We start from the raw sequence: 57,671 nt of genomic DNA, 5'->3' as shown, positions 1-57,671 counted from the left end.
ATATGTCCTCCGTTACACAGCGCGTGAAACGGTGCTTCGAGGCGAATCTTTTGACGCATCGTTACCGTTGCCGTCACCGGAAGATGGAACGAGTTCGTATAGTAGGTTTTATCTGTCACACCGGCAATCAAACCAAACTTTGCGACATCATGCGCCGTGAATTTTCCAGACAATCCTTCCGCCGGTGTCGCAATCAGTGAAAAATTCAATCCCGTCTCATCCCCGAACTGATCGACAACGTGACGCATTGTCTGAATCAACGCCCGGCCGATGTTATGTGCAATCGCTGATTCGCTGTGATCATGTCCTGTCAAAACGACGAGCGCTTCCGCGAGACCAATGAATCCGACCGAAAGCGTCCCGTGGCGAAGGACCGGCTCGATGCGATCGGTCGGTTGAAGCGTCTCCCCGTCGCGCCAGACGTGTTGATACAGAAACTGAAATTCCTCTGCCCGTCGATTTGCTTGGTACTGATACCGTTCGAGCAACTGTTCGCAAGCAAGATTCGTATATTCCGTCAATGCCGTAAACATATGATCGACCGTTTGACTCGTCAAGGCAAGCCGAACGAGGTTCACACTCGTAAACGACAGATTTCCCCGCCCCGTCACGGAAGCTTCCCCTTGACGATGTTCAAAAACGCGTGTTCGGCAGCCCATGTAGGCAACTTCTTCTGCTGTCTTGCTGACGTTGAACGGGGCATCTAAAAATGCAAAGTTCGGAAACAACCGTTTTCCCGTGACTTTTGTCGCAAGCTGAAATAAATCGTAATTCGGATCACCCGGATTTAACGTCACACCTGCTTTGACTTTAAAAATCTGAATCGGAAAGATGGGCGTTTCCCCTTTTCCGAGACCTGCCAGTGTCGCCTCAAGTAAGGCTTTTGTTAGCATTCGACCGTAAAACGACGTATCCGTCCCGTAATTAATCGAGATGAATGGGACTTGTCCGCCACCGCGTGAATGCATTGAATTCGTATTATGAATAAAGGCTTCGCATGCTTGATAGGTGATTTCGTATGCTTCTTGGCGAGCATATCTCGCACGACGTGCCTTCGACCAGCTCGGAGCAATCTGATTAATTTTCTTCATTTGACGTGCGTATGTTTTCTCGACGAAGGGAGCTAAATCGGTATCAAAATTCGGAAAGGCTTGCCCGCCATGCTGCATGTTTTGATTCGCCTGCATAATGATCGCAGCGAGCGCCATCGCAGAACGGATATCTTGTGCCGGACGAATCGACCCGTGACTCATCTGGAATCCGTTCGTCAGTAAGCGGCCTAACGGAATTTGAGAACAGGTCGTCGTTCCCGTGACATAGTAGTCAGCGTCATGGATATAGAGGATATTGTCCGCTAACGCTTGTTTAACGCGAGGCGTCACGAGCACGTCTTCCATCATCGCCCGCGCCGCCGCACTCGCGATCCGGTTTAACTTCGCTAGCGGTGCTTTGCCATCGATGTTGGCATTTTCTTGGACATGGTTGGTCGTTGGTTCCTCAATCACTTGTCGGTACAAGGTGTTCACTTCCATCACTATCACTCCCTAGATATCGCTTTATTTCTGTCTGTACGACTACTATATCTAGGAAGATTCGGCAGCAGCAATCCCTGCATACTTTTGATTTTTTGCAAGTAAACGTGCTAATTTTTCACGAAATGGTTGTAGAATTCAGGTGTTCTTCAGCTCCAGGCACGCTTTTCGAACTTTCAGAGCGCTATGAGGATTCTCACGACCGTCGAGCCACTCCATCAAAAAAAGAACATCTTCCGGATACATGTGTTCTTCCGGATACATGTGTTCGATTGTCTCGAATTCAGCACGCGACATCCACGCCACCTGTTCAATCGTTTCGTCCGGGTCGTTGATTCCTTGACTGTCACCGATTCGGATGACTTCGAAATATATCGTTTCAACTTGAATCGTTTGGATGACGGTCTGTTTCTTGAACTACCTCCACCTAGGCTTCGCTCAGAGGTGGAGGATTCCTGAGTTATCCGACCTAACGGTCGAAAATTGATCAGGCTAACCCCGTCGTCCCGACGGTTGAAGAAGCTAAGAGGCGTTCAGCTTCTTGTTTGAGGTTCAGTCCTGCGTTCACATCACGGTCGTGGTGGATCCCGCAACTCGGGCATGTCCATTCACGCAAACCAAGATGTTTCACGTCTTTGTGTTGATGTCCGCAACGGGAGCACAGTTGACTAGAGGCGAAGGTCTTTCCGACTTTCACGACGGTCTTCCCGTACCATTCCGCCTTGTATCCGAGCATGCGGAAGAACTCCGACCAACTGACATCAGAGATGGACTTGCTCAATTTGCGGTTCTTCTGTAAGTTTTTCACTTGCAAGGTCTCGATGCCGATGACGTCGTGTTTTTTGACGATCTCGGTCGATACCTTGTGCAGGAAATCGGTTCGCTTGTTTGCGATCTTCTCGTGGATGCGGGCGACCTTCCGCTTCTGCTTCTGATAGTTCTTCGCCTCGGAAAGTGTTACTTTCTTGTCCAAGGCCAACCGTTGACGACGAGAGAGTTTACGTTGTTCACGTGTCAGCTTTTTCTCAAGCGAACGGAAGTAACGGTCGTTCTTGTATACCGTGCCATCCGACAGGATGGCGAAGTGCTTCAATCCGACATCGACGCCGACGGATGAGTCCGTCTTCGGCATTTCGTTGCTCTCCTGCTCGACGAGCAGGGAGACAAAGTATTTACCTGAAGCGTTCCGCCGGATGGTCGCGTTCAAGATGCGTCCTACGACCTGCCTCGAGTTGGCGAAACGCACCCACTTCAGCTTTGGAATTTTGATTTTGGCGCCGACGATCGAGACTTCTGGAAGTTGAGACTTGCCCTGAATGTTTGTCTTATACGATTGAACAGGGTTGCGCTTTGACTTGAAGCGGGGTCGTTCGTTCTGCTTCTTGAAGAAGCGGTCAAAGGCATCAGCAAGATGTTTGACGCTCGTCTGAACAGACGTGCTATCGACTTCCTTCAGCCAGTCGAACGCCTGCTTCAACATCGGAATTTCTTTCGAGCAAGACGCGTAGGACAGTCCTTTACCTGTCGCTTTATACGTCTCATCCCACTTCGCCAAGAAGTGATTGAAGACGAAGCGCGAACAACCGATTGTCTTCGCGATCAGGATTTCCTGCTCTTTTGTCGGGTATATTCTGAATTTGTAGGCCTTGTGTGTCAGCATGATGTTCACCTCCTTACAAAGAGTATACCCGAAAGAGAGGGTGGCGATTCATCGCCTAATTTAGATAAATAGGTTCTGTTTAACCTTTACGTGATATCCGGTCTCTTCCATTACTTCTCGAACACAGCATTCGGCTGCTGTTTCCCCTGGCTCAATCCCACCGGACGGGACTGCCCACGCCTCGGAACCATAACTCTTGATCATCAACACTTCATTTTTCTCATTGACGCAAACTGTTGCTGCACCATACCATTCTCGCATCGTCTAGCCCCCCTTTCAGCTACTCGTTTTTGTTTAATCATTCGCGGTGCCCTTAAACATCCCCTACAAAAAAAACTGTCTCTCCAACAAAATAAATTGTTGAAAAGACAGGTAGGTTGCTTACTTTTTAGTTGCGTTCGGTAACATGACTTTAAAGAGTGCCCCGTCTCCTAAGACAGACTCCACTTCAATCGTTCCGTCATGCTCGCGGACGATTTCTTTACAGATCGACAATCCGAGTCCCGTTCCGCCGATTTTACGACTATCCGAGTTGTCGACGCGATAAAATTTACTAAACAGGTGTGGCGTCGAACTGACAGGGATTCCTACACCAAAATCACGGACACTCAGTTCGATGTTCGTATCATGCTCGAGTAAACCAATGATGATATCACCGCCGTCCGGCGAGTACTTCACGGCATTGTTTAATAAATTACCGAGGAGTTGCTTCATGCTGTTACGATCGGCTTCCACTAGGAATGTCTGCCCTTGATCCGCATCGAGTTGAAGGTTATGCCGTTCCGTCGTCGCCTGATGAAATTGAATTTGCTCTTTGACGACATCGAGGAGATTAAATACCTCTTTCTCGTATGACTGCTTGCCTGATTCCATCCGTTGTACATTCAAGAAATCACTGACGAGATCAGTCAGGCGTTTTGATTCGTCATGAATTGTCTGTAAATACCGTTTGCTCCGATCCGGACCTAAATCCCGTTTTAACATCAACTCGGTAAAACCATAGATTGATGATAATGGTGTCCGTAGTTCATGCGAGACCGTTGAAACGAGTTCGGACTTCATTCGGTCGACTTCTGTTTCAGGCGTTACATCCCGAAAGACGAGGATTGTCCCGATTGGTTGTCCCTCATGAACGATTTCTTCAGCATAGACTTGAATAAAGTATGTGCCGTCGTCAATCGATAAAGAAAACATGTCTGTCGGAATCTGACCAGCGAGGACCTCCTCGAAATACATTGCGAATGCCTCTCGTTGATCCATCTGTTCGAACATCGTCTCGGGATTCACTTCAAGAAACGTCGTCATATCTGTTTCTTCCTCAATCTGAAGCGACTGGAAGATTTCAAACAATGCTCGGTTCCCGAGTATCACTCGTTCTTCATGTTTGACGTATAATATCGCTTCGCGGACAGAATTTAACAGTTGCGCCGTTTCCGCCCGCTCATAGTCCATCTGTTCATATAACGTCATCCGCATCCGTGAAATCGCAATCTGTTTTGCGAACGATGCCAGTTCGGTGATGTCATGTTCCGTGAACGCTTCATCAAATCGTGCTAAATAAAGGCATGCGATCAATTCATCTTTTGCCGGGTCCATGATTGGAATGACCGCTTCATGAATGTAGTACGGGTAACCTAGCAACCGATCTTCGGTCACTTGCTTCGTCGATTGTGCACTTTCTTTTGAGACCATGACCCGTTTCAACAGTAACGATTCCGTTTTTAAGCTCTCTTGCTGCTCATCGGTCATCTCTTTTGGTACAACAGACGTAATCTCATTATTTTTGATGAACAGTAATGCCCCGAACTCCGTTTTCGTCAAACGGACAATCGTACTGATGACGGAAGAAAAATCAAATAAACTTTCTTTGGAAGCCAATGTCTCAATCAATTCATTCCGATCTTTCAGGTGCAATTCATTCGATCGTGTTGCCGTCAAAGACTGTTCGAGTTCTCTTTGCTTACCGGTCAAATCATCTTGTTTTTGTTCGAGCTCCTGATTTTGTCGTGATAGATCGGTATGTTGGGACGAAATTGAATCGGCCATTTCGTAAAAGGAGTCAGTTAATTGACCGACTTCGTTATTCGATTGGCGGTCATATTCTAAGGAAATCGACTTCCCTTCTGCAAGACGGTGACTTTTCTTCGTCAGCTCTTGCAGCTGTTCCGTCAACCGATTGATGATCGGTCTGACGATGAACATAAGACACAAAATGAAAATCAGTAAGTTCAAAAACCAGAACCATTGTGTTTTCTCTAATTGGTCGAGTACTTGACGTTTCGTCTGACTTGCTGCACCGTCGATATATAGGTAGCTCGCAAATGACGTCAATGCCCCAATCGCGAATACCCCATAAAAAATCGACATCAGTTGTCTTCCTATCTTTTCGGTCATCCAGTTTCTCATAAAAAAATCCCCCTACTTATCTTCAAAAAATACAGGGATGTCTTTAATCCATCTCGTATCTCCCTGTTAATTCCCTGAATTCGGGTGAATCAATCATCAAAAGAGACGTTTACGACATGGCGGTGCTACATGCAAGTCACAAATTAGCGCAATCGCATCAACTACCCCTTGCTTCGTCAGTCGATCTGTCTGGATATGTTGATTGAAAAGCGGATCAGTCAATGCTTGAATGCGGGCATCTGCTTGCTGGCCTCCCCAGGAATCCGGTCGTTCAAATCGCCGAAGTAAACGTCGTTTGACCGTAGTCGTAGAAGCCATCAATGAAACATGATGGACCAGATACCCCCGTCGTCTTAATTCACCTACGATTTCATCAAAATAGATCGGGTTCGTCACCGTCATCGGTACAATGATCGTCCGATTGCCGGATTGATTGCTTCGTTCGAGAATCACCCGCGTCAGTTCCCGCCACAACGGTTCATCTTGAAAATCGCTATACGTGCGTGTCCACGGTAATTGTTCTCTCAACAACTGACCGACTGATTCCGGATCGAAGATATCAGATCCCGGTATTCTTTTTTGTAATCCCTTAGCCGCCGTCGTTTTTCCTACTCCAAATGTTCCATTAATCCAGATAATCATGATTTCCCCGTCTCCCCTGTCCCCTAGCATGATGTACATACGAAAAAGCCGTCCCGCCGGTTTCAACCGTCGGACAGCTTTTTGCCTGTTAATAAATGAAGCGAATGATGTAGGGTGCCAGGACACTCGCAAAAATCGCCGTCAAGACCATCGTCAGCAATCCGACCGCACCCTCCCGTTGGTCGAGCGTCATCGATTTCGTTGCACCCATGACATGGGCAATCGAAGCCAGTCCGACACCCCGACTGACGAAGTGACGAATCTTTAACCCCGTCATCAAGCGTGGACCGACAAGTGAACCGACGAGCCCTGTCATCAGGACGAACGTCGCGGTTAAGGTCGCCGTTCCACCCGAACGCTCTGAAATCGACAGGGCGACGGGTAGCGTGACGGATTTCGGGAGCAGTGCCAGATTCGTCGTCCGTCCGAGATGTAACAGGAGACCAAAGACGATATCTGACGTCAAGGCGATGCTCGTCCCGATGACGACACCTAAACCGATTTCCGGTAAAAAACGCCGGACATGGTGACGGACCGTATAGAGCGGAATCGCGAAGGCGGTGATGGCAGGACCGAGCATTTTCGTCAAATACTGTCCGCCAGTCATATAGGTCGCGTGGGATACACCCGTCAGTGACAAAATCAAAATCATTGTTGCCGTCACGGTCAAAATCGGTAACGTCCAGACTCGTGGATACCGCCGATACCCGGCAAATCCAATCAAAAAGATGACAATCGTCAGAATCAACCAAAATAGTGCCTTAATCACGTGGCGTCACCCCATCTTTTCGATGAGCAAGTCGATCGACGATGTAGGCAGAACCGACGAGCGTCAACAAGCTACTCATGATGACGATCAATACGACCTGTAAGCCGTACTGGCGTAAGAATGCCGTATAGTCCATAATCCCGGACAACGCCGGAACGAAGAACAACGGCATGATGAGCAGCAACAACCGACCGCCCCGTTCGACATGTTTGACTTGGACGATTTTCGCCTTGAGCGCTAAATAGAGCAACAAGAGTCCGACGATATTCCCCGGCAACGCTAAGTCCAAGCTTTTACTAATCAGTTCACCGATTGTCGCAAAACAAGTGATCAGGATCACTTGCCCAATCAATGAAAGAAGTGCGCGCATTTTTGTAGACATAATTCCTTTTCCCCTTGTATGAACCGAATTCACTGTTCATTATCCGCTTCTGTTTGTGAACAATCAATGAAATGAGTCAAATTAGTTGATGTAATCGTTCTCACATGAATTGAAGGGATACTTCTTGATACATTACAGCTTTAAGCATCAAGAACTGTTCTTGAACAGATGAACGTGTATGAAGCGATTCAAGACGAAACACGCTCTAAAACGTCTTTTTTTCAGTGTAATCCCAAAAAGCTTCGCTTTTGCGTTGACTCCTATGGGAAAATGCGCATTTTCACGCGATCAGCGTGTAGACAAACTCTTATGAAGCGTGAACATGCGATAACGAAAGACAATCCGGTCGCGCTTCCCTGTCTCGCCTCGTCTTCAAAGCGATTCGAGACGGATTGCGCCCTAAACCGTCTGCATGACTGGCTTTCCGTCATAGTGTTATCTAAAAAGCGTCACGTTTCGTTGACTCCTACGGGGAAAAGTGCGTGTTTAACGCACGTTCAGAGGCAGGCAAGACCCTGCTCGTTGTCCGTTAGGGTCAAGGAGCAACGGCTTGCGCCTCGCCCGAGGCAAGCAACGAAAAAAGACGCTTGATCTCCCGATGGCACTTTGTCTACAGCCTGAAGCGCGTTTTCACGCGATGATAAGAGGCGGGCAAGCAACGAAAAAAAGAAGCTGTTATTGCCTAAGACTATGCTTAGACAGTCGATATTTGACGGGATAGACCATGACACACGAAACGCCGATAATCCCGTTTTTCATACGGAGTCATCGGCGTTTTTTCAGGAAGATTCTTTTCGTTTGCGAGAGGTAAATACTCTTCTCACATCACACGTTTAAACAATTTCTCCAGTTCATACGTCGTCCATTCGATGATGACCGGTCGGCCGTGTGGACACGTGAACGGCATCTCGGTTTGTGACAGGTCGACGATTAACCGTCGCATCATCTCTTCATTCAACGGATGATTGGCTTTGATGGATTTTTTGCAGGCCATCATGATCGCCGCATCTTCCCGGTACTGTTCGATGTCGACTTTTTGTTTCATCAACGCTTCATCCATCAGTTCTTGAATCGTCTCTTCCTGCCGGTGCGAGGGAAACCAGGTCGGCACTTCACGGACGATGAAGCTTTGTGGTCCAAACGCCTCCAGCTCAATTCCGACTTCCAGCAGTAACGGTAATGCTTCATCCATCCGCTTCATGTCGTCAGATGAAATTTCGAACGTGTACGGCAATAACAGTTGCTGTTGTTGCTCGAGCGGACGACCAAACATCACTTTGTACGTTTCATACTTGATGCGCTCCTGGGCAGCATGTTGATCAATCAAATACATCCCGTCCTCGCCGGAACAGACGATATAGGACGAGTGCAGTTGACCGATGACATCGAGATGGGGAAACTTCGGTCGAGTGTCCTCCGGTTGTCGAACGTTCTCTCCTTCTTCTTCCCGTTGCTCCCCTTCAAAACTGACTGCTTGGTCAGTCTGTCGTCCTTCTGTCTCATGAACCGCTTCACGTTTTGGAATCGGATAGTTCCAGACTGCACGCGACGACGTTTCTTCGATTGGCGCGACGCTGTACGAGAAGTCGAGTCGTTCCTGAGCACTCGGGTCTTTTTTAGGTTTTGGTTTCGTCACTTGCGGAATCAACGTCTCGCGACTGAGTGTCATACGAATTGTCTCTTGAATCAATTGACATAGCTCCGCTTCCTTCGACAAACGGACCTCCCGTTTTGCCGGATGAACGTTGACATCAATCAATAGCGGGTCCATCGTCACCTCAATGACGGCAATCGGAAAACGACCGATCGGCAGCAGCGTATGATAACCATTCAGGACGGCTTGCGACAAGGCAAAGTTTTTAACCGAACGCCCATTCAAAATCAAGGTGATGTAGTTTTTCGACGCCCGTGTGACTTCGGGTTTAACGAGATGACACGTCAATTGATAGTCTGCGTTGGATGCTGTCGCAACAAGTGTCCCTTGAATCGTCTGATGCCCGTAGACGCTCGCTAAAGCTTGCCGGACGTCACCGGAACCATTCGTCTGAATCAACACTTTCCCTTCATGGACAGCACGGAACTTGACCTCCGGGTGGGCGAACGCCATCCGGTTCAAGACATCGGTGATTGCCGCAAGCTCCGTATGTGTCGTCTTCAAATACTTCAGGCGGGCTGGTGTATTGAAGAATAAGTGTTCAACGGTCAGCTCTGTTCCCCGGTTCATCGCGCTAGCCGAACGATCGAGTAACTTTCCGTATTCGAGAATCAATTGGACCCCTTCTTGATCGGCTCGTTTCGTCTTCAGCGTGACTTTACTGACGGACGCAATCGAGGCCAATGCCTCGCCCCGAAAACCAAGTGTCTTGATCCGGAACAAATCGTGTTCATCCTTAATCTTACTCGTCGCGTGACGAACGAAAGCGAGTTCCGCATCTTCCGGATAAAACCCGTGTCCGTTATCGCGAATCGTCATCCGTTTCATCCCTGCTTCTTCAAGTTCGACATCGACTTGTGTCGCTCCGGCATCGAGTGCATTTTCGACGAGCTCCTTGACGACGGAAGCCGGTCGCTCGACGACTTCTCCCGCCGCGATCCGGTTTGCTAACGAATCCGATAATTCACGAATGATGCCCATCCCTTATCTCCTCACTTTCTGGCTTCTGCTTGCAACCGATACAACGTATTGAGTGCATCGAGCGGTGTCATGTTAATCAAATCAAGCGTCGCAATCGTTTCCTTGACAGGGTCCGGTTCTGCGAACAGGCTCATCTGATCGATTGGTGCCTCGAGTACTGGCGGCGTGACGTCGACCGGTGGTTTGACGCTTTGATCAGCTTGTTCGAACTCAGACAATAGCACTTCTGCCCGCGAAATCAAGGTTTCCGGTAAATCTGCGAGACGGGCAACATGAATCCCGTAGGATTGATCGGCTTTCCCGTCCCGGACTTCATGCAGGAATACGACGCGCCCGTTTTGTTCGACGGCGCGGACGTGGACGTTCGCAAGCTTCGCGATCGTTTCCTCGAGCACCGTCAACTCATGGTAGTGGGTCGAGAAAAGCGTTTTTGCGCCGACCGAATCGGCAATGTGCTCGACAATCGCTTGGGCGAGGGCCATTCCGTCATACGTTGACGTGCCCCGACCAATTTCATCCAGCAAGATAAGTGACCGATCCGTCGCTCGTGCCAATGCCTCTTGTGTCTCGACCATCTCGACCATGAACGTCGATTGTCCACTGACTAAATCATCCGCTGCCCCGATCCGGGTGAAGATTTGATCGAAGACGGGAAGTTCCGCCCGCGCTGCAGGGACGAACGAACCGATCTGGTGGAGTAAGGCAATCAAGGCGAACTGGCGCATGTAGGTTGATTTACCGGACATGTTCGGTCCCGTAATCAATAACATTTCACGCGCTTCGTCTAATGCGATTCCGTTTGCGACATATTCCCCGCGTGGTAAGACTGTTTCGATGACCGGATGACGGCCGTCTTCAATCGCTACGCTTCGACCGTTCGTCGTCACCGGACGAACGTAATCATGTGTTTCGGCGATTTCCGCGAGCGCGACGAGGACATCGAGTTCCGCAATCCGGCGGCTGACCCGTTGCAAGCTCTCAATGTGTGTTTTGACTTGGTCACGGACACCACAGAAGAGTTCATATTCCATCGTGATACTTTTTTCTTCCGCGCCGAGAATCAAGGCCTCTTTTTCTTTCAGTTCCGGCGTGATGTAACGCTCGGCATTTGCAAGCGTCTGCTTTCGTTCGTAGCGTCCTTCCGGGAGTAACTTGGCGTTGGCACGTGATACTTCAATGTAATACCCAAACACACGGTTGTAGCCGATTTTTAACGTTTTAATGCCCGTCGCCTGCCGTTCACTCGCTTCAAGTGTCGCAAGCCACGTCTTCCCGTCTTTTGAAGCCGTCAGCAATTCATCGAGCTCGGCGTTAAAGCCGGTCCGGATCATCCCACCGTCCTTCGTTGAAATCGGTGGGGCTTCGACGAATGCCGCATCAAGCAACGCTGTTAACTCGTCATGCGGATCAAGTCCAATCGCTAATTGCCCGAGACGCTGGCTGAGCAGTTCTTCGAGCGCTGCCTGTATCCGTGGAATCAATCGTAACGTCGTTTTCAGTTGGACGAGATCACGGGCAGAAGCCGTTCCGTAGCCGACTTTTGCGACGAGTCGTTCGAGGTCATAGACTTCTCTTAACGTATCCTTCAACTGGTGCCGCTCAAAGTAGTGTCCAAGCAGTTCTTCGACCGCGTCGAGCCGCTCCGTAATCGTCTGTTCCGACAAGAGCGGTTTTTCAAGCCAACGCTTAAGCATCCGGCCGCCCATCGCTGTTCCCGTGATGTCGAGTAATCCAAGCAACGAACCTTTTTTATCGCCTGTTCGCGCTGACCGGACAAGTTCCAGATTTTTGACCGTATTCGGCTCGAGCTGCATAAAGTCCGTCGCTTCGTACACAAGCGCCGGTTGCAAGTGCGACAAGGCACGTTTTTGCGTATCGTGCATGTAGGCATAAAGGACAGCGAACGCATCCGCTTGTGCCGCATCGATCGCCCGGTCACCATGCGGATGACTTTCACGGCGCGTGCTTTCCGTCAACGGGATCCGTAACGACTGTAATGCTGCTGTGTGCTCCGGATTCGTCACGACGATTTCCCGGGGCAAGATGATACTCAGTTCCTTGATGACGGCGTCGAGCGAAGTAACACTCGTCAAGGCACTCTCGCCTGTCGAGACGTCCCCGCGGGCAATCCCGAACCGCCCTTCCTGTTCAGCGATTGCGACGAGGTAACGGTTTTCCTTTTCCGTCAAGGACGACATTAAAGTACCCGGTGTGATGACTTGAATAACTTCTCGTTTGACGAGTCCTTTCGTCAACTTCGGATCTTCGACTTGATCACACAGAGCGACTTTATATCCCCGTTCAATCAATTGTTCGATGTACCCGTTTGCCGCATGATGCGGCACGCCGCACATCGGAATCGGATGTTCAGCATTCTTACCATTCTTCGCCGTCAACGTCAGCTCCAGTTCATGGGCCACTTGTTTGGCATCATCAAAAAATAGTTCATAAAAATCACCGAGTCGATAAAATAAAAAGGCATCCGGATAATCCGCCTTAATTGAAAAATATTGTTTCATCATTGGTGTGTTGTGTACTGCTTCCATCTTTCCACCTCATTCGTAGAAAAAGCCGACGGATTTCCGTCGGCTTTCCCATTCGTTTCATTGATTAATAGCCGCAACCGCCGCTTTTGTTTTCAGCTTCCATCCCACTGCCCGTTTTTCCAGCTAAGACATCGCCATCCGTTGCTTCGATGATTTGATCCGTAATCCCGTTCGAGATTGTCACCGTGATGTACTGAAGTAAGCCGTTGACTTCTTCTTGCGACTCTTGGAACTGTTGGACGACCGGCATCTCATCGAGCTCAGCAAATAATTTATCCAGTTTTGCTTCAACACGCGCGAGTGCCTCTGTTTTTCCGTAGTGCTGGCAGTTGACTGCCTCTTTTTGGAGGAACTTGATTTGTTTCATCATCTTTTGGACTTTTTCGTTGCCATTGATGTTGGCCTCTGCCGCTTTAAACCGTTCGACTTCTGACGTTTCAGAAATCATTTTAGCGATCTCATTTGCTTTTTCGATGATTTGTTCATCTGTATACATACACATTCGTCCCCTCTATGTCGAGCGGTCAGACCGCTACTCGTCGTTTCTGCGAACGATGACTCGTTCTGTCGCATTCATTATACCGTTCTCACTAGAGGGTGACAAGAATAGTTCCTTATTCAATCGAACGCCACAATAAGTAAGCAGCGTGACTGCGGTACGGGGCAAATTGTTCAGCGAGAACAATCGCTTCATTGACAGTCGGACGAACGCCATTCAAGCGTTCGAATGCCCGCAAGATTCCGATATCGGACGCCGGAAATAGATCTCTCCGCCCATAGCCGAACATCAACACATTTTGGACCGTCCAGGGACCGACGCCTTTTAAGGCAATCAATTGTTCTGCGATGACCGCATCTTCCGCCTGCCGGAGTTGTTCAAAGTCAAGATTTGCGGTCGCCGCCCGTAACAAATAATCGACTTTACGACCCGATAGCTGCAGCGCCCGAAGTTGTTCTTCCGAAGCACCCGCAAGTTCAGCTTGCGTCGGTGGAAAAACAACGCCGTCGATTGTCGTCCCGAATGTCCGAAAGACCCGGTCTGTCAAGACGCGTGCGAACGACAGGTTGATTTGCTGATGGATGATGGAGCGAATCAATGCTGTAAACGGATCAACATCGAGCACAAGCCGTTCCGCACCAAACGTTTCAACAATCGGTGCCAGCGTCGTCCGCTTTAATTCAAGGGCCGGGTTCGATTCATCTAAACGAAACCGCCGGCGCATCGCGTCGACCATCGGTTGTTTTGGTCCATCCCCCGCCAACACGATTGTTCGACGATCGTCCGCCCGGATTTGACCAATCCACGGCACTTCGTCGATACGAATTGGAATCCGTAAGGCATCTGCCGATTGTTGCTGTAGCGAATCATTCAACAGGCGGGTCCGGACGCCCTCAAAATCATAATCAGACGTCAATGTTACTTCTTGTTGCCACATCAGAAGTCTCCTTTTACGCAAAAAATAGTTTGACTCCACCTAAAATTAAACCGATGAAAAATCCACAAATCGCTCCGTTGACCCGAATCCATTGTAAGTCGTTTCCGACTTTGTCCTCAATCATATGAATCAACGTTTCCGTATCGAACCGGTTCAAGTTCTCACGGACGAGTCCGCCGATCCGCGCATGGTTTTGGTCGACGAACCGGACGAGTTGGTCTTTCATCCAGCGGTCGCTCTCGTCTTTGAACGTCGGATGGTGTTCCCACTCATCAAGCGCCTGGTTCATTGAAGGCAGTGCCCGTTGTTCCCAAAATGCATCTGATATAAAGTACGTCTCTAGCTCTGCGATGCCTGACGTGTAGGCACGATCGAGGATCGGCTCTAAATCAATCCGTTCGATTTCTTGCATCTTCCACGCATCGATTTTCTCTAATCGGACATCATCTTGTGCGAGCTGTGCCAAATTCCGACGGATGTGATCGATGATCGCCAACCGATTTGGATGATGGACGTGTTTCATGTCTTGAATCACACTCAAAAGGACACTTTGGATGACAATGCTGAGGCGTTCCTCCGAATAGACTTTTTGGACCGTCTTCGCTGTCACCCGTAAGAAGGTATTTTTTTCTTGATCAATCATTGCCTGATAGGCAAGTCGTCCGATTTGATCGCGGATGACGGGGTCTTGCAAGAGTTTTTGTCCGTAACCGAGCAGTTGATCAATCGCCAACTCATCGAGTCGGCGCTCATCGTTCAAATCGATTAAGCGATCGGCTAATTTCTTCGCCGGGTACGCTCGAATCGTTTCAACGATTCGCTCATCGACCGCCTTGATGATTGATGCCCGTGGAAGCTTTCGTAAAATCCCGATCAATAGTTCCGTCACGGTCGATCGAAACGCCGGGACTAACACAAGTGAACGTAATAATTTGATGAAGCGATCTGCAAGCGTCATGTGGCGCAGCTTTTCGACGATGCTTTCTTTGTTCAATAAATCTTTTTCGAGCATCTGGACAATCGATTCGATGACCCGTTCCCGATTTTTCGGCAGCAAGTTCGTATGTGGAATCTTTAAACCGAGCGGATGACGGAACAGGGCTGTAATCGCGAACCAATCGGCGATTCCACCGACGAGACCGGCCTCAAAACCACTTTGAAGCCAAAAAATCCAAGCATTTTCTTTAAACGGTAGCGACGCGACAAAACCGACTGCCATAAAAATCAACGAGACGGTCGCGAGGCGTCGTGTCGAAGATTTTGGTGTATTCACCTCGTGTTGCAAAACACTTCCTCCTTTTCATAGAAAGGGATTGATTGAGCGTATAGTTGATTATACGTTACCCCATTCTGATAAGTTTCGACAAGAAAGAGCCCCAGCCTCACCTGACTGGGACTCGTTATGTAATTAAAACGTGTATTCTCCGAATTTTTTGCCGTCCCACGTCGCCGTTGCCGTTGATACGAAATAGACTAATCCGTTTCCGAATGTGTTCTCCATTAAAGAAACAAGCTGTTGTCCGTTCGTTTGTTCGACAAATGCTAACCGAACCTCTTCCTTGCCTTGATAAATTCGTTCATAGACACTCAGTCCTCGGGCATTGATGAACGTTCGTGCCGTTGCAAAAACGATTGGCCCGACTTCCGGACGACGCTCCTGGATGAAGAGTTGACATTTTTCCTCAAAGGGATTCACGCGATTCACTCCTTCTCTCTTTTTATGGTCATGACTACTTACTTCCCGTCTCTCCCTCATCATAATCCTGTTCTGAAAAAAAAGCGACCATTCGGCCGCTTCTTTCATGATTTCACAAAGTCATTCAAATCTTGACACCTAACTGTCGGGCAACATGAATCGCTGACGTCGACGCACCGATTGTCCCTGCCCCCGGAAAGACGGTATCGCCAATGACATAGAGATTCGGGACACCGGTCCGAAATGATGCCGCGCGGAACAAACTCGTTGAACGCAATTGCGGATAACCGCCGACGCCACCGTCCGGTCGTGACGTGTAACGCACCCAGGCGCCCGGTCCACCAGGATGACGTTCGATTGCCTGCTCGCGAAAGCCGGGAAACTCCTGTTCGACAATCGTTTCGAATACATCCTGCATTCTTTCAATCTGATGCCCGTAATGTACGTTGTCCGTAGCATCAAAGTAACCAATCGGGACGTGACAGGACATCGTCAATGTCCGTACGCCCTCCGGAGCCCGTTTTACATCACCCGAACGTGATAATGACAAAAAGGCATGACCCGACGGCAACCGTTCATCATGAATTTGTCGAAAGGCACTATCGGATGTAACCAATTTTTCCGGAAAGGCAGCATAATACGTGAATGTGGCCCATTGCGCCAGTTTCTTTTGTCTTGCGTACGTCCGTTTAAGCGTCCGTAAAAGAGGTGGACTGACGAGACGCTGCATCGCTTCGAGTGGGAGCGCACCGATGACGACATCCGCTAGCATTAGACGACCGCGACGATCTTCTAGTAAAAAACCATCTGCCGTTTGCTTGACCGACGTGATTTTACGACCAAGTAACATCGTCGCCCCGTCATGTTCTGCCGATTCTTTCAGGATTTCTGCGACTCGATAAAGACCGCCCGGCACATAGTACGCACCGTCGTGATAAATCGATAAGGCAACGGCACCGAGTAACGCGGACGCTTCCTGACCGGTCTGCATACTGTCTAATAAAATCCCGTCCACCAGCCGAGCGAAAACCGATTCTTCCAACCCATGGCGCCGTAACACTTGTCCGACGGTCTGTGTGACGTACGGAAGTAAAGGCAGGCTCGATTGCGCTTCTTTTATTATCAACTGTGCATCGTACAAAGTTCGTACAGGTAGTGCCGGAAGTGACTCCATTAAAGGAGCGACATGACGTTGAATCTTATCGATTTCTTCAAAAAATGCGCCGATTTGATGCGCCTGTTGTGGGAATACATCCTGTAGTTCCCCGATGAATCGAGCACGATCACGGTAATAGGCAATATCGTGCCCATCGATTTTAATCGTCATCACAAGATCAAGTAACTCCGTTTCGACATCTAACCCCAAGTGTTGCAAAACCCGGTCATGAATGCCGCCTCGTTGAAAGCCCATCCCGAGTGTCGCGCCGACCGGGTACGTCAAGTCTTTCCGGGTGAATTTGCCTGCGGAGCCCCCCCATTCGCGACTTCCTTCAAGCAATGTCACGTCATGCCCTTCTCGAGCGAGGAGTGCAGCCGCTGTCACGCCGGCAATCCCTCCGCCAATAATCGCGACGTGTTTCATTGATTGTCCTCCTCTTCCAAGACTAGATTTTCTTTAAATAAGAAATCGCGTACTTCGCGGAAGACCGGTTCGCGCCGGTGAATCGTGAAGTGATCATACTTATATGACTTCGTCTGGATGTTGTCCGTATAATCTTCGAGCGTGAACGAACTGTCTAACGGAATCAAATTGAAGTCGCCTCCTTTGGCACCGAAGGAGTAAACAAGGACATCACGCGGCCATGTCTCGAGCCGCGCTTTCAACCGCTCGATCGCCTTTGAGTTCTCTGCTAAATCCTGAATCGCCGGACTGTTCGTATTCGTCCCGAACGGAGCAAGCGTCAAGCCGAGCGTCGCATAATTTGATCCACCAATCGGTGCATCAAGCGTGACGACTTTTCGAATCGTATACGGAAGATTTTCATTCAACGTATATTCAACGACGTCGACTCCACCCATACTGTGACCAACAAGTTGGATGTCGGTAAACGTCGCCTTTTGTTGCTTGTCATACTGAGCGATCGCGGCTTCAAGCCACGTCTGTTGCTGCGCAAGGCTTGCTTCATCGTCTTCGAAGATGATACGAACGAGCGGGAAACCGGTCGATGAGTCCTTGACTTTACAGGTTACCTTCCCGGTCCGATCAACATCACATCGCCCTCCGTCATCCGCTAACTTTTTTTCCGTAAAGTTTTCAATCATCGGTAAGAAAGTCCGTTCCGTCCCGAACAAGCCATGCACCATGAACGTCGGGACAATCTCCCCCTTCGATTCCGTCACGATTTGCGTTGTCGGCGGCGGGGCACTGGCCGTCTCGTCGGCAAAGATTAACCATGCCCCCCCTCCGAGTAACAGACAAACGAGTAGCGAGATACTGATTGTCTGAAGTTGCTTGCGGCGTAATTTCCGCACGTGGTGGATGATCCAAAACGTCAAGAGACCGAGTCCGATCAATAAGACGACCCCTGTGATAATCCAGCCCGTCGGATTCGGAACGTATGCCACGAGTTGCAATTGATTGTCTTTCGTCCCGTATAATTTCCACGAGACGTCATTGTAGTTCGCCCAGTCGATTTTCTCCGCATTTTGCAAAGCGACGACTTCCGGGGCGTGCAGTTTAATCTCGATGTCCGCTTGACGGATGTAACGATCGGCTAACTTTTTAACTTGACCTGTAGGATGATAGCCCTTGATATTTAAGCGATCGATACTTAAGTCGATGTTCGTATTTAAACGGTACGTATTAAACCAAAAACCTTCATGCTTGTCCACATCATACGTCGTATCGGGCGGAATCAAGATTCCCCCGACACCTGTCTTCCATTCATCTTTAATCGAGGCCAAATCTTCAAGATTCGCGAAGGTTTTTTCCATACGAAGTCCTTCATAGTCGTCCTTCGTTTTGAAGGTCGACGCTGCATAGCCGTTTTTTTCAGCCTGCTTCGCATACATCTCCCAGTCCGGATTAAAGTTCAATAATCGTGCGACCGGATGTTCTTTTGCTGCATACGTCGTCTTCAAGGTGACACTTTGATCCAGATGGACAGTCGCATCATACTGAATGCGAATGCAGCCACCGAGCAAAAACGTCAGCATCAACAGCGACGCCAGCAACAGCTTTTTTTGAATCGTCATAAAGCACGTGCACTTCCTTTCTGAAGTTCTCTTTTCCCTATCATACAATCGAAAAAACAGCCGAATCAATCATCGGCTGTTTTTCTATCCTGTTAAATCAAGTTTAATTCTTGTCCGACTTGTTTGAAGGCTTCGATTGCTTGCTCCAAGTCGTCCCGCGTATGCTCTGCCGTAACGATTGTCCGGACACGTGCTTTCCCTTTGGCAACGGTCGGGAAGGCAATTCCTTGCGCGAAGACGCCGTGAGCACGCAGTTGATCGGACAACTTATGACAAAGCGCTTCGTCCCCGACGATGACCGGTGTGATCGGCGTCGTCGATGTCCCGATGTTAAAGCCAAGATTTCGGAGTCCTTGTTTGAAGAACTCTGTGTTTTCCCAAAGACGATCGAACAGTTCCGTCTCTTCTTCCATTACCCGCAGTGCTTCCCGATTTGCTTCGACGACTGCCGGCGGATGTGATGTCGAGAAGAGGAACGGGCGCCCTTTATGGATTAAGTAATCTTTAACATGCTGTTCACACGCGACATACCCGCCAAGGACACCAATTGCTTTCGACAAGGTACCGACTTGGAGGGCGACACGACCGTCAAGCCCGAAGTGGTTGACCGTCCCGCGACCACTTTTTCCTAAAACGCCTGAGGCATGCGCGTCATCGACCATGACAAGCGCATCGTACTTTTCTGCGAGTTCGACGATTTCCGGAAGTGGTGCGATGTTACCGTCCATCGAGAAGACGCCGTCCGTGACGACGAGTCGTGTCCGTGCGTCTTGCGTCTCTTGGAGCGCTGCTTCAAGATCAGCTAAGTCGACGTGTTTGTAAATGCGGCGTTTCGCTTTCGTCAAGCGAATCCCATCGATGATCGAAGCATGATTAAGGGCATCGGAAATGACGACATCCTCTGGTCCGAGCAGTGCCGACAAGACACCGAGGTTCGTTGCGAATCCCGACTGGAAGACAAGTGCTGCTTCCGTATGTTTAAAGGTCGCGAGTTCTTGTTCGAACGCTTCATGCATTTCGAGTGTTCCCGCGATCGTCCGGACCGATCCTGTCCCGGCACCGAATTCAAGCGCTGCATCCGCTGCCCGTTTTGCGAGACGCGGGTGCGCTGCGAGTCCGAGATAATTGTTTGAAGATAGTTGAATCAGTTCTTTTCCATCAATCGTCACACGATTGTGTTGTGCACTTTCGAGTGGTACGAGCTTGCGGAACGTCCCCGCCGCTTTCATTTCCTCTAATTCTGTCCGTAAGTGTTCGAAACCCATTAATTCGTCCCCCTTGGTTGTAGTACAACTTTGCCACATTTCCCTTGGCGCATCAATTCGAAGCCTTCTTCAAATCGCTCGAGCGGTAATGTATGTGTGATTAACGGTTTGACATCGACCTTGCCGCTTGAAAGAAAGGCTGATACTTGGCTCCATGTCTCGTACATCTTCCGCCCCGTGATTCCTTGGACGCGGACCCCTTTAAAGACGACATGGTTCGTCAAGTCGATTTCAACCGGTTTGACGGGCAGACTTAAGATGTTGACATCTCCGCCTGCCGTCACCATTTCAAAGGCTTGACTAATCGCGACCGGATGACCACTCATCTCGCAGACGACATCGATTCCGTCGCCGTCCGTCATCATCATGATCCGTTCGATGACATCATCATGGCGTGAATCAAGAACGACATCTGCGCCCATCGTCTTCGCAAGCTCTAACCGATACGGATTGACATCAATCGCGACGACTTCCGCTGCCCCTGCCGCTTTCGCGACCGAAACGGCCATCAAACCGATTGGACCACAGCCGACGATGGCGACCGTCTTGGCACTGACGTCGCTTGCAAGTACCGTGTGGACGGCATTTCCCATCGGTTCTTGAATCGACGCGATGCTTGCCGGCATTTCTTCCGGATTGACCCAGAGGTTTTCTTCCGGCATGACGACGTACTCGGCAAAACAGCCTTGCGTATCGACACCGATGATTTTCGTGTTTTTACAAATATGATACTGTCCCCGTAAACACTGTTTACATTGATGACAGACGATATGCGTCTCAGCCGAGACATGATCCCCAAGCTTCAGACGTTTTGTCCCTTCGCCGAGTTCGACGACTTCTCCCGAAAACTCATGTCCGAACACGTATGGCGGATTGACACGAGACGCGGCCCAGGCATCCCATTCGTAAATGTGGACGTCTGTCCCGCAGATTGAAGTCGCTTCAACGCGAATCAATACTTCACCGCGTCCCGGGACAGGAACCTCGACTTCTTTCAAGACCGCTCCAAAACCACGCTCTTGTTTGACGAGTGCCCGCATCGTTTTTGTTTGCGTCGTCTGTTCTTCCATCGTCACTAACTTTGTCATATTTCCCCGACTCCTTCATGGGTCTTACCTGTTTCTCTAATCGGTAATGACCAAATGTTTAGCATCCCCAAAAACCAAACCATCATTCGACTCTATTTTACATGAATTCCGCAGCGAGTTGGTTAAATGTTTCTTGATTCATTTCAAGATTGGCAAACGTCAGTCCCGTCTCATCATACCCATCGATTTGTGACTGATAGTCGAGCCGCGAATCATCTTGATAAATCAGACCCATGACGAGTCCGTCGTGCTCATGGACGACGCGTTTCGCTGTATCGAGATTTGTTGCATCATACCCCTCAATCTCGTCCAGCTTCGTCAGATTTTGTTTGAACCAATCGTACGTGTTGACCTTGTTAAACGTCACGCAAGGACTGAAGACATTGATGAAGGCAAACCCTTTATGTTCCGTCGCCTGTTCAATCAGCCGCGTCAATCCTTTCAAGTCGTTCGAGAAACTTTGGGCGACGAACGTCGCGCCGGCCGTCAAAGCAAGCTCGACAGGCGAAATACTTTTTTCAATTGACCCTTTCGGTGTCGACTTCGTCTTGAATCCGGGAGCAGATGTCGGCGACGTCTGCCCCTTCGTCAAGCCGTAGATTTGATTGTCCATGACGATGTACGTCATGTCGACATTTCGTTTGAACGCATGGACCGTATGCCCCATCCCGATCGCAAACCCGTCGCCGTCCCCACCGGACGCGATGACCGTCAACTCACGGTTTGCCATCTTGACGCCTTGGGCGATTGGTAGCGAACGGCCGTGGACACCGTGAAAACCATAGGTGTTGATGTAACCAGAAATGCGACCGGAACAGCCGATTCCAGAAATCAAAGCCAGTTCTTCCGGCTCAAGACCGACGTTCGCGACGGCACGTTGAATCGCTGCTTGAATTGAGAAGTCACCACATCCCGGACACCAGTTCGGTTTGACATCATTTCGAAAATCTTTAAAGGTTGCCATTAAAAACGCCTCCTGCTACTACCTGTTCTACGACTTCTGCCGGATAGAACGGATCACCGTTGAATTTCAAGATGTGTTCAATCTTGTCTGCGAACCCACAGTTCATCTGAATCAGTTTCGCGAGTTGACCGGTCGCATTGTATTCGACGACGACGACTTTTTTCGCCCGCTCAAGATGTGGACGGACGAGTTCACTCGGGAACGGGTGCATTTGACGAATATGCAAGTGATCGACTTTCATCCCTGCATGCTCTAGACGTGGCATCACTTCTTCAATCGTCCCGCGCGTCGAATTGAAGCCGACGAACAGGATGTCTGGTGTCTGATGCTGTTCCGTCACAAGGACCGCGTCTGCTAGACGGAATTGATTGAGTTTGCGTAAACGTTTCGTCATTTGATCGACCCGGTTCTTCGTTGCTTCCGAGGGACGTCCTTCTTCGTTATGTTCGACGCCCGTCACGTGATGAATCCCGTGTTTCATTCCCGGGACGACACGCGGGCTGATCCCGTCTTCCGTCACTTCATACCGTTTGAAGTAGTCTTTCCCGGCAAGTTCCGGTAAGTCGCCTTGCAGTAATTTTCCGCGTCGGATTTCGACACGTTCTAAGTCGAGCGGTTCGACCGATTGTTTTCCGAGCGATAACATCAAGTCGGTCAAAAGGATGACCGGACATTGGTATTCTTCTGCGATATTAAAGGCTTCTGCCGCATCATAAAACGCTTCTTCGACCGTCGACGGTGCAAGGACGACTTTCGGAATCTCGCCATGCGTACTGTAAATCATCGCCATCAAGTCCGATTGTTCTTGTTTCGTCGGGAGTCCCGTTGACGGTCCTCCCCGTTGTGTATCGATGATGACGAGTGGTGTTTCCGTCATCCCGGATAACCCGATGGCTTCCGCCATCAACGACAGTCCTGGTCCAGCTGACGCCGTCAAGGCACGGACACCGGCATAGTTCGCGCCGATCGCCATCGTGACAGCTGCCAGTTCATCCTCTGTCTGAACGACCGTTCCCCCGAACTGTGGTAATTTCTTGATTAAGTACTCCATGATTTCTGACGATGGTGTAATCGGGTAAGCGGCCATCAAGCGGGCTCCCCCTGTCACGGCACCGAGGGCAATCGCATCGTTGCCAATCATGAACATGCGTTGCTTCCCGTCGGCCGGTTCCAGGATGAACCGCTCGGCATCGAGTGCCATCTCTTCAAAAGCAGCTGCTCCTTCCCGAATCGCCGATAAGTTCTTTGCGACCATCTCCGGACCTTTGCGACCAAAAATTTGTTCGACGACGGCTTCAAACCGTTCTGGATCAATTCCGAGAATCGCACTTGAAGCACCGATCGCGACCATGTTTTTCATCAGTGCGGTTCCAAGACCCGCTGCAATTTCCGTAAACGCAATCGGATAGAGATCGGCACGCGAAGCATCCGGATTCGTCGGCTTGAACTTTGCGTCGGCAATGATGATTGCCCCCTGGCGTAACTCGTGGAAATTGACATCGATCGTCTCTTGATCAAATGCCACTAAAATATCGAGATCGTCCGCGACGGTCCGAACTTCATGTGTCGCCACACGAATCTTATTGTTTGTATGTCCACCTTTGATGCGTGAAGAAAAGTGACGATATCCATATAAATAATAACCAAGACGGTTGAGGGCAATCGCAAAAATCTCACCTGTCGATTCGATTCCCTCTCCCTGCTGTCCGCCTACTTTCCATGACAATTGATTGTACATCGACGTTCGCTCCTTCTCTGTCCCCTGAAATGATGGAAGCGTCTTACTTTACTATCCTCCCTCATGATACCGATTTACAGATACTTGTACAATCCTCCCCCGGAAATCCGTTCGTTTTTTTGATTTTCGTCACGACAAAAAGACCATCTACTCTAGCCGAGTAGATGATCACGTGTATTTAGGACCTATGTCCGAACGATCTTAGCGTGGTTCAACGATGAGTTTAATTGCAGTCCGTTCTTCGCCATCAATCATGATGTCGGTAAAGGCTGGGATACAGATTAAATCCATGCCAGCCGGCGCAACGAATCCTCGCGCAATCGCGACCGCCTTAATGGATTGATTGAGTGCACCCGCACCGATTGCCTGAATCTCGACAGAACCTTTCTCTCGAAGCACGCCCGCAATCGCTCCTGCGACGGCGTTCGGATTCGATTTAGCTGATACTTTCAGGGCGTCCATGCAATGTACCTCCCAATCAAAAATGACACTTAATCAAAGAATATCGATTGATCCGTCAAATGAATCCGTTCAATCTTCGTTGCTTTTTTCGTCGCATCATCGATATGAATCAAGACTCCATTTAATTGTTCCCGTCCTTCCGCAACTTCAAACCGAGTTGGAAGCTGTGTCTTAAATTTTCGTAAGACATCATCTTTACGCATCCCGAGGACACCGTCCAGTGGACCTGTCATGCCGACATCCGTGATGTAAGCTGTTCCACCGTCAAGCACACGTTCGTCGGCAGTTTGGACGTGCGTGTGGGTTCCGACGACGGCTTGAACACGTCCGTCGAGGTGATAACCCATCGCGATTTTTTCACTCGTTGCTTCCGCATGGACGTCAACGAAAATCGCATCGACTTCCCCTTCGACTTCCGCAATCAACGCGTCAACAGTCCGGAAGGGATCTCCGAGTGCTGGCAAGAAGACCGTTCCTTGGACGTTGATGACGGCAATCTTTTTATTCCCGACCTTTAAGACCATCATGCCACGACCTGGTGTTCCTTCCGGATAGTTTGCTGGACGGACAATCCGGTCAGCGTCATCAATCCAGTCGAAAATGTCCCGATTGTCAAACGTATGATTTCCCATCGTGACGCCGTGGAAACCAAGTTCGAGTAATTGGTGATAAATCGATTTCGTGATGCCACGACCGTGTGCTGCATTTTCACCGTTGACGAGCATGACGGTTGGATTGTACTTCGACTTCAGACGTGCCGTAAATTGTTGTAAGATGTGTCGACCTGGTGCGCCAACGACGTCTCCGATAAATAAAATCTTCATGCTAATTCCTCCAATACATTAAAAAAGTGGCGGTCGCCCGCCACTTTGCTTATTTTGCGTATTCGACTGCTCGTGTTTCCCGAATGACCGTGACCTTGATATGACCCGGATAATCGAGTTCTTCTTCGATTTTCTTCCGGATATCACTCGCCATCTTGTGTGCTAAGACATCATCGACAACGTCAGGACGGACGATAATCCGAACTTCACGACCGGCTTGAATCGCAAACGATTTTTCAACACCATCGAATGATTCTGAAATTTCTTCCAAACGTTCGAGGCGTCGAATATAACTTTCAAGCGTTTCTTGTCGTGCACCTGGACGTGCTGCTGACAGTGCGTCTGCTGCCGCGACAAGGACGGAGATGACCGAAGTCGCTTCCGTATCACCATGGTGAGAAGCAATCGCATTGATGACTGTCGGATGCTCTTTGTACTTCGTACCGAGCTCGACACCAATCTCAACATGACTTCCTTCCACTTCATGGTCAATCGCTTTTCCGATATCGTGCAGGAGACCTGCCCGTTTCGCAAGCGTGACATCTTCGCCAAGTTCCGCTGCCATCATTCCCGCAAGATGCGCGACTTCAAGTGAGTGGAACAAGACGTTTTGTCCGTAACTCGTCCGGTATTTCAAGCGGCCGAGAATCTTGACGAGATCCGGGTGGATTCCATGAATCCCGACATCATATGTCGCTTCTTCTCCGATTTCGCGAATTCGCTCATCGACTTCGCGACGTGATTTGTCGACCATCTCTTCAATCCGTGCCGGATGAATTCGACCGTCTTGGACAAGCTTTTCAAGCGCCATCTTCGCCACTTCACGACGAATTGGATCAAATCCAGACAAGATTACAGCTTCCGGTGTATCATCGATGATTAAATCGATTCCCGTTAACGTTTCAAGTGTCCGAATGTTACGACCTTCACGACCGATGATTCGACCCTTCATCTCATCATTCGGTAGGTTGACGACAGATACCGTCGTCTCAGCGATATGTTCAGCGGCGAACCGTTGAATCGCGAGGGACAAGATGTTACGTGCTTTCTTGTCGGCTTCTTCTTTTGCTTTTTGTTCGATTTCTTTTTGTAGCATTGCCGCATCATGCAGCGCAGCTTGTTTTGTCTCATCCATGATGATAGCGCGCGCTTCGTCTTGCGAAAGATTCGCAACACGTACGAGCTCTTGGCGACCTTCTTCATACAGATCCTCAACTTTGCGTTCTAACGCTTCAGCTTGTTGCTTCCGCTTCGCGATCTCAGCGTCTCGTGTGTTGATTTGATCTTCCTTTCGGTCGATTGAATCGACACGGCGATCGAGAGTCTCTTCTTTTTGGAGCAAGCGGGCTTCTTGTTTTGTTAGCTCTTGACGACGTTCACGAAGTTCTTTTTCTACTTCATTGCGAAGTTTAAAGGCTTCGTCTTTCGCTTCGAGTAATGCTTCTTTTTTCGTTGCTTCCGCTGACACTTGTGCCCGTTCGACGATTTTTGTCGCTTCGGTTTCCGCGCCTTGAATCTTTGCTTCAGCAATCGATTTCCGCAAGAAGTAGCCTACGATGAATGCGATGAGCAAAGTGAGGAGAAGTATGATAATCCAAGTTATTGTATCCATGGGTTCACCTCCCCTTTGCAAGGTGTTTCTTAGTTCATTTCGGTTTTTCATCGAAGCTGTCTAAAAAACGTACATCTATATTGTAAGGATAGCACTCGTTCATTGTCAACGAACGGGCGGGAAAGAATTCCTTTGTTTTCCTCTTTTCAACAAAAAACACCTTGAATCGAGGTAACTTCAACGAAAAATCTAAAAAAAGATAACGTTCACTCCAGCGAGTAAACGTTATCGATTGTTCGATTCACCTTCAAGAAGGAACCGCCTATATATTATTCTGCGAATAGATCTTCTGTTTCTTCTTCTACTTCCGCATCAAGTGCACGTTCAACAAGACCATGGTGTTCACGAATCAAACGTTCGACTTCCTCAGCGACCTCAGGATGCTCGACCATGTATTGTTTCGCGTTTTCACGTCCTTGACCGAGACGTTCTGAATTATAAGAGTACCATGCACCACTTTTTTGAACGATATCGAGATCCGTCCCGATGTCGATTAACTCACCGACTTTAGAAATCCCGAGACCATACATGATATCAACTTCTGCTTGTTTGAATGGTGGTGCAATTTTATTTTTAACGACTTTGATTTTTGTTTTATTCCCGACGATATCCGTTCCATTCTTCAATGCTTCCGCACGACGAACTTCAAGACGAACAGACGAGTAGAATTTCAAGGCACGTCCACCTGGAGTCGTTTCTGGGTTCCCGAACATGACACCGATTTTTTCACGGATTTGGTTGATGAAGATGACAATCGTCTTCGATTTGTTTGTTGCACCAGACAACTTACGTAATGCCTGACTCATCAAACGTGCTTGGAGACCTACGTGGGAATCACCCATTTCACCTTCGATTTCAGCTTTTGGTACGAGCGCTGCAACCGAGTCGACGACGAGCACGTCTACTGCACCTGAACGGACGAGGGCTTCAGCGATTTCAAGTGCCTGCTCCCCTGTATCCGGTTGTGATAACAATAACTCATCAATGTCGACACCAAGTTTATTTGCGTAGGCTGGATCTAACGCATGCTCTGCGTCGATGAACGCTGCCTGACCGCCTTGTTTTTGTACTGCTGCAATCGCGTGGAGCGCAACAGTCGTTTTACCAGAAGATTCTGGACCGTATACTTCGATTACCCGTCCACGTGGATATCCACCTGCACCGAGAGCTATATCTAATGTGATTGATCCAGAAGAAATAACAGATACCTTCTGGTCTGCATTTTCACCTAGTTTCATGATTGAACCTTTACCAAATTGCTTCTCTATCTGGCGTAATGCCATTTCAAGTGCTGCTTTACGATCACTCACGTAGCAGGCCTCCTTCTATTTATCTTACTGAGATTATTGTACTTCTTTTGAGACCGAATGACAAGCTTTTTACGAACATTTATTCGCATACTTGGAATTATTCTTATTTCGGTTGAACGGCAATTTTCTTAAGGTATTTCAACAGAAGGAAGTACGCATCTTTTACAGAACGTAATCTAATCATACCACGGTCGAATGCTGGGTAGGTAAATTCAACGACCTCCGTTCCGTCCGGTGTTGCTAGGGCGCAATAGACCGTTCCGACTGCTTTTCCACTATTACTCGTCGGTCCCGCTTCCCCTGTCAACGCAATAGCAAGATTCGATTGATAGAGACGTCTCGCTCCTTCAGCCATCGCAATCGCGACGTCAGCGCTGACGGCCGTTTGTTCGCGCAGCAAGGTTTCGCTAACGCTTAACAGGTTACGCTTCGCTGCATCGTCATAGACGACGGCACCCCCACGAAAGCTGTTGCTTGCTCCCGCAATGTCAGTCAAACCGCTCGCAAAGGCTCCTCCTGTTAAAGACTCCGCTGCCGCAAGCGTAACGCCTGCCTCTTCACAAGTCCGTAAGACGACTTCCGGTAAACTCGTTTCACCATAGCCATAAAAGTATTCCTCGACTTCCGCAAGGACAAGTCGTTCGAGTCCGTCAAGCATCTCGATGGCAACTTGTTCCTGCGCGGCTTTCGCCGTCAAGCGTAACCGGACTTCAGCAAGTTCCGCATACGGTGCGATCGATGGATTTTGGGAGGAACGAATCAAATCGGTCAATCGGTCGTTCAGTGCCGATTCCCCGATTCCGAAAAAGCGAAGTGTTCTCGATTTGATGGTCTCCTGTCCAAACAAATGATCAAAATGATCGGCGATGATTTGCTTCATTTCCCGCGGGACACCTGGTAATAAGATATATTGGTGATCAGCCGTCTTCAGCGACATCCCTGGCGCGAGACCCGCACCGTTCGAAAGGACATCCGCCCCTTCAATGACCAGCGCCTGTTTTTTTTCATTATCCGTCATCATGCGACCACGTGTTTTCAAAAAACCTTCAATACGGTTGTACGCGACTTCGTCAACTTGAAGACGACGTCCGAGCAGCTTAGCGAGCACTTCTTTCGTCAAATCATCTTCCGTCGGTCCAAGTCCCCCCGTGATGACGAGGAGATCGGTACGTGCTTGCGCCTGTTTGAAGACGTCCGTCATCCGCGCTTCATTATCGCCGACGACACTATGATAATGGACATCGATGCCGCAACTCGCGAGCCATTCCGAGAGGTACTGTGCATTCGTATTGGCGATTTCCCCTAATAATAGTTCACTTCCGACCGCTATGATTTCTGCTTTCATCTTCATTCCCCGCTTTCAAAAGTATATAAAAAGACTGTCCGATTTAGCGAACAGCCTTGTTTGAGATAAGTTACATCGATTTCGTAATTAATTTAATGTTTTTCGAGAAATACTCAACGCCTGAGTAAATCGTTAAGATTAACGCCAGCCACATCGTGATTTCAGCAAACGGGATATTGAGTAATGCGAATCCGATGTCGTGGAGCAAGAAAGCGATGATTGACGTCAGTTGAACCCACGTCTTCGCCTTGCCTGAGTTTCCGGCTGCTAAGACGATTCCTTCGTCTGATGCGACGAGACGAAGCCCTGTCACGGCAAACTCACGGCAGAGAATGATGACGACGACCCAAGCTGCAACGAAATCGAGCTCTACAAGGTAAACGAGTGCAGCTGCGACTAACATCTTATCAGCGAGTGGATCCATAAACTTTCCGAAATTCGTGACTAACTTATTTTTACGTGCCAAGTAACCATCCAACCAGTCCGTGATGGCAGCAACTGAAAAAATCATCGCCGCAACAAAGTGAGAAACCGGAAGTTCGGCACCGAGAACGTCCCATTGACCCCAGTTTGGGTCGATGGCGAGTACTGCGACAAAGACAGGAATTAACAAGACACGTAATACCGTCAATTGATTAGGCAAGTTCATTCTGGTATCCTCCTCCTTTTTATGTAAGATCAGTAGCTATGCCGTCTTACGGCGTAGCTACTTTCTTCAAGTAAATATTTTGAACGAGGAGCGAACGGTTAAGTTTGAGCTCCTGATCATTGACGACGATTTTATCGATGCCTTTAATTGAACCGATGCGAATCCGAATCAAATCTGTTTTCGCATCTTTGACGACGACCGGGTTCGGATCGGACGCATTGATATGGTCTGGCGCGAGCGCCTCGCCCTCGAGTGACGTATCACGGACACCGACAAACGGTGACGGCGATGCATCTTTTTTGATGCTGATCGAGACATCCATCGTTTTATCCGCCGGTACTTCATATGTGATATCTTGCCCAGAGGTCGTTTTCGCCACTAATGGCTTCTTGACTTCCTCTTTCGGTTCTTCTGTCACTTCTTCTTTTGGTTCTTCTTTCGGCTCTTCCGTTGCCGGAACATCCGTCTCCTTACTCGGAGCGTCTCCTTCATCAATCGTCACATCACTCTGTTTCGGTGCTGTCGTATTGGCTTTATCACTCGAATCGAGGAAATTTTGCAACGCATAGTAAAGTGCGACACCAATCGCAAAGATTAACAGGATGATAATGATGTTTGGAATCCACCGTTTGGCAACACTCTTTTTCGGAGCCGTCGACTTCGAATAGGTTGCGCGTCGTGACAACTCGACGACCGGTTGTGCTTCAGGTTCCGGCAAGTCTCGTTTATACGTCTCAAACACTTCGTCTACGTCCAGACCGAGTGCTTCGGCATACGTTTTGATGAAAGCACGTGCATAAAAAGCACCGGGCAATTGATCGTAGGCACCTTCTTCAATCGCGACGATATAGCGCTTTTGAATTTTAGTCGTGCTTTGAATTTGTTCTAGCGAGACACCTAATGTCTCACGTTGTTCTTTTAAGTAGGTTCCGAGCTCGGTCATCGGTAACACACCTTCCATTTTCATTACTTATTTAAAAATTGAACCATTCATTTCCGCCAAGTGCACGTGGAGGTTCGGTCACGATGATTTCTTCGGTCGTGTTGCGTAATTCAATGATGTAATCGAAATCATCCCACGTGTATTCACTCGACTTAACGAACGCATCCGGATGTTCGACGATTTTCGTCGCTGGCAAACGCATGACTTCACGTAAAATTTGCCAATGGCGCTCATCGAAGTGCCGTTGGGACACAAGGGCATCGATGATGTAGACGTAGTCGCCCGTCCGTTCATCGTCAAATAACGAAGTTCTGACCGTTTGTTTGATTAAAGTCGACGATAAGAACAACCATTTCTTATTTGCACTGACACTTGCTGCGACGATTGATTCTGTTTTCCCGACCCGCGGCATGCCACGGACACCAATCAGCAGATGCCCATCCTGCTTACATAGTTCAGCCATGAAATCGACGAGAATCCCTAAGTCTTCTCGAACAAAACGGAATGTTTTTAATTCATCACTACTATGGTCGATATAACGACCATGACGAATCGCAATCCGGTCACGCAACTTCGGCTTCCGGAGTTTGACGATTTCAATCGTCGACATCGTCTTTAAGATGGCTGCGAGTCGCGGTATTTGATCAGGCTGTTTCGTTTGAAGTAACATGCCGCGGCGCTCACGATCAACACCATTGATCGTGACAATCGAGATATGCAGCATCCCCATAAGTGAGGCAATATCTCCTAGCACCCCCGGACGATCGACATTCAATTCGTACTCAAGGTACCACTGTTCGAATTCACCCACTCGCTAGCCCTCCTCGTCTATACGGTTATCCATTCCTCATGTTAAATGATTTTTTGAAAAATGAAAAGCATTCCTCGCTCAATTCTCAAGCGATCACATCCACGCGCCATCAATTTTTAAAATGGCTCCCGAGATATATCCAGCCTCTTCCCCCATTAAAAATGTGATAGCCGAGGCTACTTCTTCTTCCGTCCCGAACCGACCAGCCGGAATCTCCGCCAAGGCTTGTTCGCGATCTTCCTTCGAAAAAACAGCATTCATCGGCGTATCAATCCAACCAGGCGTGACAGCATTGATCCGTCCGTTCATTGCGCCTAGTTCTTTGCTATAGGCTTTTACGAAACCAAGTTGTGCCGCCTTACAGCTCGAATAAACGACTTCTCCGGCTACGCCGAACTCGCCTAAGACACTGCTGACGACAACGATCGACAACGGTGCGGAGAATGGTTTCTTATGTGTCAAGAACTGACTGATGCGAATGAGCGATTCGACGTGCAAGGTCATCATCGATTCAATTGAGTTCGTCGATTGATCGATTAACAGTCCACTAAAGCTCGTCCCGGCGATATGGACGAAACCATCGACTGGTGGCAAACCCTCACAAAGAGAGGCAATCTTTTCCCGATTCGACAAATCGCCTGCGACGATTTCAGTCGTCACAGGCAACTCCTGCACAAATTGCTCAAGCTCGGTTCGGCGTTGATGTGTATGCAAGACAAGTTCATGTCCGGCTGCTGCCAGGCGTCTCGCTGTCGCTAGACCGATGGCACCACTGGCACCTGTAATAAAAATCCGCATCGGTTAGACATATGGTTTGACGATTGAAATCGCTCGGTTCTCAAGCGCAAACAATTCGTCAAAACGTGCTTCAATTTCCTCTTTCGTAATCGAAGCAATCAGTGTCGGTAATGCAAACATGTTCGTGTCCGCTAAAGCATGACGTGAAAACTGATTGGCGATAAATTCCGGCGAATTCAATGCCCGTAAGAATTTCCCTTGCATCATATTCCGCTTCCGGACGACTTCCGTCTCGCTGAACGAGGGACGCTTTGTAAGAAGCTCCTCATACGCTGCGATGAAACGTTCCGGATCTTCCGTTTCCATCCCGAATGTTGCAAAAGCAAATTCTTCTTCGCTCGAATAATCAAAACTGAATGTATCGTCAATCAATCCTTCTTCGTACAGGTCGAGATACGTCGACGAGGTTTGGTCAAACAGGAGATGTAGGAGTAACTCACTCGTCATTTCTCGGCGGACTTGTTCTTCGCCGCGAAGTGATTCATCTTTATATCCAATCAAGACTTTCGGTGTCTTGACGTCGAGCTCGAGTTCGAATCGCGGACGTGCGACTTCTTTTGGTTCAACGCCGTAATCGCGTTCGATTGCCGGACGGTCTGTATAATCTTTTTTCGCTTGATTTTGTTTGATCAACTCAAGCGTTTCCGCAGGATTGATGTTTCCGACGACAAACAAAACCATGTTCGACGGATGATAGAACGTCCGGTAACACGTATACAAATCATCGGCTGTAATCTTGTCAATCGACTCCGGTGTACCTGCGATGTCAATCCGAACTGGGTGATTCGCGTACATCGATTCGATGAGTCCAAAAAATAGACGCCATCCGGGATTATCTTGGTACATTTGAATTTCTTGCGTAATGATGCCTTTTTCCTTCTCGACACTCTCCGGTGTAAAGTAAGGATCTTGAACGAAATCAATCAATGTTTCGAGATTTTGCTCGATCAGCGATGTCGCAGAGAACAAATACGCTGTCCGTGAGAATGATGTAAAGGCGTTCGCTGATGCACCGAGACGACCAAATTCTTGGAAGACGTCCCCTTGCTCCGACTCAAACATTTTATGCTCGAGGAAGTGGGCAATCCCGTCCGGTACGCTCACCCAGTCCTCACCTTTTTTGAAACGATTGTCGATTGAACCATAGCGGGTCGTAAACGTCGCATACGTTTTTTCATAACCTTTTTTCTGAAGTAAATAAACAGACAGGCCATTGTCTAATTGTTCGAAAAATACCGTTTCGTCTGTATCATGATACGTTAACTGTTCCATTATTCTTCACCTCGCAATAAGTAGACTGCCTCTAGTTCGATTTTAGCGGCTAGACGAACAACGTCTTCACGCGTCGCCGTCTCGATGATATGAATTTCATCTTCTAGCGTCAATCCACGCATTTTTGATCCGTTCAACCAGCCAATCAATTGTCCGGGTTGATCAAGAATTTGACGACGTGCATTGATGAGCATCGCTTTCGTTTGCGTCAACTCTTCAGCCGTAAAGTTCCCGGCTTTCAAATCGACAAGCTGTTCCTTGATGATTGTTTCTGCCCGTTCCGCTTTTTGAGTTTCGACACCGGAGTAGACATATAATGCACCATTCAACGCTGCATAACGCGATGCTGCATAATACGCGAGACTTTCTTTTTCCCGGACATTCATAAACAATTTCGAATGGGGAAATCCACCAAAAAGACCGTTGACGATTTGCATCCGAATCGAATCAGCAGATGTCGGATCGACTGCAACACGGTAGCCTAAATGTAACTTTCCTTGTTTGATTGGTTGTGTCTCTGATGAACGCTTCACACCGGCGACTTGTTTCAAGGCCGGGATATAATGACTCGTTTTTTCACTGTGCGAAGGCAAGAAGGATAATGCCTCTTCCATTTCGTCACGCGTCACATGACCGACGACGAAAACATCGATCCGGTCGTTTTCAATCATCGACCGATATGTATCGCGCAAGGAGGATGTTGTAATTTCCTCTAATCCTTCGAGCGTACCGAGTGACGACAGTGAAACGGCTTCTCCAGGGGCCATTAACTCAAGAAGACGCTGCTGGGCAAAACGCATTTTATCATCATAAAGTGAGCTGATCCGTAACGCATGGAGACGCTTTTCCTGTTTGACGAACTGTTCACGGAAGCCGCCTTCGGTTAAGTCAGGATAGAAAATCATTTGTTCGAGCAAATCAAGCGCCTCTTCAAGCAACGTCTCATGCCGTACGAGATCACCTCGGACGACGTCGAGCTGGAAAGAAATAACATGCTCTTCGCCGAATTTCGAAGCATCTGCATAAAGTCCCGCATCATATAAGGTTTCGAGTGGTTCACGTAGCGCCTTCATCGATGGATAGGCCGCTGTCGATTTTTCCATGATGTACGGTAAGATCGCCCGGCTCGTCAGCGTTTTTTCTTCAAGTGGTGCAGAAAATGTGACGAGTACGGTCGTTGTCTTGAATTTATCGGTCGGGACGAGATGGTACGTCGTCCCCTCTTTTTTCCATGTTTCGAATGACTGACTCATTTACTCTCCATCCTTTCGTTTAAACACATGTGCACTGCGAAGGTATTCAATATCTGCTGTTTGATTGACTGCATTCTCATAACGCGCTGCGGCAAAGAAAAAGTCACTCAGTCGGTTGATGAATGGTAAGAGGTGACGGGCTTGTGGGACATCAACCATCGAACGTTCAATCCGTCGACAAATCGTTCGCGCAACATGCAGGCTTGCCGCCGCTTCCGTTCCGCCTGGCAAGATAAACTTATCGAGCGGGGGAGATAATTCCGTTAAACTATCAATCCAACTCTCGAGATTTTCTGTCGCAGTTTGACTCAAGCGGGATTCTTTTTGTTCGACGTACATTAAGTCACTTCCACAATCAAACAAGGCATGTTGAATGACAATCAATTGTTCTTTTACTTCAATCGAAGTTGCTTTTGTCCGTGCGAGGCCGACGAAGCTGTTCAGTTCATCCAGTTCACCCATCAAATCGATTTGCACATCATTTTTTTTAACGCGGCCACCGACGAGCGATGTTTCCCCTGAATCCCCGGTTTTTGTATAAATCTTCATTTTTCTCACTCCTATAGCGAAAGGAAGCGAATCAGAGAGTTCGCTTCCTTTGTTTTTTCGGTAATCGAATTCGGAATGTCGAGCCTTCGCCGAGCTGGCTCTCGACTTCGACCTCCCCTTCATGCGATCGGACGACGTTCACGACAATCGCGAGACCAATCCCTGTCCCTGTCTTGCCACGCGTCCTTGCTTTGTCCGCCTTATAGAAACGATCAAAAACGAACGGGACATCTTCTTCCGGAATTCCTGTACCGGAATCAATTACGGATAGGAATATGTTTTCCCTATCTTCCGTAATGTTAATCTCGATTTGACCATCCTCGGTGTAACGAAGCGCATTGCCGAGTAAGTTCGTCAACACTTGCTCCATTTGATCGGGATCCGCCTCGAACTCGACGTTCGGTCCGACGACGTCAAACGATACACGTTTGTCGCGTCCCATTTGCTTGAATTTTTTAATCATCCGTTTTGCAAACGGGACTGCTTCCATCGGTTCAATCCGTAACTCTTGATGACCTGCCTCCATTCGGGCAAGATCGAGTAAATCATTGACGAGACGCGATAGACGTTGCGACTCATCATAAATGATTGAAGCAAATTCTTTTGTCGCTTCATCGCTTTCCGTCATCCCGTCGACGATCGCTTCCGAGTACCCTTGGAGCATGACGAGCGGTGTCCGCAATTCATGACTGACGTTCGCAACGAAGTCGGCGCGCATCTTCTCGAGCTGCTGCGCTTCTGTCATGTCCCGTAAAACGGCAACAGCACCAATCTGCTCTTCGTGCTCAAGTAACGGACTGACGATAATAATGTAATAACGACCTTCCCGTTCAAAGGAAACGGTCATTTCTGTCTCTGTCCGCATGACGGTCTTGAACAAATCAATCAGTTCTTCCGGAACCGGTGCCCCTGCCAAAAAATCTTCTGCCGGCGGATTTGTCGCGAGCAACTCCCCGGAATCAGAGAACGTCAAGACGCCATCTGCCATACAGCGTAAAATGGATGACAACAGATGTCGTTCTTTATCGAGATCCGTGACATATTGATTCAATTGGCTGCTCATTTCATTGAATGCCAACGCCAAGTCCCCGATTTCATCGCGTGAACGTTGCGTCAGACTTTGGTCGAACTTTCCTTCTCCGGCTTCGACGACAGCTTGACGAATCGTCCGCAGCGGCGCCGTAATGCGCGTCGAGAGGAAGAAGGCGAATACGGTTGTCCCGATGATCGCAAGCAGGACACAGAGTTGAATGATCTGCCTCGCGCCTTCATTCGCCTGTTCGATGTTCGTCAGTTCTTCAATTAAATACGTCGTTCCCGCCTCACTTGATGTGACGAGCGGGGCACGATAGGCGAGTGCTGCCTTGCCATTGAATACTTCATAGTTCCCAATCGCCGTCTCGCCCTCTTCACCGTCAACTGCTTTCCAGTTCTGACGCTCGAGCTCCTTAATCATACGTCGTGCCTTTTCCTCTGAAATATTCGTTTGAATCGTTTCGTCCTTCGTTGTCGCAATCAACGTCGCCCCGTAAATATCCGTAATTTCGACGGCGGTCGCCGACCCTTCCTCTAGCCCATCGTGCGCTTGGAAAACGGTCTCGACTTGTTGACCTAGCTTCGCGAGATGTCCTCGTTCTTGTTCAATGTGAAACGAGTTAAAAAATTCGAGCAACAAAATCGTCAAAGCAATTAAAACGACAGAAACGAGCAGTAAAATCGTTCCCCATAATTTGATGACGACACTCTGTAACCACTTCATCGTCAAGCAGGACTATTCTCGAATTTGTAACCGACACCCCAGACTGTCGTGATCATCTGAGCCGCGTTCGGTGACAAGCGGTTTAGTTTTTCCCGCAATCGTTTAACGTGTGTGTCGACCGTCCGCAAATCACCAAAGAATTCATAATTCCAGACCTCTTTTAATAACTGTTCCCGTGAAAAGACTTTATCCGTCTGCTTCGCGAGGAAGTAGAGCAATTCATATTCTTTTGGCGTCAAGTTGACTTCTTGCCCTTCGACCGTCACGCGGTGGGCATCATTATCAATCGTCAGATGCGGGAAGACGATAACATCTTTCGTTTTTGCATCCGTATGCAAGAACTTCGTTGCGCTGGCACGTCGCAGAATGGCCTTGACCCGAAGCACGACTTCGCGTGGACTGAACGGTTTAACGATATAATCGTCCGCTCCCATTTCAAAACCATGAACACGATTCGTTTCTTCCCCTTTTGCCGTCAACATGACGATTGGCGTCGCTTTTGTTTTGCGCAACTCTTCACAGACCTGCATACCATCGAGCTTCGGCATCATCAAATCAAGTAGAATGACATCATATTCCGTTTCAAGCGCCATTTCGAGCGCCATCTCGCCGTTGTCTGCTTCCTCAATCGTAAAGTTCTCCCGTTCGAGGTACATCTTTAATAAGCGTCGAATCCGTTCTTCATCATCGACGACTAAAATACGAGCTTCTTCTGACATCGGTTGATTCCTCCCATAAACTAGTCTCTCTTCTCTATCCTACTACTCTTTTAGTATACTATGAAACAAAAAGAAAAAACCTCCCTAACCGGTTAGACCGGAAAGGGTGATTGATTCATTTCACGTTTCCTTCAAAATCCAATAGTTGATGCCTGGACGAAGAAAGGGAGTCACCAATCGATGTCATTCATCGATCGGTGACTCCCTGTTTCATTTTTTAGTCAGGCGTAAGAATGAAGACCTGCGACAACGAGGTTGACGAACACCAGGTTGAACATGATGACCCCAAACCCACCGACACATAACCAGGCTGATTTTTTACCGATCCAGCCACGCTGAATGCGCATGTGCAGGTAGAAGACGTAAAATAACGCCGTAATCAATGCCCAAACCTCTTTCGGGTCCCAGCCCCAATAGCGGCTCCATGCCATCTGCGCCCAAATCATCGCAAAAATCAAACCGCCCAGGATGAAGACCGGTAAGCCGATCGCAATTGCACGATAGCTGATTTCATCTGCTGTTTCTAAGTCGATTTTACGGGCGATTGGTTTTAAGCTTTCCGCGAGACGCTTCCGTAAGATGACAAATCGAAGGAGTACGTACAAGACGAGACCACCGATCAGTGACCAAAGAACTGTATTGACTTTGTTCGCGTTCAAGAAGTTCGGCAGTTCGACGACTGCGCCCGATCCCGAAATGACTTTTCCGCCTTCCGGACCAGTCAACACGGGCATCGTATAGTCGTGTTGCATCGTCGCGCCGTTTTTCGCAACATATTCAATCGTCGCATTTGTCGAAAGCGCGTTAAATAACAATCCGACAAGAATATAACCGACCACGCATGTTAACGAAAACATGACGACTTCAAGCCACGTCCGTGTTTTTGATTCTTTTCTGAAATCTGTTGCGTGAATCAGGTAAAGTAATCCTGTCGCAAAGCTGACCGCGAGGATGCCTTCGCCAAGTGCAGCTGTCGTGACGTGAATTTTCAACCAGACACTTTGAAGTGCCGGAATGAGTGGTTGGACCTCATCCGGGAACATCGATGCATAGGCGATGACGAGCAAAGCGACCGGCATCGCGACTAATCCTAAAACGTTGTTCCGGTAAATCCCGTAGACGATCAGGAAACCAAGAACCATCATCATCCCGAAGAATGTCGTATATTCATATAAGTTCGACACAGGAACGTGCCCCGCTCCTGCCCAGCGTGTAAAGAAATAACCAAGTTGTGTCGCAAATCCAATAATCGCGAGCGTAAAGGCAATCTTACCTGACCGGCTCGGTCCCTTTTTCCCACTCGTCGCAACCGCAAAAAATCCGGTACTGATGAGATACAAGATAAACGATGTCAGCAGTAAATTTCCACTCAAGTTAAGCAAATTCATTCTGATTCCCCCTCTTCCCGCAACTTCTGCCGGTCTTCTAGTTGAGGAAGACCTACTTCTGTCAAGGCGAGATTGGCTTCTTTTTGAAGCCCTAACGCATTCTTGTTCGTAAAGCCGGCAATGTTAATCTGACCGTTTGTTTCTCTAATCCAAAGGCGACGATGCGGCCAGTACATGCCGATGAGCAGACCCGCCATAAAGATTACTCCACCGATGAACAGGAACGGCAGCGTCAAATCTTTTTTAATCCGCACTCCCGAGATATTCGACAGTTCAGTCCCGGCAAAGCCCATCTTGTATTGATTTTCGTCCCCGCCGACATTGAGCTTAATCCCAATCAGACTCCGTTCGCCTTCCGGGTGCTCCGGTGACTTGATGTTAAAGACGAATGCCGGATTGACCGGCCGTGAAGAATTTGTCGTCGGTTTTCCGTCTTTGACGACGAAGTCCGGTAAAAAGTCTTTTAACTCGACTTCGTACCCATCCTTCAATTCATACGTCGAGTCCGGGTTGCGTAAATCGACTTCAATCGTATCGACAACTTTGCCGGTTTTTTGATTTTCGATATTAAACGACATCGTCTTGAATTCAGGATCTGCCGCATATTGTTCTTGGAAGACTTGATAGTTTTCAAATTCAAACGGTTGGTTAACGGCCGTTTCACCAGATTTTACTTTTTCAAGATCCGGTTTGAAATCATCCGTCATGCCCGTCTTTTTATACAATGTCATTTTCGTATCGTAGTTTTTCGGAACACTACCACCTGCTCGTTTCAACGCTTCACTGAATTTCGCGTCGACCTTTTCCGGGTCATAAAATTCGATATTGAAGGCATTGTTTTCAAGGTAGTACTCGTTGTCCGTCGCTTCGATCGGCAACGTTTCACCTTCACGAAGCCACAGCAACTCATCTTCATGCATCCCTGGTACAATCCGTAACATCGCTCCACCAAAGAATAAAACGAGTCCGATGTGATTGATGTATGGACCCCAACGCCCAAACCGTTGTTTTTCTGCTAATAAAGCGCCGTCCTGTCGACGGATTTTATAGCCTTTCTTTTTTAACAACGGCTCAATCGCGTCAATTTGTTTTACCGTTCCAGCCGTCTCAGCGCCAAATCGCTGACCGCCCATAAAACGGTCAGACTGGATGACCGGTTGTTTCTTCAACGCTCGATAGAGCGGGAAGAAGCGGTCGATCGATACGATGATGATGGATAAAAGTAATAAGGTGATCAGTCCGATGTACCACCACGATTCAAAGAGATTATGAAATCCTAATGCATAGTAGATATCGCCTGCCGTACCGTATTCCTTCCCATAAAATTCTTCTGGCGGTGTCGCTTGCGGGATATACATTTCCTGCGGGAAAATCGTCCCGACACCACTTGCGAGGATGATTAAGCCAATCAACCACAGTCCGACTTTAACGGAAGAGAAGAATGTCCATGTTCGGTCAATCCACGACTGTTTTTTTCGTTTTGAACGAAGCTCTGCTTCTTCATAACGCATGTCCAGTTGCTTATATTCCTGCATCATCAATTCCCCCTCGATGCGTTACTCGTTTGCTTTTTTAATCATTTCTTCCAACTTCGCCTGATCAATTTCACCCTCATACTTTTCGACGACTTCGCCTTCTTTATTGATGATGAATGTGACCGGTAAGTTATAAATGCCGTACGCTTTCTCGACGGAACTGTTCGTATCCATTAAAATCGGATAGTCCGTTCCACCAATTTCCTTGATGAAGCTCGAGACGCGAACCGGTGTTTCGCCGACATTGACGGCTACAAAATTGACATTTTCATCTTGCATCATGCTGTAGTTGTCGTTAATCAATGGCATCTCTTTTTTACAAGGTTCACAAAACGTGCCCCAAAAATTAAGCAAGAGTCCTTTTCCAGCATACTCATCCATCGAGTGTTGTTTCTCACCATACAAGTCGACGAGCGTAAAGCCAGGTGCATCGTCTCCCGCCATGACACGACCATTTTTATCCCGTGTCGCTTGATCGACGAACTGCATGATGACGACCGCACCAGCAAACAAGACGATCGTCATGATCATCAGTCGCCAGAATGAGCGTTTCTTCTTTTTTTGTTTAGCGGCTTCGAGCCGCTCTTCCGGGTTTTGCTTCGTTTTTTTCATGTTATACCGCCTCCACCCATATTGTACTTGAAATCGCTTAAATGTTGAGACAATGTGAAATACGTTAATTGTTTTGTCACAAAAAAAGAAAACTCAACCTATAGGATGAGCTTTCCGCTTTACAAATTAACGTTTTTTTGTGTTCTTACGTCTTTTCGTAGGTGGCGCGACGGGATCCGCTAGCTCACGCAATTGATTGACTTCTTTTTTTGAAAGTTCACGCCAGTCTCCTGAAGTGAGTCCAGCTAACGTCAAGAATCCGAATTGCTCCCGCTTCAACTTGATGACTTCTGCGCCGAGTGTTTCGACCATCTGACGGACTTGACGGTTATGTCCTTCGTAGATGACCATCTCGAGGATTGCCGTATTCTTTTTCTTGTCGACATCACGCATTTCGACGCGTGCTTTGCCTGTCTTGAATCCGTCCGGTAAGACGACACCCTTTTCCAGACCTTTGACGTGGTAATAATCCGGCACGCCTTTGATTTTAACGATGTAACGCTTCGGTACTTTGTATTTCGGGTGCAGTAAGAGGTTTGAAAATTCACCGTCATTCGTCAATAAAAGTAAGCCGCTCGTATTGTAGTCAAGACGACCGACCGGGAAAACACGATGGCCCGGCGGCACAAGATCAACAACCGTTTTACGCCCCTTATCATCTTCAACCGTCGAGACGACACCTGTCGGCTTATACAGCATATAGTAGACATGCTCTTCCCGTTCGAGCTTGACGCCGTCGACTTCGACTTCAGCACGTCCGCCGACTTTCGTTCCAAGCTCTGTGATGACTTTTCCGTTGACCTTGACGCGACCTTCTGTAATTAATTCTTCTGCTTTGCGTCGTGATGCGACACCAGCTTGTGCGATAATTTTTTGTAGACGTTCCATTAATTTATTCTCTCCTCTAGTGACGGTTCATTCCTGAAAAATAGATCGCCATCCGCTTCGAACGTTTCTTCGAATTCGAGCGGAGGTAACTCCTCGATACTATTGAGACCAAAATGGTCCAAGAAATGATCGGTCGTTTTATACAATTTAGCTCGCCCGACGCCTTTCGCGCGTCCAGCTTCTTCAATTAACCCTTTTGCACTGAGCGTATGAATGACACGCTCGGTCTTGACGCCGCGAATGACTTCGATGTCTGCACGCGTGACAGGCTGCTTGTAGGCGATGATGACGAGCGTCTCCATCGCAGCACGCGACAAACTGTCTTCCGCGAGTGATCCCGCGTATGCTTGAACGTACGGTGACATCTCTTTTCGTGTCACCATCTTAAAGACGCCACCCGACTCAACAATTTGAAGGACACGTCCTTCCGACTCAAACAATTGCTGGACCGCATGCAGTTGTTCGCGCGCTGCTGCTTCACTGATTTCAAGCACTTGGCTCAGGCCACGTGGATCGATGCCATCATCTCCGACGACAAACAATAGACTTTCAATGATTCGATCATACGCCAATCGGATTCTCCTCCTTCGCCAAGGTCCGTAATAAAATATCGTCGTTCATCTGCTCGCAAGCAATGACCCGTTGTTTAACGAGTTCAAGGACAGCAAGAAAACTGACGACAAGTTCTTCGACTGTCGGTTGTTCCGTAAAGAAGCCAAAAAAGGTCGTCCGTTCTCGCGACAGTACATATTCTGATACATGAACCATCTGTTGCTCCAGTGTCCGTTCCTCACGTTTGACCGTCTTCGACCGTCTCACTTTCCAGGCAACACGTTGTCGCATTTTTTCATAGGCACGCAACAAATCACTAAATGATAACGTTCCGTTATAGTCATTTGTTTCTGTATCCAGATAACGCAACAGGTCTTCCGGTTGTTTTGAAAAAAGCTCGAGTCGTGCTTCTTCCTTTTCCTTCAACACAACCGCTGCTTCCTTATACGCTTTGTACTCAATCAATTGTTGAATCAAACCTTCTCGCGTCGGCTCCTCATCAAAATCAGGAACCTCCTCGAACTCCGATTGTTCAATCGGTAACAGCTGTTTACTTTTCAGTTGCAAGAGCGTCGCAGCCATGACAAGATATTCACTAGCAACATCGAGTTCAAGATGCTGCATAGCTCGAATATAGGACACATATTGATCCGTCACGATTGAGACGGAAATATCGTAAATGTCGATTTCTAGTTTCCCAATCAAGTGTAACAGTAAATCCAAAGGGCCTTCAAACGCATCCATCTTCACACTATATGATTCCATGATTCTCCCTGCCCATCAACGTTTTTTGCGCCTTAGTATACCATACATCGTTACTGTTCGACTATGCTATATTAAAAGGAAAGGAGGTGCTCTCATGCACCCGATCGAACAATTTACTTTCGAATTCAATATACAAGAAGATTACTTCGAATGCCATGAAGTATTAGAAGAACTTTGGCAAGCCGGCAATCGGACGGACGAATCACTCGTCGCTTTGATTCAATTAGCCGTCGCCCGGTATCACCACCGGCGCGGTAATGTGACCGGCGCGATGCGGACCTATCCGAAAGCCTTTCAAAAAATCGAACGGCATGCAGCGTCAATTACCCAACTCGGCATCGATGCCACGCAACTGCTTACGTTAAAGTCCGCTTTTATGGAGCCGGAATACCGGAGAATCCATTTACCAGTAGACGAACGACTCGAACAACGAATGAAGACCCAATCACTCGAGCCGCTTGATCGAACCTTTTTAATCGACAAACACCGGTTACGAAACCGGCAAGACGTCATCGACGCAAGGCAAGCCGCACTTAAAAATCGCGGGAAATGGAAAAACCGGCCCTGAAATAAACGGACCGGTTTTTTTCATTGATTTTTCCACTTTTCAACAAGACGACTTGTTTCTTCAGTCGAGCCGATGATATCGAGACGCATCATCTTCGCCGCAGCGTCGAGTAATGTGTACGACATCCGCTCCCCGCGGAACGATGGAGACAATGCGATGTGGCTCAATTCAGCGTGGCCATCCACTAATTGAAAACCGATCACTCCTACGAAGTCTTCATCCTGTTTGTAAAGATACAATTGACGATCTTCTTCTTGTTCATAGGCTTGAACCGTTTCAAGCAAATACTTCGGATCCTTCACTTCACACGAAAAGGCGATTAACCCCATCGCGGTCCGTTCATTCAGCTTCTTATATTTTACTAGCATCTGATTCTACACCTTCCTAATTTCAACAACTCTCAGGACCATGAACGACTGAGACTCATTTATTCTACACCTTATCGGCTAGAATTACTTCATTTTTTTGTCGAGAAGGACAAAAAGAAGGAGTGAATCACTTCACCCCACCTTTTCCGAATTATGACTTCGACTTTTCTAACACGGCGATGAATTCACGCATATAGTCAGGTAGATCGGGCGGTCTCCGACTTGAGACGATGTGTCCGTCGACGACGACCGGCTCATCGTGCCAGACGGCTCCAGCATTCGTCATGTCGTCTTTAATCCCCGGCGTACTCGTGACGTTGACACCTTTGAGTACATCTGCTGAAATTAAAACCCATCCCGCATGACAGATTTGACCAATCGGCTGTTTTTGTTCGTCGAAGTGTCGGACCATTTTCAAGACCGAATCAAACCGCCGTAATAAATCCGGTGACCAACCACCCGGAATGAGAATCGCGTCGTAGTCTGCTGGATTGATATCTGCAAACGCGATGTCGGAGACGATTGGAACACCGTATTTTCCGACGTACTTTTCATTTGCTTTCTCACCGACGATGTCGACCGTTGCCCCTTCTTCACGTAACCGGTGGACCGGGTACCATAACTCTAAATCCTCAAAATCATTACTGACGAGTTGAATGACTTTTTTACCTTGTAAACGCATCATGAAACGCCTCCTGAAATTCTATTTGTGCCTTACTACCTGTTCCCTTAGTCTAAAAAACAAAAACTCCCCTTCTAGTTGAAGAGGAGTCAGACACTTATGCTTCTACGCGAATTTCTTTAATGCCTGCGCCTTGCTTCATTTTTTGAGCATGCTCAAGTCCTGAAGTGACTTGTCCGAAGACTGTATGCACACCGTCAAGGTGCGGTTGCGGCTCGTGGACGACGAAGAACTGACTCGAACCTGTGTCGCGACCAGCGTGCGCCATCGAGAGTGAACCTGCTTTATGTTTGTGCGGGTACGAAGTTGACGTTTCACATGGGATTGTTTTCCCAGAACCGCCTGTACCGTTCCCGATTGGGCAGCCGCCTTGTGAGACGAAGCCCGGGATGACACGGTGGAAGTTCAATCCATCGTAGAAGTTCGAGTTCGCAAGGCTCTCGAAGTTTTCTGTTGTGATCGGTGCATCGTCGTTAAAGAGTTCAAAATCAATTTTATTTCCGTCTTCTAATAAGATATATCCAGTTTTTTGCATTGTATACCAACCTTTCGCGCTTTTCAGCTAATGGTGTTCGTCACAAGCAACTTGTGACTCCATGGAACAGTGTACCAAATTTTTTCGGAAAACGCAGGTTTTTTACTCACTCCACTGCGGATTCGAGAATTTCGAGCACAACCGTTTCACCTGCAGTGACCGATGCCGGAATGCCGTTTGGTAATGGAAAGACCGGATCGGTATGCCCGAAGTCGGCGTTAAGCACAACCGGGAAGTCGTAGCCGCGGGTTGCCCGCAGGATGATATCTTTCAGCGGGAAGTCTGGATCAAAATCAACTTTCCCGTGAAAACGTCCGACGACAATCGCCGAAATCTTTTCATATGCCCCGAGATGACGCAGTTGTGTAAAGTACCGGTCGATTGTCTCCGGCGTCTCACTTTCGTCATCTTCAAGCATCAGGACAGCACCTTCAAGTGACGGCATATACGGTGTCCCGGCAAGTAACAGCAGTGTCCCGAGATTGCCGGCGACGATTGGTCCCGTCCCAGTACCTGTGCGGGCGACGAGATATCCGTCATTGACGACATGCGTCCGTCTCCGGTCATCATTGACGTCCCAGCGCAAGCCTTCATCCGTCCATTCGTCGGACGCTTCGATTTGACCAATCGGTTCCGTCTGCATCAACGTTTTTTCAAACCACTTTTTTGTATACGCATCAAGACCATGCAGTTGACCGAATTGTGGCAAGATGGCAGGCCCGACGAATGTCGTCAAACCAGTTTTCGTATGAATCCCGGACAGAAGGGCCGTGATGTCGCTGTAGCCCATAAAGATTTTTGGATTGTTGCGGATTAAGTCGTAATCGAGTTCATCGAGCAACTGATGTGAGTTAAAACCACCGATGGTCGAAATGATTGCTTTGACGTCCGGATTTTGAAACGCCATATGTAAGTCCTGAAGGCGCTCCCCGATTGTTCCTGCCGTATGACTGTGAACCGCTGTCGTGTTCGGCATCACGAGGACCTGAAAGCCCATCCGCTCAAGCGTCTCGATCCCCCGTTGCAGCCGGCGTGGTACGTAAGCAGCGACCGCTGATGCGGGTGAAAGAATCGCAATCGTATCGCCTTGTTTCAATTGAGTTGGTTTCATTTTTTCTTCTCCTTCACAACTTGGAAAAACCTGACTTTCATCATAACAAAAAAAGTAGCAAATTGGGAAGAAGACCCAACTTGCTACTTTACATGATTTAATCGATGACAGCGTGAACGAGCGGACGTGCTTCCGGTTTCGTTTCACTGATATGATACGCATGATCCATTTTCTCAATTGCTTGATCAAGCGTTTCTTTATTCGAACGAAGTGTCGCGATGACATCGCCGACTTCAACACGATCGCCGACTTTTTTCAATAACGTGACGCTTGCTGCATGATCGATGACGTCTGTTTTCGTCGCTCGGCCCGCTCCAAGAATCATCGCTGCGACACCGACTTCATCGGCGATGATTTCAGAGACATAACCTGCTTTTGATGCCACGAAGTCTTTTTGGTATTTCGTTTCAAGTGCTTTTGACATATCGTCAACGAGTGACGCGTCGCCACCTTGCGCTGCGATGAATTTTTTAAAGACGTCGAGTGCTGCACCGTTCGCGAGACGTGTCTCGAGATCGGCATACGCTTCGTCGAACGTCGGGTAGAACTCACCAAGGACTGCCATATGTGAGGCAATCGTCAAGGCGATGACTTTCAAGTCACGCACATCTTTACCTTGTAAGACTTCGATTGCTTCTTTGACTTCGTTTGCGTTCCCGATTTCGTTTCCGAGCGGCTGATCCATGTCCGTGATGACGGCAATCGTCTTCCGGTTGACACTTTTCCCGATTGATACCATCTCTGTCGCGAGTGCTTTTGCGTCCTCAAACGACTTCATGAAAGCACCTGAACCCGTTTTAACATCAAGAACGATGCTATCAGCGCCGGCCGCAATTTTTTTCGACATGATTGAACTTGCAATCAACGGAATCGAATTGACTGTTGCTGTCACGTCACGTAATGCGTAAAGTTTTTTGTCAGCAGGTGTTAAGTTCCCTGTCTGACCGATGATTGCCATCTTGATGTCGTTGACTTGGCTGACGAAGGCTTCTTCCGATAATTCAACATCGAAACCAGGGAAGGCTTCCAATTTATCGATTGTTCCACCTGTATGACCAAGACCACGTCCGCTCATCTTCGCAACCGGAATCCCGATTGACGCGACGAGTGGTGCGACGATCAGACTGATTTTGTCACCGACTCCGCCTGTTGAGTGTTTATCGACTTTTTTACCGTGGATTCGTGATAAGTCGATGACGTCACCTGATTCGACCATCGCCATCGTCAAATCTGCGATTTCACGATCTGACATCCCTTGATAAAAAATGGCCATCGACATGGCTGACATTTGATAATCCGGAACGTCTCCGTTCGTGAATCCTTCGACCATTGCTTTAATATCGGCTGTTGGTAACTCGCCACCGTCTCGTTTCGTTGCAATCAAATCTACCATACGCATAATCTATTTCCTCCTCTAAGGTGTTGTTACATTTTTTTGATCGAACCACGCACGAGCGACAGGAAGTGTGCCCGGACCCGTTCCGTCGTTTCGATGACTTCATCGTGATGGAGCGGCTGATCTAAGATACCTGCTGCCATGTTTGATACACATGAGATTCCGAGTACGCGCATGTCTGAGTGACGTGCGACGATGACTTCAGGAACCGTCGACATGCCGACGACATCTCCACCAAGCATCCGTGCCATTTTGACTTCAGCTGGCGTTTCATATGTCGGACCGGTGTTGCCGAAGTAAACGCCTTGACGAACATTGATTCCGAGCTCATCTGCCGTCGCTTGGGCAAGTTCCAGTAATTCTTTATCATACGGCTTCGACATGTCCGGGAAACGTGGTCCCATCTCATCGACGTTTTTTCCGATCAACGGATTCGTTCCGAAGAAATTGATGTGATCTGTGATCAACATGAGATCTCCCGGTTCAAATGCTTCGTTACAAGCACCCGCTGCATTCGTCACGATTAATGTTTCGACGCCGATTGCTTTCATGACACGAACTGGGAATGTGACCATTTCCATCGAGTAGCCTTCATAGAAGTGGAACCGTCCTTGCATCGCGACGACTTGTTTGCCTTCGAGCGTCCCGAAGACGAGTTGTCCCGCATGTCCTTCCACTGTCGAAACAGGGAAGTTCGGAATGTCGCCATACGGAATCGCGATTGGATTTTCAATTTCATCAGCCAGTACGCCGAGACCTGATCCGAGAATCAAACCGATTTCCGGCTTTGCCTGCATTTTACTTTCTAAATATGAACGTGTTTCATTCCAGTTGACTGTCATCCAAAATCGCTCCTTTGAAATTAAAGTTCTGTTAAAAAGCTTTTTCCATGTGCCGGCATTTTAACACCGAAGTTTGCAGCAACCGTCGCTCCAAGATCAGCAAATGTTGCACGCGTTCCTAAATCGTTTGCGACACCGCTCTTTTGGTACGCAAGAAGCGGGACGTACTCACGCGTGTGATCTGTTCCAGCGTGAATCGGATCGTTTCCGTGGTCAGCTGTAATGATTAAGAGATCATCTTCTTGCATCCGCTCGAATACTTCCGGGAGACGTGCATCAAATTCTTCAAGTGCATCCCCGTAACCTTGCGGGTCACGACGATGTCCGAACAAGGCATCGAAGTCAACAAGGTTCAAGAAGCAAAGCCCTGTGAAGTCACGTTCGAGTTGACCAACGAGTTGGTCCATTCCGTCCATGTTCGATTTCGTACGAATTGCATCCGTCACACCTTCACCGTCAAAGATGTCAGCGATTTTTCCGAGCGAAATGACATCGAATCCAGCTGTCTCAAGCTCATTCATGACAGTCCGGTCAAACGGTTTTAAGGCATAGTCGTGACGGTTCGATGTCCGAACCCATGCGCCTTGCTCCCCAAGGAATGGACGTGCGATGATGCGACCGAGCATGTATGGATCGTCGCGCGTGATATCACGTGCATATTCACAAATTCGGTAAAGTTCTTCGAGTGGGACGACTTCTTCGTGGGCTGCAATCTGTAAGACAGAGTCAGCAGATGTATAGACGATCAATGCGCCCGTTTCGACGTGTTCTTGACCGAGCTCATCTAAGATTTCCGTACCAGAAGCTGGTTTGTTACCGATGATTTTCCGACCAGAGAATGCTTCAAGACGGTCAATCAAGTCAGCCGGGAATTTTTCAAAGACACGGAATGGTGTATCGATGCGAAGACCCATGATCTCCCAGTGTCCCGTCATCGTATCTTTCCCCGCCGATACTTCTTCCATTTTACCGTATGATGCGATTGGTGCGGCATCAGCCGAAACACCTTGAACGGCTTCAATATGCGCGAGACCAAGCTTTTCCAGGTTCGGGATATTCAAGCCATTCATATGCTCTCCGATGTGACCAAGCGTATGTGCTCCTAAATCTCCAAATTGTTCCGCATCGGGTGCTTCACCGATACCAACAGAATCCATGACGACTAAAAATACACGTTTGAATTGTTGTGCCATTTGTATTTCCTCCTAATACGTACTGTAATGAACGACTGCCCTAATGATTTTCCCACAAACCGACTAGACAAAACGCTTCATTTGTCTGAAGTCAGACCTTTGTTTTATAAGGAACATCATGCACGTGGATGATGATTCTTATAGACTTCATGTAACCGACCTTTGTTGACATGCGTGTACATTTGCGTCGTCGACAAGTCGGCATGACCGAGCATCTCTTGGACAACCCGTAAATCTGCACCATTTTCAAGTAGATGAGTAGCGAATGAATGACGGAGCACATGTGGCGTAATCTCTTTTTCAATACCCGCTTCTCTTGCACGTCGTTTAATCATCTTCCAAAAACCTTGTCGCGATAACCGGCTTCCCCGACTATTCAAGAAGATATAATCCGTTTGCTGGCCCCCTAAACTGTTTCGTGCTAGTTCGAGATAGGTCGTGACGCTCTCAATCGCTGTCGTGCTGATTGGAATGATTCGCGTTTTGTTCCCTTTCCCAAGACACGATAAGTAACCGAGTTCGAGCTGTAGATCGTTTAACGTCAACTGTAGCAGTTCACTGACCCGCATACCGGTACCGTATAACAGTTCAAGCATCGCCGCATCCCGTCTGACGAGCGGATCATTTCCGACCACGGAATCAAGCAACTTAACGACGTCCGTTTGACTCCAGACGACCGGGAGCTTTTTTTCTGGTTTCGGTAAATCCAAATGACGTGACGGATCACTCTCCACTTGACGCTCTTCGACCAAATATTGATGGAACGAACGGATCGAACTCGTCGCCCGTCTGACCGTCGACCGTGACTTTTGAGCGTTCAACAAGCTCTCGATATGGAGCACGATATGATGTCGTGTCACGAATTCAAGCGAAGTCACCCCTACTTGTTCGAGCGAATGAAGATACTGGTTTAAATCATTTCGATAGGCTGCTGCCGTATTTCCTGACATTTGCCGTTCAATGACGAGATAGTTGATAAATGCTTCCAGTTGTTGTCTCACTGAATTCATCCTCTTGGCTTAAGAAATCGCTTACTTTCCCATCATATCAAAGGTGTAAACCGTTGTGAAGAGGTCTGACCTATATTTTCAAAAAGAAAAAACCGCCCTGTGTGTGGAAGGACGGTTAGACAGTTTGTGTTTGCGTTTGTTCAAGCGCTTCACGTGCATGACGCTCCTGACAAACACGGCAAACTCCGTGGAAGGTCAAGCGATGATCTTTAATTTTAAAGTGAAACCGCGAGACGATTTCTTTTTCGACATCTTCTAACATATCATCTAAAATTTCTTCGACGGAACCACATTCGATACATACAAGGTGGTGATGCGAGTGACTCGCCCCTTCTTGTCGTAAATCGAATCGAGATACGCCATCTCCGAAGTTGACCTTATCGACGACTTCAAGCTCCGTCAATAATTCGAGCGTCCGGTACACGGTCGCGAGTCCAATATCAGAGTTTTTTTCTTTCACTAATAAAAAGACATTTTCAGCACTGAGGTGATCCGACTCATGTTCTAGCAGGATACGCACAGTCGCTTCACGTTGGGGAGTCAGCTTATATCCTTTACCGCTCAGCTGTTTTTTAATGCGTTCAACACGACTTTCCATCATAGCGCCCCCTTAGGTCGAAACTGATGCTTTTATCATAGCTGATTCTCAATCAATTTTCAAATTAAAATGATTATCAACTGAAAATCAACCAAATTAGAATCATTTTAATGTACGGATGTGCCAATGTTGAATCGCCATAATTGTTTTTGCATCGACAATCGTTCCATTTGCAATCAGTTCTAAGGCCCGGTCAAGTGACAATGTCTGGTTTTCAAGGAATTCATCTGCATCAAGCTGACGTTCACCAGCCGTCAAACCGATTGCTTCATATATATGTACGCGTTCGCTGCAAAATCCCGGTGCCCCGTAAAAATCGAAGACATGTTTCAATTCTTCTGCCGCGTAACCTGTTTCTTCTTTCAATTCTCTTCCGGCACAATCAATTGGATTCTCACCCGCCTCAAGTTTTCCCGCAGGAATTTCAATCGATAGTTGTTCGAATGCTTTGCGATACTGCTCGACGACAATCAAATCACCTTTTTCATCAAAGGCGATGATTGCGACGGCTCCGTTATGATAAACGAGCTCGCGCACTGATGTATTACCGTTTGGTAAGCTGACGACATGCTTTTCGACATTAAAGACTTTTCCTTCATAAATGACTTCTCGTTCGATTGTTTTTTCTTCCATTCCGAACACCTCTTCCTTCTATAACTATCCGCGCCGTAATTTATTCTTCTTATTCAGTATGCCTGTTATCTGATTCCTGATGCAAGTTTGTTTTTTCAAACTCAAAATATGAAACAGTTCCTCAACAGGGGGACGGAGAAATAAATATGATAAACTGTTCTGTAGTAGCACATATCGAAAGAAATGAGGGATTAGTCATGGGACTCGGATTAGGCACAATGACAATATTAAAACGCGGACAAGAAGAAGCAACAGAAATCCTCCGTACAGCGCTCGACGAAGGGGTCATTCATTTTGACACAGCGGACGTCTACGCGAACGGAGCCGTCGAATCGTTGATTGGACAGACATTTTCGCAAGAAGACCGCAGCCGGATTTTCCTCGCCTCTAAAGGCGGGAACCGAATGAATGCAACGGGAACGGGTTGGACGTGGGATCCGAGTTACGAGTACTTAAAACAAGCATGTCTTGAAAGTCTGAACCGACTCGAAACACCTTATCTCGATCTCTATTATGTCCACGGCGGAACGATGGAAGACGACCTCGATGCATCGATTCAAGCCGTGAAGGATTTAAAAGCAGACGGTAAGATTAAGGCCTATGGTCTTTCTTCTTTACGGCCGAACGTCATTAAGTATTGGCTCGAGCATAGTGATCTCGATTATTTGATGACACCTTACTCGTTACTCGATCGGCGCATCGAAGCACTCTTGCCTTTACTCAATGAAAAAAATGTCAAGGTCGTCGCTCGTGGTCCGCTCGCAAAAGGATTATTGACGACTGAGAGTACGTCGCGCCTCCAATCCGTTGACCAGTTCGAGCAATTTAATAAAGAACAACTCGAAGAAACATTGAATTTCTTACAAGACTACCCACTACCCGCGCTCGCTCTCCAAGCAATCGATCAACAAGCCGCAATCGTACTGCCTGGTGCGTCGAGCGTGTCGCAATTACAGGCCAATCTCAAGGCGATGCGGGAACCCGTCACGCTTGAACAAATCAATCACGTCCTAAAAACATTGCCGGTCCATCCTTATACAGCACATCAATAAGGTTTGAGTTTTAGCAAGCCGGGGAATCTTCTTATTTGTAACGTTAACCCTAGAGGAGGAATTTTATTATGGCACGTATTCTAATCGTTTCAACAAGCGCGGATGACATGAACGGACACGCAACAGGACTTTGGTTCGAAGAGTTTGCTGCACCGTTTAACTTATTTAATGAAGCAGGACATGACGTCACTGTTGTTTCTGTTAAAGGTGGCGACGTCCCAATCGATAAAGCATCACTCGTCAAAGAAATTCTGCCGAAGTTCCAAGACGCACGTAAAGCACTAAAAGATACTGCTTCACTCTCAACAGTCGATCCTTCATCGTTCGACGCTGTTTATTTCCCGGGTGGACACGGTGCGGTCGTTGACTTCCCGAACAATCCACAAGTTGCCGGCGCAATCGAAGCAATGGTCAAGAAAGACGGAATCGTCGCATCTGTTTGTCACGGACCTGCCGCTTTCGCTCACGTCATGATTGATGGCAAACCATTCGTCGAAGGTCGTCAAATCAACGGCTTTACAGATGAAGAAGAAAAATCAACAGGTCTTGAAGAGAAAGTTCCATTCTTACTCGAAACAACGTTGCGTAATGAAGGTGCAACGTTCTTGACTTCAGACGCAGGTAAAGAATTCGCAGTCATCGATGGCAACGTCATCACAGGTCAAAACCCAGCTTCAAGTGAAGCTGTCGCTAAATTGATCGTCGCTAAACTCGCGACTGTCTAAAATTTTAGTTGATGCTAAGCACTTCCACTGAACATCAGTGGAAGTGCTTTTTTCGCGTGTAGACAAACTTAGATGGAAGATCACTTGAATGTGATTTTCCATCTTTTTTTGCTCTCTCTTTCCTTCCTAATCGTCTCCCTGTGGCAAACATCGCGCCGCTACAGCAAAGCTGCAGGGTCGCTCCTGTTTGCTTTCCACTAGGAAGCGATTAGATTAGAAAGCGAGATTTTTTTAGCTTTCTTTAAGATCAGTGAAGATACTCTGTCGTTTTGGAAACGATTCAAGACGGTCCACCTGAAAGGCGTCCCTTTTCGTCGACTTCTACGGGAAAAAATGCGTCTTTGCGTGCTAGAGGGAGACGCTTTTATCCCCCCCACGTGACGTTGTCTACATGCAAAATAGCACCTCCACTGAACAAAGGTGGAGGTGCTATTTTCACTTCGGGTCATTTCTCTTCGTTAAGCGCCCGCTGAAGCATCAGTATTTCACGTTCGGCTGCCGCAACCGTGCGGTCTTCAATAACGAGCTGCTGCTGTCGTGCTTCAAGCTGCTCGTCAAGGTTCGTACGCTCTTCATCGGTAAACGACTGTTCAACCACACGTTCCCGTCGATACCAACGCTTCGGAATGATTTTTGGTGCTGGTCCTGTCTCAATCGTCCGTTCGATTTCATCGAATGCCGCCTGCGCTTCTGCCTGACGGTCTTGAAGCGGACGAATCTGTTGAGTGAGCGCCTGTAATCGTTCGTCGACGAAGGCGCGTGTTTTTGACGCCAACATTTCTTTTACATCCATTCGTAACACGTGTTCTGCTTGCTGACGTTGCATATCTTCTTCGTGATCTGTTGGTTCGAGAAGTTCCACACGGTCGCTGTTTTCAGACTCTGTCAGAATGTCTTCGATTTCACTGATCGACAACCACGAGACATGTCGCATGACGAATTGATCGATTAGCCCCGCATCAACATAGTAGTCTCCGACTTCTCCACCTAATTTCAATTCAGCGGCGGCATATGTTGCATGTCGTTTGATGATGTCATCCGTCTCTTCGTCCAGCCAGTCTTGATAATCTTTAAATACACTCACGTTCTCTACTCCCTATCCCATCACAATCAAACACTCGTTTGACTTCTCTTGATTTCTTCGATTGCCCAGTCACACCAATCGAGGTAATTCAGCATCATCCGTAGACCGTATTCACTCGTCAATGTCTCCCCGAGTGTCGCCCCGTTCTCTAAATGATCTTTTCGCCACACTTGCATCATGTCGACCGCAAATTGATGATGCCGTTTTGATTCTTCAAGGTAAGCGATCGCTTCCTCGAGCGGCAAGAGGTGTAACAACGACACGCGCATTAAGTTCTCATCTTTCATTTTCGGCTTAAATTCACTCGGTGCCCGCAGCCAGGCGACGAGCTCTGTTTGGCCTTTATCTGTAATCGAATAGACTTTTTTATCTGGAAGATCCTCCTGGACGATATGAACACTCGTCACGAGTGATGCTTCTTCCATTTTTAATAATTCTCGATAAATTTGCGTATGGTGTGCTGTCCAAAAATGCGTCATCTGTTTTTTGAACGTCGTACTTAAATCATAGCCTGTCGCTTCTCCCTGGGTTAGCAGTCCGAGCAGTGCGAATCGTAATCCCACTGGCTGCACCTTCTTTCATCAATAATATATATTGTTAATTATCTCAAATTACGTTGCATTACGCCACTTTGTACTTTTTTAAGCAAGAAAAAACTGTAGATCGCTGTCTCATCTACAGTTCCTCCTGTCACATGCTAGATTGTTCAATGCTTCGTTCGACCATCGCCCAGTACTCCGGCGGGTGCGGGACGAAGCGGTTCCGCCCGAAACGTTCACCCTCGATGCTGACGACTTCCGTTGTCGTTTCGTCACCTAACATAGCAAATGCGTCGAATGAAAAAGCGACCAGCCGTTTGACTTCAGTCGCTTGTAAATGATAGTCAGAAATGGCTTGGTTCGATTCCGTCAAAAAGACCTGAGTCCGCTCGCGATCAATGAATCCCGGCAACGTTAGTTCTTCTAGAAAAATACCAACGTGCTCCAACTGATCCATCGTCCGGACGAGTCCGAGCTCTTCTTCGAGTTCACGAACACCATCAGCAACGGTTTCACCGGCAAGTAAATGTCCTGCCGCTGTAATGTCGAGACAATTTGGAAAATCCTTTTTTCCAGTTGCCCGTTCTTGAAGAAGAACGATTCGTTGCTCTCGATTCACGACGAAGCAGTGGAACGTCTCATGCCATAACCCTTCAGCATGTACCCGGTTTCGTGACGCCGTGAATAATGGATGCCCGGCCTGATCCGTGACCATGATTAACTCCTGTTCACTCATCCCAGCACCTTAGAGGCTTGATAGAAGCGCTCGCCTACCGTATACAGCTCTGCAATCAAGAAGACGATCGCAATCCAGATGATTGCACTTGGGAATAACAGCATTGCCGTTAAAAACAAGAACCCCTCTGTCCGTTCAACGAGACCCGGCTGGTATTGGAAGGACTTGATGCCATAATTTTCACTGACTGCCCCAATCGCGAGAAACATCGTCATACCGATGACAAAGGACGCAATTAAAAAGAGCATGACGATTTGTGTTTCCGGAAAACGAAGCGCAATCCCGATCAGCACGGACAACTCGACGATTCGATCTAGTACAAGATCAAGGATCGTTCCAATCGCTGTCGGTTTTTCGCGACGTGCCATCGTCCCATCGACGACATCAAGCATTCCAGAAATCCACAATAAGAGAATCGCAATTCCCATCATGTCATTGTAGACGAAGAATCCTGTTGCCCCTCCGATGATGCCGGAAATGATTGTGACTTGATTCGCCGACAGACCAAGCTTTTTCAAACCGGTCGCCGCTTGGTCGAACACAGGTTGCACCATCTTTCGTGCTCGTGTATCTAACATATTAGTCCTCCTTTCTGACGA

Annotated in this window: 58 protein-coding genes (2 of these 58 running past the window's edge); 3 read left to right on the top strand and 55 right to left on the bottom strand. The window is 48.1% G+C overall.

Going from position 1 to position 57,671, the window contains the following annotated elements; genetic code table 11:
• From AC0VYQ_RS05620 to AC0VYQ_RS05425, 40 genes are all read right to left on the bottom strand, one after another.
• A protein-coding gene (locus AC0VYQ_RS05620) for an anaerobic ribonucleoside triphosphate reductase (RefSeq protein ID WP_475404419.1) crosses the window boundary here: on the bottom strand, positions 1 to 1,532 show its 5' portion. The gene continues 304 nt to the left of window position 1, outside the view; only the first 1,532 of its 1,836 coding nucleotides appear in the window; the start codon lies at positions 1,530 to 1,532; the stop codon falls past the left edge of the window.
• A gap of 138 nt (positions 1,533 to 1,670) precedes the next feature.
• Positions 1,671 to 1,829, bottom strand: coding sequence for a hypothetical protein (locus tag AC0VYQ_RS05615; protein WP_475404418.1), 159 nt, complete (start codon positions 1,827 to 1,829; stop codon positions 1,671 to 1,673).
• Positions 1,830 to 2,019: 190 nt separating this feature from the next.
• A complete protein-coding gene (gene tnpB / locus AC0VYQ_RS05610) occupies positions 2,020 to 3,192 on the bottom strand; it encodes an IS200/IS605 family element RNA-guided endonuclease TnpB (RefSeq protein ID WP_475404417.1) in 1,173 nt (390 codons plus the stop codon).
• Between the two features lie 60 nt (positions 3,193 to 3,252).
• Positions 3,253 to 3,453, bottom strand: a complete 201-nt coding sequence (locus AC0VYQ_RS05605) for an NUDIX hydrolase (protein ID WP_214845376.1) — start codon at positions 3,451 to 3,453, stop codon at positions 3,253 to 3,255.
• 120 nt (positions 3,454 to 3,573) lie between these two features.
• Complete coding sequence (locus AC0VYQ_RS05600) at positions 3,574 to 5,598, bottom strand: HAMP domain-containing sensor histidine kinase (protein ID WP_475404416.1); 2,025 nt, start codon at positions 5,596 to 5,598, stop codon at positions 3,574 to 3,576.
• 96 nt (positions 5,599 to 5,694) lie between these two features.
• Positions 5,695 to 6,240, bottom strand: a complete 546-nt coding sequence (locus tag AC0VYQ_RS05595) for an AAA family ATPase (RefSeq protein ID WP_475404415.1) — start codon at positions 6,238 to 6,240, stop codon at positions 5,695 to 5,697.
• 88 nt (positions 6,241 to 6,328) lie between these two features.
• The gene (locus AC0VYQ_RS05590) at positions 6,329 to 7,009 is read right to left on the bottom strand and encodes an LrgB family protein (protein WP_475404414.1); all 681 of its coding nucleotides are present in this window, start codon (positions 7,007 to 7,009) and stop codon (positions 6,329 to 6,331) included.
• Positions 7,002 to 7,391, bottom strand: coding sequence for a CidA/LrgA family protein (locus AC0VYQ_RS05585; RefSeq protein ID WP_214894458.1), 390 nt, complete (start codon positions 7,389 to 7,391; stop codon positions 7,002 to 7,004). The genes AC0VYQ_RS05590 and AC0VYQ_RS05585 overlap by 8 nt, the downstream gene beginning before the upstream one ends.
• An 820-nt stretch (positions 7,392 to 8,211) precedes the next feature.
• Positions 8,212 to 10,026, bottom strand: a complete 1,815-nt coding sequence (mutL, locus tag AC0VYQ_RS05580) for a DNA mismatch repair endonuclease MutL (protein WP_475404413.1) — start codon at positions 10,024 to 10,026, stop codon at positions 8,212 to 8,214.
• Positions 10,027 to 10,037: 11 nt separating this feature from the next.
• Positions 10,038 to 12,572: a DNA mismatch repair protein MutS gene (gene mutS, locus AC0VYQ_RS05575; RefSeq protein ID WP_475404412.1), complete on the bottom strand. Its 2,535-nt coding sequence runs from the start codon at positions 12,570 to 12,572 to the stop codon at positions 10,038 to 10,040.
• Between the two features lie 64 nt (positions 12,573 to 12,636).
• Positions 12,637 to 13,074 (bottom strand): YlbF/YmcA family competence regulator, encoded by a 438-nt coding sequence (locus AC0VYQ_RS05570; protein WP_029333202.1) that lies wholly within the window; start codon positions 13,072 to 13,074, stop codon positions 12,637 to 12,639.
• A gap of 112 nt (positions 13,075 to 13,186) precedes the next feature.
• Complete coding sequence (locus tag AC0VYQ_RS05565; RefSeq protein ID WP_475404411.1) at positions 13,187 to 14,008, bottom strand: DNA-3-methyladenine glycosylase family protein; 822 nt, start codon at positions 14,006 to 14,008, stop codon at positions 13,187 to 13,189.
• 13 nt (positions 14,009 to 14,021) lie between these two features.
• Entirely contained in the window at positions 14,022 to 15,293 is a 1,272-nt protein-coding gene (locus tag AC0VYQ_RS05560) for a DUF445 domain-containing protein (RefSeq protein WP_475404410.1), read from the bottom strand.
• 123 nt (positions 15,294 to 15,416) lie between these two features.
• Positions 15,417 to 15,704, bottom strand: coding sequence for a hypothetical protein (locus AC0VYQ_RS05555; protein ID WP_029333199.1), 288 nt, complete (start codon positions 15,702 to 15,704; stop codon positions 15,417 to 15,419).
• 124 nt (positions 15,705 to 15,828) lie between these two features.
• Entirely contained in the window at positions 15,829 to 17,286 is a 1,458-nt protein-coding gene (locus tag AC0VYQ_RS05550; RefSeq protein WP_475404409.1) for a phytoene desaturase family protein, read from the bottom strand.
• Positions 17,283 to 18,899: an alpha/beta hydrolase gene (locus AC0VYQ_RS05545; RefSeq protein ID WP_475404408.1), complete on the bottom strand. Its 1,617-nt coding sequence runs from the start codon at positions 18,897 to 18,899 to the stop codon at positions 17,283 to 17,285. The genes AC0VYQ_RS05550 and AC0VYQ_RS05545 overlap by 4 nt, the downstream gene beginning before the upstream one ends.
• 92 nt (positions 18,900 to 18,991) lie before the next feature.
• The gene (locus AC0VYQ_RS05540) at positions 18,992 to 20,164 is read right to left on the bottom strand and encodes a glycine C-acetyltransferase (protein ID WP_475404407.1); all 1,173 of its coding nucleotides are present in this window, start codon (positions 20,162 to 20,164) and stop codon (positions 18,992 to 18,994) included.
• A complete protein-coding gene (gene tdh / locus AC0VYQ_RS05535) occupies positions 20,164 to 21,252 on the bottom strand; it encodes an L-threonine 3-dehydrogenase (protein WP_214845360.1) in 1,089 nt (362 codons plus the stop codon). The genes AC0VYQ_RS05540 and tdh overlap by 1 nt, the downstream gene beginning before the upstream one ends.
• A 97-nt stretch (positions 21,253 to 21,349) precedes the next feature.
• Positions 21,350 to 22,216, bottom strand: a complete 867-nt coding sequence (locus AC0VYQ_RS05530) for a 2-oxoacid:ferredoxin oxidoreductase subunit beta (RefSeq protein WP_475404406.1) — start codon at positions 22,214 to 22,216, stop codon at positions 21,350 to 21,352.
• Complete coding sequence (locus AC0VYQ_RS05525) at positions 22,203 to 23,954, bottom strand: 2-oxoacid:acceptor oxidoreductase subunit alpha (RefSeq protein WP_088836708.1); 1,752 nt, start codon at positions 23,952 to 23,954, stop codon at positions 22,203 to 22,205. The genes AC0VYQ_RS05530 and AC0VYQ_RS05525 overlap by 14 nt, the downstream gene beginning before the upstream one ends.
• A 201-nt stretch (positions 23,955 to 24,155) precedes the next feature.
• Positions 24,156 to 24,416, bottom strand: coding sequence for a stage V sporulation protein S (locus AC0VYQ_RS05520; RefSeq protein ID WP_029333189.1), 261 nt, complete (start codon positions 24,414 to 24,416; stop codon positions 24,156 to 24,158).
• 29 nt (positions 24,417 to 24,445) lie between these two features.
• Complete coding sequence (locus tag AC0VYQ_RS05515) at positions 24,446 to 25,240, bottom strand: TIGR00282 family metallophosphoesterase (RefSeq protein WP_088836707.1); 795 nt, start codon at positions 25,238 to 25,240, stop codon at positions 24,446 to 24,448.
• Positions 25,241 to 25,289: 49 nt separating this feature from the next.
• Complete coding sequence (gene rny / locus AC0VYQ_RS05510) at positions 25,290 to 26,852, bottom strand: ribonuclease Y (protein ID WP_029333187.1); 1,563 nt, start codon at positions 26,850 to 26,852, stop codon at positions 25,290 to 25,292.
• Between the two features lie 269 nt (positions 26,853 to 27,121).
• Positions 27,122 to 28,162 carry a recombinase RecA gene (recA, locus tag AC0VYQ_RS05505; protein WP_029333186.1) on the bottom strand — a complete coding sequence of 347 codons (1,041 nt, stop codon included), beginning with the start codon at positions 28,160 to 28,162 and terminating at the stop codon, positions 27,122 to 27,124.
• 103 nt (positions 28,163 to 28,265) lie between these two features.
• Complete coding sequence (locus AC0VYQ_RS05500; RefSeq protein WP_214893129.1) at positions 28,266 to 29,507, bottom strand: competence/damage-inducible protein A; 1,242 nt, start codon at positions 29,505 to 29,507, stop codon at positions 28,266 to 28,268.
• A 70-nt stretch (positions 29,508 to 29,577) separates the two neighbouring features.
• On the bottom strand, positions 29,578 to 30,156 hold the full coding sequence (pgsA, locus tag AC0VYQ_RS05495; protein WP_088836705.1) for a CDP-diacylglycerol--glycerol-3-phosphate 3-phosphatidyltransferase: 579 nt from the start codon (positions 30,154 to 30,156) through the stop codon (positions 29,578 to 29,580).
• Positions 30,157 to 30,202: 46 nt separating this feature from the next.
• Entirely contained in the window at positions 30,203 to 31,099 is an 897-nt protein-coding gene (locus AC0VYQ_RS05490; protein ID WP_214845356.1) for a helix-turn-helix domain-containing protein, read from the bottom strand.
• 31 nt (positions 31,100 to 31,130) lie between these two features.
• Positions 31,131 to 31,910 (bottom strand): DUF3388 domain-containing protein, encoded by a 780-nt coding sequence (locus AC0VYQ_RS05485; protein WP_029333182.1) that lies wholly within the window; start codon positions 31,908 to 31,910, stop codon positions 31,131 to 31,133.
• A gap of 93 nt (positions 31,911 to 32,003) precedes the next feature.
• On the bottom strand, positions 32,004 to 32,708 hold the full coding sequence (gene ymfI, locus AC0VYQ_RS05480) for an elongation factor P 5-aminopentanone reductase (RefSeq protein WP_475404405.1): 705 nt from the start codon (positions 32,706 to 32,708) through the stop codon (positions 32,004 to 32,006).
• 3 nt (positions 32,709 to 32,711) lie between these two features.
• Positions 32,712 to 33,980 (bottom strand): EF-P 5-aminopentanol modification-associated protein YfmH, encoded by a 1,269-nt coding sequence (gene yfmH, locus AC0VYQ_RS05475; protein WP_029333180.1) that lies wholly within the window; start codon positions 33,978 to 33,980, stop codon positions 32,712 to 32,714.
• Positions 33,980 to 35,233: an EF-P 5-aminopentanol modification-associated protein YfmF gene (yfmF, locus tag AC0VYQ_RS05470; RefSeq protein WP_475404404.1), complete on the bottom strand. Its 1,254-nt coding sequence runs from the start codon at positions 35,231 to 35,233 to the stop codon at positions 33,980 to 33,982. Before yfmF ends, yfmH begins: the two co-directional genes overlap by 1 nt.
• A complete protein-coding gene (locus tag AC0VYQ_RS05465; protein WP_475404403.1) occupies positions 35,234 to 35,782 on the bottom strand; it encodes a cob(I)yrinic acid a,c-diamide adenosyltransferase in 549 nt (182 codons plus the stop codon).
• Between the two features lie 31 nt (positions 35,783 to 35,813).
• A complete protein-coding gene (locus AC0VYQ_RS05460) occupies positions 35,814 to 37,541 on the bottom strand; it encodes a sensor histidine kinase (RefSeq protein ID WP_088838458.1) in 1,728 nt (575 codons plus the stop codon).
• Positions 37,542 to 37,543: 2 nt separating this feature from the next.
• Complete coding sequence (locus AC0VYQ_RS05455; protein ID WP_029333177.1) at positions 37,544 to 38,260, bottom strand: response regulator transcription factor; 717 nt, start codon at positions 38,258 to 38,260, stop codon at positions 37,544 to 37,546.
• A gap of 221 nt (positions 38,261 to 38,481) precedes the next feature.
• Positions 38,482 to 39,648 carry a c-type cytochrome biogenesis protein CcsB gene (gene ccsB / locus AC0VYQ_RS05450; RefSeq protein WP_029333176.1) on the bottom strand — a complete coding sequence of 389 codons (1,167 nt, stop codon included), beginning with the start codon at positions 39,646 to 39,648 and terminating at the stop codon, positions 38,482 to 38,484.
• Positions 39,645 to 41,183 carry a cytochrome c biogenesis protein ResB gene (gene resB, locus AC0VYQ_RS05445; RefSeq protein ID WP_475404402.1) on the bottom strand — a complete coding sequence of 513 codons (1,539 nt, stop codon included), beginning with the start codon at positions 41,181 to 41,183 and terminating at the stop codon, positions 39,645 to 39,647. Before resB ends, ccsB begins: the two co-directional genes overlap by 4 nt.
• A 21-nt stretch (positions 41,184 to 41,204) precedes the next feature.
• Entirely contained in the window at positions 41,205 to 41,795 is a 591-nt protein-coding gene (locus AC0VYQ_RS05440) for a redoxin domain-containing protein (RefSeq protein WP_029333174.1), read from the bottom strand.
• 126 nt (positions 41,796 to 41,921) lie between these two features.
• Complete coding sequence (locus tag AC0VYQ_RS05435) at positions 41,922 to 42,683, bottom strand: pseudouridine synthase (protein ID WP_014969990.1); 762 nt, start codon at positions 42,681 to 42,683, stop codon at positions 41,922 to 41,924.
• Positions 42,683 to 43,255, bottom strand: coding sequence for an SMC-Scp complex subunit ScpB (gene scpB, locus AC0VYQ_RS05430; RefSeq protein WP_029333173.1), 573 nt, complete (start codon positions 43,253 to 43,255; stop codon positions 42,683 to 42,685). The genes AC0VYQ_RS05435 and scpB overlap by 1 nt, the downstream gene beginning before the upstream one ends.
• Entirely contained in the window at positions 43,245 to 44,000 is a 756-nt protein-coding gene (locus tag AC0VYQ_RS05425) for a segregation/condensation protein A (RefSeq protein WP_088836696.1), read from the bottom strand. The genes scpB and AC0VYQ_RS05425 overlap by 11 nt, the downstream gene beginning before the upstream one ends.
• Positions 44,001 to 44,094: 94 nt before the next feature.
• Here AC0VYQ_RS05425 and AC0VYQ_RS05420 point away from each other — a divergent pair, with 94 nt between their 5' ends.
• The gene (locus AC0VYQ_RS05420) at positions 44,095 to 44,568 is read left to right on the top strand and encodes a DUF309 domain-containing protein (protein WP_029333171.1); all 474 of its coding nucleotides are present in this window, start codon (positions 44,095 to 44,097) and stop codon (positions 44,566 to 44,568) included.
• A gap of 20 nt (positions 44,569 to 44,588) precedes the next feature.
• Here AC0VYQ_RS05420 and AC0VYQ_RS05415 read toward each other — a convergent pair whose 3' ends face one another.
• From AC0VYQ_RS05415 to AC0VYQ_RS05370, 10 genes are all read right to left on the bottom strand, one after another.
• A complete protein-coding gene (locus AC0VYQ_RS05415; RefSeq protein ID WP_088836695.1) occupies positions 44,589 to 44,936 on the bottom strand; it encodes a GNAT family N-acetyltransferase in 348 nt (115 codons plus the stop codon).
• A gap of 151 nt (positions 44,937 to 45,087) precedes the next feature.
• Positions 45,088 to 45,618: a type 1 glutamine amidotransferase domain-containing protein gene (locus tag AC0VYQ_RS05410; RefSeq protein WP_475404741.1), complete on the bottom strand. Its 531-nt coding sequence runs from the start codon at positions 45,616 to 45,618 to the stop codon at positions 45,088 to 45,090.
• A 97-nt stretch (positions 45,619 to 45,715) separates the two neighbouring features.
• Entirely contained in the window at positions 45,716 to 46,153 is a 438-nt protein-coding gene (locus AC0VYQ_RS05405; protein WP_088836693.1) for a peptidylprolyl isomerase, read from the bottom strand.
• 106 nt (positions 46,154 to 46,259) lie between these two features.
• Positions 46,260 to 47,264 (bottom strand): S66 family peptidase, encoded by a 1,005-nt coding sequence (locus AC0VYQ_RS05400; RefSeq protein WP_475404401.1) that lies wholly within the window; start codon positions 47,262 to 47,264, stop codon positions 46,260 to 46,262.
• A 97-nt stretch (positions 47,265 to 47,361) separates the two neighbouring features.
• Entirely contained in the window at positions 47,362 to 48,663 is a 1,302-nt protein-coding gene (locus AC0VYQ_RS05395; protein WP_475404400.1) for a pyrimidine-nucleoside phosphorylase, read from the bottom strand.
• A gap of 26 nt (positions 48,664 to 48,689) precedes the next feature.
• Complete coding sequence (locus AC0VYQ_RS05390; RefSeq protein ID WP_029333165.1) at positions 48,690 to 49,502, bottom strand: purine-nucleoside phosphorylase; 813 nt, start codon at positions 49,500 to 49,502, stop codon at positions 48,690 to 48,692.
• A gap of 20 nt (positions 49,503 to 49,522) precedes the next feature.
• Positions 49,523 to 50,695, bottom strand: coding sequence for a phosphopentomutase (gene deoB, locus AC0VYQ_RS05385; RefSeq protein ID WP_088836690.1), 1,173 nt, complete (start codon positions 50,693 to 50,695; stop codon positions 49,523 to 49,525).
• A gap of 116 nt (positions 50,696 to 50,811) precedes the next feature.
• Positions 50,812 to 51,696: a site-specific tyrosine recombinase XerD gene (gene xerD, locus AC0VYQ_RS05380; protein WP_475404399.1), complete on the bottom strand. Its 885-nt coding sequence runs from the start codon at positions 51,694 to 51,696 to the stop codon at positions 50,812 to 50,814.
• Between the two features lie 124 nt (positions 51,697 to 51,820).
• A complete protein-coding gene (gene fur / locus AC0VYQ_RS05375; RefSeq protein WP_088836688.1) occupies positions 51,821 to 52,303 on the bottom strand; it encodes a ferric iron uptake transcriptional regulator in 483 nt (160 codons plus the stop codon).
• 102 nt (positions 52,304 to 52,405) lie between these two features.
• The gene (locus AC0VYQ_RS05370; RefSeq protein ID WP_088836687.1) at positions 52,406 to 52,936 is read right to left on the bottom strand and encodes an NUDIX domain-containing protein; all 531 of its coding nucleotides are present in this window, start codon (positions 52,934 to 52,936) and stop codon (positions 52,406 to 52,408) included.
• A gap of 197 nt (positions 52,937 to 53,133) precedes the next feature.
• Between AC0VYQ_RS05370 and AC0VYQ_RS05365 the strand changes: the two genes are divergently transcribed.
• Together AC0VYQ_RS05365 and AC0VYQ_RS05360 are read left to right on the top strand one after the other, a co-directional pair.
• Positions 53,134 to 53,988 carry an aldo/keto reductase gene (locus AC0VYQ_RS05365; RefSeq protein WP_088836686.1) on the top strand — a complete coding sequence of 285 codons (855 nt, stop codon included), beginning with the start codon at positions 53,134 to 53,136 and terminating at the stop codon, positions 53,986 to 53,988.
• A 68-nt stretch (positions 53,989 to 54,056) separates the two neighbouring features.
• Positions 54,057 to 54,713 carry a type 1 glutamine amidotransferase domain-containing protein gene (locus AC0VYQ_RS05360; protein ID WP_029333159.1) on the top strand — a complete coding sequence of 219 codons (657 nt, stop codon included), beginning with the start codon at positions 54,057 to 54,059 and terminating at the stop codon, positions 54,711 to 54,713.
• A gap of 445 nt (positions 54,714 to 55,158) precedes the next feature.
• Here AC0VYQ_RS05360 and AC0VYQ_RS05355 read toward each other — a convergent pair whose 3' ends face one another.
• The 5 genes from AC0VYQ_RS05355 to AC0VYQ_RS05335 all read right to left on the bottom strand — a co-directional run.
• Positions 55,159 to 55,797: a hypothetical protein gene (locus tag AC0VYQ_RS05355; RefSeq protein ID WP_475404398.1), complete on the bottom strand. Its 639-nt coding sequence runs from the start codon at positions 55,795 to 55,797 to the stop codon at positions 55,159 to 55,161.
• A 26-nt stretch (positions 55,798 to 55,823) separates the two neighbouring features.
• Complete coding sequence (locus AC0VYQ_RS05350; protein WP_088836684.1) at positions 55,824 to 56,360, bottom strand: PadR family transcriptional regulator; 537 nt, start codon at positions 56,358 to 56,360, stop codon at positions 55,824 to 55,826.
• A 127-nt stretch (positions 56,361 to 56,487) separates the two neighbouring features.
• Positions 56,488 to 57,072, bottom strand: a complete 585-nt coding sequence (locus AC0VYQ_RS05345; protein ID WP_475404397.1) for an NUDIX hydrolase — start codon at positions 57,070 to 57,072, stop codon at positions 56,488 to 56,490.
• Positions 57,069 to 57,650, bottom strand: coding sequence for a CDP-alcohol phosphatidyltransferase family protein (locus tag AC0VYQ_RS05340; protein WP_029333155.1), 582 nt, complete (start codon positions 57,648 to 57,650; stop codon positions 57,069 to 57,071). The genes AC0VYQ_RS05345 and AC0VYQ_RS05340 overlap by 4 nt, the downstream gene beginning before the upstream one ends.
• A gap of 1 nt (position 57,651) precedes the next feature.
• Positions 57,652 to 57,671, bottom strand: the final stretch of a protein-coding gene (locus AC0VYQ_RS05335) for an ABC transporter ATP-binding protein (protein ID WP_214771618.1). It continues 868 nt past the right edge of the window; 20 of the gene's 888 nt are visible here — the last part of the coding sequence; its start codon lies off the right edge, out of view — the gene reads right to left on this strand; the stop codon is at positions 57,652 to 57,654.

The organism is Exiguobacterium sp. QJM3NY_9 (assembly GCF_056173545.1).
Note: the sequence above shows the minus strand (reverse complement) of the source record. Positions and strands in the feature narration are given on the sequence as shown.

What these genes read in the sequence shown, in the direction of transcription:
- AC0VYQ_RS05395 (WP_475404400.1), bottom strand. Translation starts at nt 48,663, where the DNA reads ATGCGTATGGTAGATTTGATTGCAACGAAACGAGACGGTGGCGAGTTA.
- yfmF (WP_475404404.1), bottom strand. Translation starts at nt 35,233, where the DNA reads ATGAGTCAGTCATTCGAAACATGGAAAAAAGAGGGGACGACGTACCAT.
- AC0VYQ_RS05340 (WP_029333155.1), bottom strand. Translation starts at nt 57,650, where the DNA reads ATGTTAGATACACGAGCACGAAAGATGGTGCAACCTGTGTTCGACCAA.
- AC0VYQ_RS05525 (WP_088836708.1), bottom strand. Translation starts at nt 23,954, where the DNA reads ATGTACAATCAATTGTCATGGAAAGTAGGCGGACAGCAGGGAGAGGGA.
- AC0VYQ_RS05415 (WP_088836695.1), bottom strand. Translation starts at nt 44,936, where the DNA reads ATGCTAGTAAAATATAAGAAGCTGAATGAACGGACCGCGATGGGGTTA.
- AC0VYQ_RS05570 (WP_029333202.1), bottom strand. Translation starts at nt 13,074, where the DNA reads ATGTGTATGTATACAGATGAACAAATCATCGAAAAAGCAAATGAGATC.
- tnpB (WP_475404417.1), bottom strand. Translation starts at nt 3,192, where the DNA reads ATGCTGACACACAAGGCCTACAAATTCAGAATATACCCGACAAAAGAG.
- fur (WP_088836688.1), bottom strand. Translation starts at nt 52,303, where the DNA reads ATGGAAAGTCGTGTTGAACGCATTAAAAAACAGCTGAGCGGTAAAGGA.
- AC0VYQ_RS05460 (WP_088838458.1), bottom strand. Translation starts at nt 37,541, where the DNA reads ATGAAGTGGTTACAGAGTGTCGTCATCAAATTATGGGGAACGATTTTA.
- resB (WP_475404402.1), bottom strand. Translation starts at nt 41,183, where the DNA reads ATGCAGGAATATAAGCAACTGGACATGCGTTATGAAGAAGCAGAGCTT.
- AC0VYQ_RS05440 (WP_029333174.1), bottom strand. Translation starts at nt 41,795, where the DNA reads ATGAAAAAAACGAAGCAAAACCCGGAAGAGCGGCTCGAAGCCGCTAAA.
- ymfI (WP_475404405.1), bottom strand. Translation starts at nt 32,708, where the DNA reads ATGCGGATTTTTATTACAGGTGCCAGTGGTGCCATCGGTCTAGCGACA.
- AC0VYQ_RS05360 (WP_029333159.1), top strand. Translation starts at nt 54,057, where the DNA reads ATGGCACGTATTCTAATCGTTTCAACAAGCGCGGATGACATGAACGGA.
- AC0VYQ_RS05365 (WP_088836686.1), top strand. Translation starts at nt 53,134, where the DNA reads ATGGGACTCGGATTAGGCACAATGACAATATTAAAACGCGGACAAGAA.
- AC0VYQ_RS05400 (WP_475404401.1), bottom strand. Translation starts at nt 47,264, where the DNA reads ATGAAACCAACTCAATTGAAACAAGGCGATACGATTGCGATTCTTTCA.
- AC0VYQ_RS05425 (WP_088836696.1), bottom strand. Translation starts at nt 44,000, where the DNA reads ATGGAATCATATAGTGTGAAGATGGATGCGTTTGAAGGCCCTTTGGAT.
- AC0VYQ_RS05545 (WP_475404408.1), bottom strand. Translation starts at nt 18,899, where the DNA reads ATGACGATTCAAAAAAAGCTGTTGCTGGCGTCGCTGTTGATGCTGACG.
- AC0VYQ_RS05390 (WP_029333165.1), bottom strand. Translation starts at nt 49,502, where the DNA reads ATGACAGTCAACTGGAATGAAACACGTTCATATTTAGAAAGTAAAATG.
- mutL (WP_475404413.1), bottom strand. Translation starts at nt 10,026, where the DNA reads ATGGGCATCATTCGTGAATTATCGGATTCGTTAGCAAACCGGATCGCG.
- AC0VYQ_RS05565 (WP_475404411.1), bottom strand. Translation starts at nt 14,008, where the DNA reads ATGTGGCAACAAGAAGTAACATTGACGTCTGATTATGATTTTGAGGGC.
- AC0VYQ_RS05585 (WP_214894458.1), bottom strand. Translation starts at nt 7,391, where the DNA reads ATGTCTACAAAAATGCGCGCACTTCTTTCATTGATTGGGCAAGTGATC.
- AC0VYQ_RS05465 (WP_475404403.1), bottom strand. Translation starts at nt 35,782, where the DNA reads ATGAAGATTTATACAAAAACCGGGGATTCAGGGGAAACATCGCTCGTC.
- AC0VYQ_RS05550 (WP_475404409.1), bottom strand. Translation starts at nt 17,286, where the DNA reads ATGAAACACGTCGCGATTATTGGCGGAGGGATTGCCGGCGTGACAGCG.
- AC0VYQ_RS05500 (WP_214893129.1), bottom strand. Translation starts at nt 29,507, where the DNA reads ATGAAAGCAGAAATCATAGCGGTCGGAAGTGAACTATTATTAGGGGAA.
- mutS (WP_475404412.1), bottom strand. Translation starts at nt 12,572, where the DNA reads ATGGAAGCAGTACACAACACACCAATGATGAAACAATATTTTTCAATT.
- tdh (WP_214845360.1), bottom strand. Translation starts at nt 21,252, where the DNA reads ATGACAAAGTTAGTGACGATGGAAGAACAGACGACGCAAACAAAAACG.
- AC0VYQ_RS05370 (WP_088836687.1), bottom strand. Translation starts at nt 52,936, where the DNA reads ATGGAAGAAAAAACAATCGAACGAGAAGTCATTTATGAAGGAAAAGTC.
- AC0VYQ_RS05455 (WP_029333177.1), bottom strand. Translation starts at nt 38,260, where the DNA reads ATGTCAGAAGAAGCTCGTATTTTAGTCGTCGATGATGAAGAACGGATT.
- AC0VYQ_RS05420 (WP_029333171.1), top strand. Translation starts at nt 44,095, where the DNA reads ATGCACCCGATCGAACAATTTACTTTCGAATTCAATATACAAGAAGAT.
- rny (WP_029333187.1), bottom strand. Translation starts at nt 26,852, where the DNA reads ATGGATACAATAACTTGGATTATCATACTTCTCCTCACTTTGCTCATC.
- AC0VYQ_RS05595 (WP_475404415.1), bottom strand. Translation starts at nt 6,240, where the DNA reads ATGATTATCTGGATTAATGGAACATTTGGAGTAGGAAAAACGACGGCG.
- AC0VYQ_RS05540 (WP_475404407.1), bottom strand. Translation starts at nt 20,164, where the DNA reads ATGGGTTTCGAACACTTACGGACAGAATTAGAGGAAATGAAAGCGGCG.
- AC0VYQ_RS05605 (WP_214845376.1), bottom strand. Translation starts at nt 3,453, where the DNA reads ATGCGAGAATGGTATGGTGCAGCAACAGTTTGCGTCAATGAGAAAAAT.
- AC0VYQ_RS05600 (WP_475404416.1), bottom strand. Translation starts at nt 5,598, where the DNA reads ATGAGAAACTGGATGACCGAAAAGATAGGAAGACAACTGATGTCGATT.
- AC0VYQ_RS05345 (WP_475404397.1), bottom strand. Translation starts at nt 57,072, where the DNA reads ATGAGTGAACAGGAGTTAATCATGGTCACGGATCAGGCCGGGCATCCA.
- AC0VYQ_RS05530 (WP_475404406.1), bottom strand. Translation starts at nt 22,216, where the DNA reads ATGGCAACCTTTAAAGATTTTCGAAATGATGTCAAACCGAACTGGTGT.
- AC0VYQ_RS05515 (WP_088836707.1), bottom strand. Translation starts at nt 25,240, where the DNA reads ATGAAGATTTTATTTATCGGAGACGTCGTTGGCGCACCAGGTCGACAC.
- AC0VYQ_RS05435 (WP_014969990.1), bottom strand. Translation starts at nt 42,683, where the DNA reads ATGGAACGTCTACAAAAAATTATCGCACAAGCTGGTGTCGCATCACGA.
- ccsB (WP_029333176.1), bottom strand. Translation starts at nt 39,648, where the DNA reads ATGAATTTGCTTAACTTGAGTGGAAATTTACTGCTGACATCGTTTATC.
- yfmH (WP_029333180.1), bottom strand. Translation starts at nt 33,980, where the DNA reads ATGGAACAGTTAACGTATCATGATACAGACGAAACGGTATTTTTCGAA.
- AC0VYQ_RS05405 (WP_088836693.1), bottom strand. Translation starts at nt 46,153, where the DNA reads ATGCAAAAAACTGGATATATCTTATTAGAAGACGGAAATAAAATTGAT.
- pgsA (WP_088836705.1), bottom strand. Translation starts at nt 30,156, where the DNA reads ATGAACTTGCCTAATCAATTGACGGTATTACGTGTCTTGTTAATTCCT.
- AC0VYQ_RS05615 (WP_475404418.1), bottom strand. Translation starts at nt 1,829, where the DNA reads ATGTCGCGTGCTGAATTCGAGACAATCGAACACATGTATCCGGAAGAA.
- deoB (WP_088836690.1), bottom strand. Translation starts at nt 50,695, where the DNA reads ATGGCACAACAATTCAAACGTGTATTTTTAGTCGTCATGGATTCTGTT.
- AC0VYQ_RS05490 (WP_214845356.1), bottom strand. Translation starts at nt 31,099, where the DNA reads ATGACCGAGCTCGGAACCTACTTAAAAGAACAACGTGAGACATTAGGT.
- AC0VYQ_RS05410 (WP_475404741.1), bottom strand. Translation starts at nt 45,618, where the DNA reads ATGCGTTTACAAGGTAAAAAAGTCATTCAACTCGTCAGTAATGATTTT.
- AC0VYQ_RS05520 (WP_029333189.1), bottom strand. Translation starts at nt 24,416, where the DNA reads ATGGACGCCCTGAAAGTATCAGCTAAATCGAATCCGAACGCCGTCGCA.